Raw genomic sequence first — 57,671 nt, 5'->3', positions numbered from 1 at the left:
CGACTATCGATTATATTCAATCGATTTTTACTGATTTTATCGAATTTCATGGGGATCGCCTCTACGGTGACGACCTAGCTATTGTTGGTGGACTAGCGAAACTGAACGGGGTTGCCGTGACGGTCGTTGGTCATCAAAAAGGGAAAGATACGAAAGACAATATCGCACGTAATTTCGGATGTCCGCATCCGGAAGGGTTTCGTAAAGCACTGCGTTTGATGCGCCAAGCGAACAAATTTAAACGTCCAATCGTGACATTTATCGATACGAAGGGAGCATTCCCTGGGAATGCTGCGGAAGAACGCGGCCAAGGAGAAGCGATTGCCAGAAACTTGCTGGAAATGGCGTCTTTTCGTGTGCCGATTATCTGTATTGTCATTGGCGAAGGCGGCAGTGGTGGTGCCTTAGCGTTAGGTCTAGGTAATAAGGTGTTAATGTTGGAGAATGCGATCTATTCGGTTATTAGTCCTGAAGGCGCAGCTTCGATTCTTTATAAAGATGCTTCCAAAGCATTGCACGCAGCAGAAGCTATGAAAATTACGGCCGATCATATCCTAGAGCTTGGTGTGATCGACGGTATTATACCGGAGCCCAAAGGCGGCGCTCACCGGGATTTAGCAACGCAAGCCGAACATATTAAATCAGCGATCTGGGAACAGCTTCAGCCTCTGATAAATTTGAACGAACAGGAGCTGCTCGATGACCGTTACCGTAAATTTAGAGAGATCGGTCGGTTCACATTCACTCAGGAGGGTAACAGTAACCATGCGTAAAACGAAAATTGTCTGTACCATTGGACCAGCAAGCGAATCACAAGAAAATTTAAAGAAGCTTCTAGAAGCGGGCATGAACGTAGCTCGACTTAATTTCTCCCACGGAGATTTTGAAGAACACGGCGCACGTATCCGCAACCTTCGCGCTGCATCCGCTGAGACAGGCAAAATAGCTGCTATTTTGCTTGATACCAAAGGACCAGAAATCCGTACAGGTAAGCTAAAAGAAGAGCCAATTGAGCTTGTTCAGGACAAGCACATCATTTTGACAACAGAAGAAATTCTTGGGGATACAGACCGTATCTCTGTTACGTATGCAAACCTGCCGCGTGACGTTAAAGTCGGATCGACGATTCTGATCGATGACGGTTTGATTGGTCTTACGGTTGTTGATATTCGTGGAACTGAGATCGAGTGCCGCATTGTCAATGGCGGAACGATCAAAAGCAAAAAAGGCGTTAACGTACCAGGAGTGAAAATCAGTCTTCCAGGTATTACTGAAAAAGATGCGAATGATATCGTGTTCGGTATCGAACAAGGGGTAGATTTCATCGCAGCTTCTTTCGTACGTAAAGCAAGCGACGTTATGGAAATTCGTGAATTGTTGGAGCGTCACAATGCTTCGCATATCCAAATCATTAGTAAAATCGAAAACCAAGAAGGCGTTGATAACCTAGACGAAATTCTTGAAGTTTCCGATGGTCTGATGGTTGCTCGTGGGGATCTTGGTGTTGAGATTCCAGCTGAGGATGTTCCAGTTGTCCAAAAGCAAATGATCAAAAAATGTAACATCGTAGGTAAACCGGTTATTACGGCTACGATGATGCTTGATTCCATGCAACGTAACCCGCGTCCTACACGTGCGGAAGCAAGTGACGTAGCAAATGCGGTATTCGACGGTACGGATGCTGTGATGTTGTCTGGTGAGACAGCGGCTGGGAAATATCCAGTTGAATCCGTTGAAACGATGGCTCGTATTGCTGAGCGTGCAGAAGCGGCATTGGAATATAAAGAAATTTTCCTTCGTCAAGCACAAGCACAACAAGTTACAGTTACAGAAGCGATTTCGCAAGCAGTTGCTAACTCCGCATTGGAGTTAGGTGCTAAAGCAATTTTGACTGCTACAGAAAGTGGCTACACAGCGCGTATGGTATCCAAATACCGTCCGAAATCCCCGATTATTGCTGTTACGCCTAGCGAGCATGTGATTCGCCGTTTATCCCTCGTATGGGGTGTTATTCCGGTGATGGGCGTGCAAGCGAAAACGACAGATGAGCTATTCAACCTAGCGGTGGAAAGCTCCATCAAAACAGGTATCGTTGCCCTCGGTGATATCGTTGTCATCACAGCAGGCGTGCCAGTTGGCCGCTCTGGAACAACGAACTTGATCAAGGTTCATCACGTTGGTGAGATGATCGCCAAAGGCACTGGTATCGGTATGCAAACGGCAACGGGTATTGTTGTAACGGCACGCACACCAGAAGAAGCTAACGCGAAAATGGTAGACGGTGCTGTGCTTGTAACGGTATCAACGGATAAAGAATACATGCCGGCTGTCCAAAGAGCTTCTGCATTGATTACGGAAGTGGGCGGCATCACGTCTCACGCGGCAGTCGTTGCACTTAGCCTTGGTATTCCAGTCATCGTAGGCGTAGAAAACGCTGTTGAAATAATCAAAGATGGTACAGAAGTGTCCATCTACCCAGAAGTAGGCGTCATCTACTCCGGTCAAGCTAGCGTTCTTTAATTGATAATGAAGAGTGAAGTGAGATTTCGATCTTGCTTCACTCTTTTTTGCGTCTACGGCGCCAAATTCTTAGCTCATGCCTCACCTATGATATAATGGAATCACCAAGTATCTCAGGAGGATTTTCACATGAGTCAGGAACGGTGGCATCAACATCAGCTGCGTGTGCGCTATCAGGAGACGGATCAAATGGGGGTCGTGTACCATGCGAATTATTTGACCTGGTTTGAAATAGGACGAACGGAGCTCATTCGATCCTTAGGTTATCCCTATAGCAAAATAGAGGAAAAGGGTCTCCTGCTTCCCGTTACGGAAGCCGATCTCAAATTCAAAAAGCCAGCGCGCTACGATGATTTGGTAGGAATTTATACACGGGTGTCACTCATGAGCAGCGTTCGGCTGCAATTTGCGTATGAAATTCGACGCATGCATGACGATTTTTCTGAAGAATTATTGGTTACAGGAACATCTGGACATGTTTGGGTGAATCCTTCTTGGAGGCCAGTACGTATAGAGAAGGAAGCGCCAGAATTGTGGCAGCTCATTGCGAAGTATTCTGAAGGAGGCTAAACCTATGTTCCGCCTAATTATTGCTATTTTTATTCTCGTGCCTGCGATTGAAATTACACTGTTGATCATGTTAGGACATCTGATTGGGGGTTGGATGACCTTCCTGTTAATCATAGCGAGCGGCTTCTTAGGTGCTTACTTTGCTAAGCGCGAGGGGCGCAAGGTGATGGAATATGCGAAGTTTGAGTGGTCGCAAGGTCAGCTGCCAGCGCAGCAAATACTGGATGGGATCTGTATTTTCCTAGGGGGCATTTTGTTGATTACGCCGGGCTTCATAACGGATATTTTGGGTTTCCTGCTCGTTTTTCCTTACACGAGACCGATATTCAAAGTGCTGCTGCTGGCCATCATTCGCAAACAAATCGGAAAAGGCAATATGCACATTATCCATCGCAGATAAGTGGTCATGTCGGATCGTTCTCTCCTGCGCAACCAAAAGGCTCGGTCATCCTCCTATTCGGAAGGTGCCGAGCCTTTGTGTATGTATGCCGCGATATCATGAAAGATTCTCGCTCGATAGAATGCGGTGATGAGGATAAGTGATACAGGACCAACGATAAGTCCCAACAGCCCGAATAGTTTTAAACCAACGAACATGGCAATGAGTGTAGCTAGTGGGTCTAGCCCGACTGAAGAGGCAAGCACTTTGGGCTCCATAATTTGCCGCGCAATCACAATAACACCATATAAGACACTAAGTCCGATGCCAAGCACAATGTTACCTTGCGCAAAGAAAACATATAGAATCCATGGCACCATGACGGCACCTGTTCCCAGATACGGCATCAGGTCTGCTAAGCCAGTTAACAAGCCTATGGTTATGGCATAATCTACACGGAGAACGAGCAGACCTATGATCACTACTAACGCAGTGAGCGAAACGAGAATTAACTGAGCTTTTATATAACCGAACAAAGCTTTCTGCAAATCTGTTCGGATTAACTTTGTCGTTTTAACAATCATATCAGAGAAAATGCCTTTATATCGTTTGATCAGCCCATACCAATCTTTACTGATGAAGAAGGTTGCCAACATAACGATGATGGTGATTGTTGCGATGTTAGGCAGTGAGGTCAGGAATGCTTTTAGCGCAGCGAATATGTAGGTGATTACCAATTTACTTATGTCGGCAATCGAGCCTGCTGTGGAAGAAAGATTGGTGTTAACCGTTTCCTGATATTTAGGATTATTTTCAAAAAACTCATTGACGCGCTCGATCCATTGTTGGAAGGTGATTGAATTAATGAACACATTAAATTGCTCTACCCAGCGGTTGATTTGAAGCTGAATGTTATCCGCAAGGGAGCCTAGTTCTACAATAATATTGGCAACGAGTAAAGTGATTGCAGTGACCATTGCACCTAGGAATAGGAGCATCGCTAATGTAACAGACAACCATCTAGGTAACTTCAATTTGAATTGAAAAAAATTAACAACCGGATTTAGCATAAGTGCGATGATCCAACCAAAAATAAAGGGGTAAATAAGTGGAATGATATAGTAAAAGACAATTGCCAATAGAACGAGAATTATCGCCACCCAAATGCCCCTAAGAATTTGGTGGACCAAGCGCGGATTTAGGATACCCATGGAAGGAATCACTCCTTGTTTGAAGTCTAATTTATTGTAACATGAACATGGATAAATACGGAAATATCATGATATTTACAAAATCTTAATATATTGAAATACGGGGAATTGGATTGTCGCCCCCTTAGACCCATAGTACAATGAAGATAGAAGATGACTAAAAATGGGGAAATATTGGAGGATTTATGAGTATTGCGCGCGAACCAGAGCTGAAGGAAGTAAAAGAACTCAAAGAAGTCAAAGAGATTTCAACCAAGTACTTAAATCGTGATTTGAGCTGGATCGAGTTCAATTGGCGTGTGCTTGAGGAAGCGCAAGATGCGAGTACACCACTGCTAGAGCGTGTGAAATTTCTGTCGATCGTATCGAGCAACCTCGATGAATTCATGAGTGTTCGTGTCGCAGGACTCAAGGATCAAATTAAAGCGGGCTATACCAAAAAAGATTTTACGGGCTACACGCCTGCAGGACTTATTAAACGTATTATGAAACGTACGGCGAAGATGGTTACCGAGCAGTACAAAACGTATCGTGAAGTAACGCGGCTTTTGACGAAGGAAGGCATCGTATTTACCGAATATGAAGATCTGAATACGTCTCAGAAAAAAGCCATGGATGCCTACTATCATGATATTATTTTTCCCGTGTTAACGCCGATGGCTGTCGATCAAAGTCGCCCGTTTCCGCTTGTACATAATCAATCTTTATATTTGGCGGTATTACTTGTGCGTGAGGGAGAAGATTTGGATGAAGAACCTTTTTTCGCTATCGTCCAAATTCCTAGCAACTTATCTCGCTGCATTCCTGTACCTACTCGTTCGAATAGTAAAAAGACCGAATTCATATTATTGGAAGAGCTGATCGAGCACCACATTCAGTCCCTTTTCAGTGGATACATACCCATTTCCGTGCATGGCTTCCGAGTTACGCGTAATGCGGATTTAACGCTCAATGAAGAAGGAGCAGAGGATTTACTGGAAGAGATCGAAAAGGAGCTTAGGCGCAGGCGCTGGGGCTCTCCAGTGAGGCTGGAGGTGCAAGAAGGGATCCATCCCTATGCTTTGGCGCAATTACAGGATGAGTTTGAGATCGAAGAACAAATCTTCGAGATTGACGGACCCTTGGACATTACTTACTTTATGAAGCTGGCTAACACGTTAAATGGCTTCGATAATCTTCGCTATCCACGAATTGTAGCCAAATATCCAATTGAATTTGAGGATTCAGCGGATTCTGGCGACTTTTTCAGCATTCTTAAGACGAAAGATGTACTTGTGCATCATCCTTATGAGACGTTTGACGCTGTAACGGACTTTATTATTCATGCCGCATACGATCCACACGTCTTGGCGATCAAAATGACACTATATCGAGCGAGCGGTAATTCCCCGATCATTCAAGCGTTAGCCAGAGCCGCGGAGTCTGGTAAGCAGGTGACGGTCGTGGTCGAGCTCAAAGCAAGATTCGATGAAGAACGTAATATTGCCTGGGCCAGAATGCTGGAGAAATCGGGCTGTCATGTGGTATACGGGCTTGTTGGACTCAAAACGCATGCGAAGATCACGTTGGTCGTTCGTCAAGAAGAGAATACGCTTCGTCGTTACGTCCATGTTGGGACTGGTAATTATAATGACAGCACAGCTCGCTTGTATACGGACGTGGGATTGTTCACATCGAATACGGTCATCGGGGAAGATGCTTCTGTGCTTTTCAATGAAATTACGGGCTACTCTGCGCCACATGATTGGCAGTCTTTTGCTGTTGCACCGACGGATTTAAAGGATAAGCTTTTCGAGCTGATTGCTCGTGAATCTGCGCATGCGAGGGCAGGCCGACCCGCTCAGATTATTGCGAAAATGAACTCCTTATCGAATCAGGAAATGGTGGATGCGTTATACGCGGCGTCACAGGCGGGCGTGAAAATTGAACTCATTATCCGGGGCGTATGCTGCTTGCGGCCAGGTGTGCCTGGTCTAAGTGAGAATATTACGGTTCGGAGTATTGTAGACCGATTTCTGGAGCATTCACGGATTTACTATTTCGAAAATGGCGGGCATGTCGATGTCTATCTGTCTTCGGCAGATTGGATGACGCGTAATTTAACTCGGCGAATTGAGCTGATGTGCCCGGTTCTGGACCGTGAAATGAAGAAAATGATGATTCAAATCTTGAACGTGACGCTCCATGATAATGTCAAAGCGAGAGAGCTGATGCCGAACGGCATGTATACGCGCATAAAAAATGAACTGACCCCTTATCGGAGCCAGTTCGAGGCGATGCGTATTACTTCATGGAAAAAAATCCGGCTTGAGTCGTAAGCTTGAGTCCCCAGATTTTATCGAAATCTTTGGTGAATGAGCTAAGCTCCTTAAGTTCCAGTTGCGGGTTGTGCAGACAGAGCAATTTAAGACTCATCGCTGTTTCACTTCGTTGGATCTGCAGCTCTTGGATCGGCTGAGTCTCACTAAAATCCATGGAGATGGCAAGCTTTAGGATAGCACCTAGCTTCATAATTAATGTTGTATCGGATTCCCGTAACAGGTCCTTGTATGCAAGAGCCTGCTGCTGGGTCCGATTTTTTGTTTTGAACGTTGCGATAAGTGAAGCGATGACAATCTCACGATGACTTAGGCCATCGATATGAGCTTCTTGGATCATATATTCGGTGTGCTTGAGATACTGGTAGTAATGAACGCTTACGCCTATGCGGTACAGTAGAGCAGCTGTGTGAAGCAACAGCCTAGCCCGCGCTTCAAAATCTGTGGATGGAGCTAGCGTATCATACATTTGCATGGCCAAGGTATCGACATGACGGACGTGCTTGACAGCCCCATTAGGATGGAGTGTGAGCACGTTTTGGATGCTCGCTTCTAGGACATCGCTTTTAATGGGTTGCTTCGGATTATACGTTTCAAAGAAAAGACCGTCACGCAAGCCAGACCCACTTATGACACAGGCAGACGATTTCGCTGCTTCAAAGATGGTCTCAAGAATGAGTAGACCAGGTACCATAATATCAGCTCGTTCTTTGGCGAGCCCGTCTATTTTCTTTCTTTTATCGATTGGCATGGAGGATAAAAGATTTGAAAATTCCTGAATCTCACCAGGCTTCATGACGTAATTATGGGCAAGCTGGAGCGGATATTTATTGCGCTTACGACTCATTTTACCGAGTGTTCGGATCGTCCCTCCTAATCCAACCATGGTAAGATCTGGGGAAGAAGTAATCCAAGGGTGAGAGGCAATCGCCGCTTGCACCATCTTTCGAATATCAGCGATCTCTTGTTCGGTCAAATTATTACCTTTCATATAGTGGCGAGTGGTATTCACAGCTCCGAAAGGAAAGGAGACACTGTGTACCAATTCCCTATTTTTTAAAAGGGAGACCTCCGTACTGCCTCCCCCGATATCAATGATCATGCCATCACGTATATCCATAGAGTTGATCACGCCAAGATAACCGAAGCGCGCTTCCTCAAACCCGCTCAAAACCTCTATCTGCAAGCCAGTTTGCTCATTAAGGATACGAACGATATCCGCGGTGTTGGCAGCGTTCCGAACGGCTGCTGTTGCAACGGCTCGAACGGTTGTTACAGCTTGGGACTGGCATAATAAGGCATAGTGGGTTAAGATAGGAACGATCGAAATAATATCCTTGCTATGTAAAAGGCCATCAGGCCCCATACGTTCACTCAGTCTTGCGGAATCTTTATGCTCACTCACGACGCGATAAGCGCCCTGGGCATTTATTTCATAAATGACAAGTCGGATGGAGTTGGATCCGATATCAATGATGCCAATCCTAGCTGCATGGTTGCTCATAATGTCGCTCCTTTTCACGAATTCGTTGGTTACATTGTATCAATCTCGATCTATGTCTACAAATTTTTCCTCGCCTACTGAATAATTCAGTGAATTTAACAAAAACTTGTATCGTGTGTTTGGGAGTTAAGGGCGAAAAATGGTGTGAAAATTCCGCCAAAAAGAATTTCTATGGTAGTGATAATGAAGTTTTATGTCCTCTTTTGTTCACTTACCGAGTAAAATACTTTATTATTAAGAGAAGAAAACAGCAATATTATGCTAATAGAGTAGCTAAGGAGAGATTCCCATGTCTGCAACCAAAGGTTTAGAAGGAATTGTAGCCACAACCTCGTCGATCAGCTCCATTGTAGATGGCGTGCTTACGTATCGCGGGATTGATATTGATGACCTCGCAGAAAATGCGACTTTTGAAGAAGTCATTTACTTGCTTTGGTTCGGTAAGCTGCCTACGCAAGCTGAGCTAGAGAAATTGCAAAGCGATCTGAACGCATACAGCAAAGTACCAGATGCGGTAATTGACCTCATTCGTACATTCCCGAAAGATGTTAACTCCATGGCAGCGCTTCGTACAGCGGTTTCTGCACTTGCGCTATATGATGACGAAGCTAATGATTCCAGCACGGAATCCAATGTGCGTAAAGCGATCAAGCTGCAAGCACAAATTCCAGGAATTATCGCAGCTTTCGCACGTATTCGTGAAGGCAAAGAGCCAGTAGCTTCTCCAGGATATTCTTCTGTAGCTGCTAACTTCTTGTTCCAACTAACAGGAAACGAGCCGGATAAAGTTGCGATCGAAGCGTTGGACAAAGCATTAGTCCTTCATGCTGACCACGAGTTGAATGCATCCACATTCGCAGCGCGTGTAACTGTTGCAACACTAACAGATATCTACTCCGGTATTACTTCCGCAATCGGCACACTTAAAGGACCTCTTCACGGTGGTGCGAACGAAGCGGTTATGGTGATGCTTGAAGAGATCGGTACTGTTGAGAACGTTGTTCCTTACATTAACGATAAATTAGAGCGTAAAGACAAAATCATGGGCTTTGGTCACCGCGTATACAAAAACGGCGATCCTCGTGCAAAGCACTTGCAAAAAATGTCTTACGAGCTAGGCAAATTAACGGGCAACTTGAAATGGTACGAAATGTCCATTAAAGCAGACGAGTTGGTAACAGGCCTTAAAGGCTTGAAACCGAACGTAGACTTCTACTCGGCATCCGTATACACAACCTTGGAAATCCCGCGTGACTTGTTCACACCGATCTTCGCGATCTCCCGTACATCCGGTTGGGCTGCTCATATCCTTGAGCAATACGAAAACAACCGTTTGATCCGTCCTCGCGCAGAGTACACAGGTCCGGTTAACCAAAAATATATCCCAATTGGCCAACGCTAATTGATATTGCTTCAAGCTCAAGGTGCGGGCAGTTCGGTACCCAACCTCAGGTAACTGGGGGAGTACCGCAACTCCCGTCACTTTTTGTGTGCCTAGCTATGCACATCGAATAAATAAGAAATGACTTCAACCCACTATTAGGAGGAACTAATCATGCCACAATTCGAAAATTACGAACTACCAACTGAAGGACAAAAAATCACGATCGAGAACGGTGTACTTCAAGTCCCTAACAACCCAATCATTCCTTTCATCGAGGGTGACGGTACAGGTCCTGACATCTGGGCAGCTTCCGTACGTGTGCTAGATGCAGCGGTTGAGAAAGCATACAAAGGCGAGAAAAAAATCGCTTGGTACGAAGTATTTGCTGGTGAGAAAGCATTCAACAAATTCAACAACTGGTTGCCGAACGATACTTTAACAGCTATGCGCGAGTACATCGTGTCCATCAAAGGACCACTTACTACACCAATCGGTGGCGGTATTCGTTCCCTGAACGTAGCACTTCGTCAAGAGCTTGATCTTTACGTATGTTCCCGTCCAGTTCGTTACTTCAATGGCGTTCCATCCCCAGTTAAACGTCCTGAACTAGTTGACATGGTTATTTTCCGTGAAAATACAGAAGATATCTACGCGGGTATCGAGTGGGAAGCTGGTTCCGAAGCCGTTAAAAAAGTAATCTCTTTCTTGCAAAATGAAATGGGCGTTAACAAAATCCGTTTCCCAGAAACGTCAGGTATCGGTGTTAAACCAGTATCCTCCGAAGGTACGGAGCGTTTGGTTCGCGCTGCTATCGAGTACGCGATCAAGCATGGTCGTAAAACGTTGACTTTGGTACACAAAGGTAACATCATGAAGTTCACAGAAGGAGCGTTCAAAAACTGGGGTTACGAGTTGGCTGAGCGTGAATATGCGGACAAAACATTTACATGGGCACAATACGACCGCATCAAAGAAGCAGAAGGCGCAGAAGCAGCGAACAAAGCACAAAAAGATGCTGAAGCAGCTGGCAAAATCATCGTAAAAGATGCGATTGCTGATATCGCTCTTCAACAAGTTTTGACTCGTCCTACTGATTTCGACGTTATCGCTACATTGAACTTGAACGGTGACTACCTGTCTGATGCACTTGCTGCACAAGTTGGCGGTATCGGTATCGCTCCAGGAGCTAACATCAACTACTTGACTGGTCACGCGATCTTCGAAGCAACACATGGTACAGCTCCTAAATACGCTGGTCTTGACGTTGTTAACCCAGGTTCCGTTATCCTTTCCGGCGTTATGTTGCTTGAGCACCTTGGTTGGTTGGAAGCAGCTGAGCTGATCTACAAAGGCTTGGAAACTTCTATTAACAATAAAACAGTTACTTATGACTTCGCACGTTTGATGGAAGGCGCGAAAGAAATTAAGTGCTCCGAGTTCGCGAACGAAATCATCAAAAACATGGCTTAATTTGTACACAAAGTTGAGTTAGACTAAGAAATGAGGAGGTATATTTTAAATGGCAATTCGTCGTAATAAAATTACCGTTGTTGGCGCGGGCTTCACAGGTGCTACTACTGCTCTAATGCTAGCTCAAAAAGAACTTGGTGACGTTGTTCTACTCGACATCCCACAACTTGAGAACCCTACTAAGGGGAAAGCTCTTGACATGCTTGAAGCAGGTCCAGTTCAAGGCTATGATGCTCAAATCACTGGTACATCCAACTATGCGGATGCTGCTGGTTCCGACATCGTGATTATCACAGCAGGTATCGCTCGTAAACCAGGGATGAGCCGCGACGATCTTGTTAATACAAACGCGGGTATCGTGAAATCCGTTTGTGAGAACGTAAAAGAAGTTGCTCCTGATTCCATCGTGATCATCTTGAGTAACCCAGTTGATGCGATGACTTACGTAGCTTACCAAGCGCTTGGTTTCCCTAAGAACCGCGTTATCGGTCAATCCGGTGTTCTTGATACGGCTCGTTACCTGACGTTTATCTCCCAAGAGTTGAACGTATCGGTTGAGGATGTTAAAGGTGTAGTTATCGGCGGACACGGCGATGACATGGTGCCACTTGTACGCTACACATACGCTGGCGGCGTTCCAATCGAGAAGTTGATTCCAGCAGATCGCATTGAAGCTATCGTTCAACGTACACGTACTGGCGGCGGTGAGATCGTTAACCTTCTTGGTAACGGTAGTGCATACTACGCTCCAGCAGCTTCTCTTGTGCAAATGACAGAAGCGATCCTTAAAGATAAAAAACGTATCATTCCTACAATCGCTCTTCTTGAAGGCGAGTATGGCTATGATAACCTGTTCATGGGTGTTCTGACGGTTCTTGGCGCTAACGGCATCGAGAAAATCATGGATATCGAATTGACGGAAGCAGAAAAAACAGCTTTGGACAAAACAGCTGAATCCGTACGCAACGTAATTAAGGTTGTAGCGGGTTAATCCATAGAAATGAAGGACCAACCTCCTAAGTATTAGGAGGTTGGTCTTTTTTTGTGGTGATGCACAAAAAGTTGTTGTTTTTGTAAATTAACTTCCAAAAGCTATCCGATGAGCATGGCCTATGATACGCTATGTATAGCCAAAATTACATTGGTTAATACTTCCATAGGATGGTGGGAATTGATGTTGAGAAGAAGTTGGTTTGGCAAGAAAAGCTGGCGAAGATTCTGTGTTACCGCGGCAATATCTAGTACATTGTTAAGCGTCGTACCGCAAGCATGGGCAGAAGGACCGAATGATCCAGCCCCATCGATTACCCCTGCATCCCCCAATGGAAAAAAGGTATTGTTTGATAATACCCATGGTCAAACGGCAGGAGCTGCCGACTGGGTCATTGATGGCGGCTTTTCTGATTTCGCGAATACGCTAGGGAATGCCGGTTATTATGTCAAGGAATTACGTAAAAGCACGGCGATTACACTCTCGGACTTATCTGCTTATGATGTTTTCGTCATTGGGGAAGCCAATATCCCATATAAAACCACAGAACAGAGCGCTATGCTGCAGTACGTGCAGGCTGGCGGCAGTATTTTCTTCATTGGAGATCATTACAATGCGGATCGGAACAAAAACCGTTGGGATGCATCCGAAGTATTTAATGGTTATCGTCGTGGCGCTTGGACGAATCCAGCATTAGGTATGAGTGCTGAAGAAGCGGCATCTACGGCGATGTCTGGGGTTGCGAGCTCAGATTGGTTATCGACAAACTTTGGCGTCCGTTTCCGTTACAATGCGCTAGGTGATATCACAGCTAACAATATTGTGACAGGTACGCAAGGATTTGGCATTACAAGCGGTGTTTCCACGATGGCGATGCATGCAGGATCCACACTAGCCATTACAAATCCTAACACAGCGAAGGGTATTGTCTATTTGCCGTCTACGACGACGAAATGGGCAAGCGCGGTAGATCAAGGGGTGTACAATGGCGGAGGCGTAGCGGAGGGACCGTATGTTGCGGTATCGAAGGTAAGCGCTGGTAAAGCAGGTTTCATCGGTGACTCTTCACCCGTTGAGGATGCGACACCCAAATATTTGAAGGAAGAGACCGGTGGGGCAAAAACGACGTATGCGGGCTTCCAGGAGCAGAACGATGCGACCTTGCTAGTTAATATGGTCAATTGGTTGGCAACCAAGGAAAGCTATACGAGCTTTACACAGGTAGCTGGATTAACGCTTGATACGGCGACAACGCTCTACTCATGGGAACAGCCAGCGAATACGACAGAGCCGCAGGCAGAACCATGGGCGACACCGGCAACGGGATACAAGTGGTATGATCCGACTACATTTAAAGCAGGATCTTATGGGGTTCCATCGTCCACGAATACAACCGATCCCTTTGCTTTCATTCACCAAACTCAGTTGCCGAATCATTATGTATTCCAAGTGAAGATCATTATGAATGGGCTAGCTGCTAATTCAACGACAACGGGTTATAATCTTGGTATTTATAATGGCTCAGGGACGCAAGTCGCGAAGGTACAGAATAGTGACGGTACATGGCCATCCGCATATGGATACAGTGCTAGTTTCTCCATGACAGCCAATGCAAGCGGCCATGCGGAGAAGATTGTGAATGTCCAAATTAATACGACAGCTTCTGGCGCAGCCAACATGCGGATAAGACAAAATACAACGAATAAATTTACAGAAGCCGTTACGATTGCGGATGTTGCTGCGGAGCCGCTGCCATAGGGTGTTGTTAGAGAGTGAAATGTAGGTAAGTTAAAATGTAAGTATAGTTCTCTAAATAGCTCCGGTTTCCTGTAAAATGAATGTTCTTAGCATGAATTGACATTGGAGGACCGCAAGGTCACTCCAGTGTCAGTGCTCGAGGGCTTTCCATGGGAGAATTGGGGTTGTTTTCTGCGCAATTGGTCACATTTTTATGGAGATATGGTGAATTAGCCGATATATTGACATCGCTTTCTTGTTACACCCAATACGATTCTGTATACTAAAAGAGAACGATTCTAATTAAAATTTGCGGAGGTAGACTCAATGTACCATGTTATGATTTTTTTACATGTAATAAGTGCTCTAATGCTTGGCTCTTATGTTGTTTTCCCTTTCATTGTGGGACGAGCTGGTAGCTTATCTGGTGCAGCACAAGAAGGATTCATGGGATTGTTAGCTACGATGAACCGAGTTGGTCAATTTTCTTTGATCGTTACCTTCCTTTCCGGCGGTGCAATGGTTAGTCAAATCGACCCTATGCCGTCTGCTTTGTGGATGGCGCTGGCTGTGATTTTGTTAGTGATTGTTGGGGCTGTAACTGGCATGATCGGTGGCAGAATCAAAAAGTTAAAAGCCAACAGTGCTGCAGGGAAAAGTACAGCATCTGATGCTGCTAAAATCAAAACCTTCAGCTGGATCGCTTCTGTAGCGGTTATTCTTGCTATTTTAATAATGACAAATCCTCAAATCTTGTCATAGTCTAGAGATGAGAAGAACCTCCTGTTCCATGTTCAGTGGAAGGGAGGTTCTTTGGTGTTTCGTGCAGGACGAGGGATTCTCTGGTTCTCACCGTTATAGCATCCGAACATCCGAAGGTGGTATAACGATGACTTGTCAATACATACTTGGCGGTGAAAAAAAACGAGCCTGTTTCTGTCCGGAAATTGGATGGAATTAGGCTTCTTTGAGTCTGTTTGGGATCTATTAGCTCAGTTTCATAGGCATAAGTGCCTATTTTTAGCAAACTTTAAGGGAAAATTAAGCTGCGGATTATATCTTTTTTTGTCGAATGGTTTATTATGGTATGTAGGGACTGAAGAATATCCAAATAAAGAAAACTCAATAAATATCGCGAGGTGTTAAGAATGAGGTTTACGATTGGAAGGAAGTTGAGATTAGGTTTTTTATCTATTCTTATTCTTATGGGTGTAATCGGCGCGACGTCGACTACGAAGATGATAGGGATGGGGGATAAGGCAGAAGAGATACAAACGATTTATATGCCAAGCATGAAGCTTCTTGGGGATATAAAAGGGGATTTTATCAATATTCAGCGTCTCGCCTTGAGGTTTACCTTGGAAACAGACGCTAGTGAAAAGGATCGGCTCGAACAAAAAATGAATACCACGATAAGCGATATACAAAAGCTACAAAATACATACGAACCTCTTATTGATAATGAGGAAGAACGAAATCTATTCAAGAGTTTCCTTAAAACTGAACAGGAAATAGCAGATGTTTTCCCTTCGCTGATCAATGCCGGAAAGGCCAATGATTTTAAAAGCGCGAATAAAATTGCAGGAGACATGAAAACGCCTTTTAACAATGCGCTCGAAAGTATTGAAAAATTGATTGAAATCAATACAAAAGAAGTCGAGGAAGCTACGAATGATTCCGTACTGCTGGTTAAATCAGGCAGAAGAGTGGTAGATACTCTCAGTATTGCTGCCCTGTTAGCCGGTATAGTCATTTCTTTATTTCTAACAAGGATAATCTCTAGGCCTATGGTCTTAATGTCGAAAGCTGCCAAACGCATTGCCTCGGGGGATTTGACCGGGGATGCGATCAAGGTGAACAACCGGGATGAAATTGGCGACCTGGCCTTATCATTTAATGAAATGGCTGATAATCTCCACACGATCATTCGAAAAGTCGAGATCAGTGCGGAACATGTTGCTGCATCCTCGGAAGAATTAACGGCCAGCTCTGAACAAATCCGAGAAGCGACAGAGCAAATTGCGCTTACGATGGAAAAAGTAGCGGTCGGTTCAGAGAAACAGACGCGAAGTATAGATGAAAGTGCCAGTTCGATGAATGAATTGAACGTAGGTGTTCATCATATTGCGACTAATGCGGAAAGTGTCACACATGCAGCCATTCAAGCATCGGAAATTGCTTTGGAGGGAAATCAAACCATTCAAACGACCGTCAATCAGATGAATGCAATTAACCATACAGTAGACGGTTTGGCTCAAGCAGTAAAGGGCTTGGGGGAACGCTCGCAAGAGATTGGGCACATTGTCGAAGTGATCACGGGCATCGCGACACAGACGAACTTGCTTGCTTTGAATGCAGCGATTGAGGCCGCAAGGGTCGGAGAGCATGGAAGAGGGTTTGCTGTTGTAGCCAATGAGGTACGTAAGCTGGCTGAACAATCGAAACAATCCGCGGAGCAGATTGCGCAGTTGATTGCAGCCATTCAAGACGAGACGACCCAGGCTGTTCATTTAATGGAAGCAGGTACGCAAGAAGTGGCGGAAGGAATCCATGCCGTTCACATAGCTGGCGAATCATTCGAACGGATTCAGCGCTCTGTAAACGACGTAGCTAATCAGATTCAGGAAGTTTCAGCTGCTTCACAGCAAATGTCTGCCAGTACGGAACAGGTTGTTCATTCGATCAACGTTATTTCGGGGATTGCAGAAACGACATCATCCGGATCACAGCATGTATCGGCAGCCGTTGAAGAGCAGCTGGCGTCAATGGAAGAGATTACGGCATCAGCCTCGGCGCTCTCTAAGATGTCGGAAGAATTACAAGTGCTTTTAGGAAAGTTTAAGGTTTAAAAGAAATAGAAAAACAGAACAAAGATTTCAAGCGTAGATTTCCCCAATTGACGGATTGACGTTTCGCTAACTAGAGGTCGGATGATCTTTCATTACAATCGACAGAAAACAAAAATGAGAAGGCAAGGATTACCTTGCCTCCTCATTTTTTTGTTATGGAATAATGCCGTAAAGTCATGTGTGCATGTGGTTGAATTAACTCGGGTCCGCGATATCCAAGGTGATTTCATCTAACGTTTTCTCGAAGGAAGCACTCATGTGCTCAAGGAAATAGTCGACCTCAGGCATGTTCATCTTTTTCAAGCTTTCGAGAACTTGTTGTTTGGCAACGACGAACTCACGGTTGCCTGTGGAGAGCTCGGTTAAGCATTTGATATAGGCTTCAATCAAATCAGCGGCCTTTACCCAGCGGTAAAGCTCAGGGTCAGGATCTTGAATGAGGCCGCGGTAGATGCCGCTTAGTGCAGGTGGGATCGTGCTGATCAGCCGTTCTACGGCAACATCTTCAATTTCGCGGAAATTTCGAAGAATTTGCTCGTTGTTGTGCTTTACAGGCTGAGGGATGTCACCGGTCAGCACTTCGGACGCATCGTGAAACAATGCGATGGAAACGATGCGATCGGTGGGCACATTTCCGCCGTACACTTCGTTCGAAATCGTGCAAAGCATATGAGCAATCGAGGCAACGTAGAAAGAATGCTCGGCTACGTTTTCGCGGCGCGTGTTCCACATGAGGCTCCAGCGATCGATATATTTGAGACGATATAAGTAAGCAAAAAAGTGATGATTCATGGGCCTAAGCTCCTTCATGTTTGATTTGGCGGGCCGAGTAACACGGACCGCTCGCCAAGGGCTACTTCACGCTCGGCGTCACCCGCGCAGCCACCTTGCCGGTGGCCGGGGTGTAGACGAGCGGCTGCCCGATCAGCGCTTGCAGATCGTCAAGCGCGATCGTGACCTGCCCGTGCTCACGCAGCACGGGCTGCCGCAGCTGGACGCGCGCGTCGCCGCGCGTCGCTGTCTTGGCATTCACCTTCAGGGTGAATGCCTCTTGCCCGAGGCGGAGGCGAAGCTCTCCGCCTTCAGCCGTGGCGCTGCCGCCGAGCTGCGCGGCAGCAGCGGTTGCGTCCACGCGCAGCGGCGCGCTGTCCGGCTGCGCCATAACCCGGCGCTGGATTGAACGCAGCAGCAGCTCCGGCGTGATGTTCGGGCTGCCCGCGTTGATCCGCGGGATCAACATGTGATCGGCGCTGCGCGTCGCCATCTCGGGGGAGATCGTGAAGGCGTACCGGATGCCAGCATTCGCCACTAGCTCTGTCGCCGCTGGCGACGTGATGCCATACGGGTACGCCATCGCGTCGAGCGGCGCATCCGTTAGACCTGCAAGCTTGCCCACACAGGCTTGCGTATCCTTGAGCACACGCTGCTGGTAAGCATCCGCGTTCTCGCCGTCGAGTCTGCCGACAAGGGCGGCTTCCCCACTAGGAAGCTTATGGTGAAGATTGTCCGTGTGGCAGCCAATATCGATGAAATTCGTCGCATGCGTCATTTCTCTGAGTTGCTCCTTGGACATCGAAGGAATGTACGAGCCTAATGGGTTAGCCAAGTCCGTCGTGATGACGAAGTTGACAGCGGGAATACGTAAGCTTTTGAGAATCGGATAGGCCGCCGTAAAGAAGCTTTGATACCCATCATCGAAGGTGACTAGAATAGCGTTGGATGGAACCGTTGCGCCTGCCATGTACATTTTAAACTCATTTAAAGAAATAAAATGATAGCCTTTGCTGAGCAGTGACTCTAACTGATTTTGAAACAAGCTACTAGTGATCGTGCTTGAGCTTGTATCTGTGTCGTGGATGTGATGATACATAAGGACTGCTACCTGATCCTGGTAGTAAATGGTTTCGGACCGTTCAGCCTGCAGGGGTGTCAATAAGAGTGTGAGCCCAATCAGACTAACGAGAATCGAAATTGCGATTCTTTTGTACATGTCAGCGAATCTCCTTGTTTTCCTCACAAGAACCGTCGAACTGTTCCTGAGAGGTATGGTATAATAGACAATATTCTTAATGATTATGTGTGTAATGAGAGAGGAGCTAGACAGCGTTATGCAGCATTTTTATCAAAGTGTTTATGATTTGATCGTCGAAACATCCACGAACCTTCCTGGTGATGTTCGTCGTGCGGTACAAGCCGCGCAAATAAAAGAGGATAATGGCACGCGATCAGCATTATCTCTATCCCGTATTGCTGATAACATTCATATGGCGGAAACGAATGTATCCCCGATTTGTCAGGATACAGGCATGCCAACGTTTATTATACACTGTCCGGTTGGGGCAAACCAACTTGTGATGAAGAAACAAATCCTTGAAGCGGTTGCGAATGCAACAAAGGCAAGTAAGCTTCGTACGAATTCCGTTGATTCCCTTACAGGTGCAAATAGCGGGGATAACCTCGGACCAGGAACACCCGTCATCCATTTCGAGCAATGGGAACGTGATGATGTGGAAGTGAAGCTCATTCTCAAAGGCGGCGGCTGCGAGAACAAAAATATTCAATACAGCCTGCCAGCTGATCTTGAAGGCGTAGGTAAAGCAGGTCGTGACCTCGACGGCATTCGCAAATGCGTCATGCATGCGGTGTACCAAGCACAAGGACAAGGCTGCAGCGCAGGCTTTATTGGTGTTGGGATTGGCGGCGACCGGACAAGCGGCTATGAGCTTGCTAAGCATCAATTATTCCGTCATGTAGATGACGTGAACCCGCATCCAGACCTTCGTAAAGTCGAAGAATACGTAATGGAGCACGCGAATACGCTAGGAATCGGTACGATGGGCTTTGGTGGTCAAGTGACCTTGCTTGGTTGTAAAGTTGGTGTCATGAACCGTTTGCCAGCTAGCTTCTTCGTTTCCGTAGCGTATAACTGTTGGGCGTTCCGTCGCCAAGGCGTGATTTTGAATGCCGAAACGGGTGAAATCAATGGCTGGTCCTATCCAAGAGGCGTTGAAGTTTCCTTCCAAGAGGCTTTTGAAGCAAGTGCGGAAGAAGCTAGAAACACACCGCAAGAAGAGCGTCGCGAGATCGTGTTGACGACTCCAATTTCGGAAGAGCAAATTCGCAGTCTGAAAGTCGGTGATGTGGTTGTCATTAATGGGACGATGCACACTGGACGCGATGCGCTTCACAAATATTTGATGGATCATGATGCGCCAATCGATCTGAACGGAGCGGCTATTTATCACTGTGGACCGGTTATGGCCAAGGATGATGCTGGTGAGTGGCACGTGAAGGCGGCAGGACCGACAACGAGTATTCGTGAGGAGCCTTACCAAGGCGATATTATTAAAAAGTTTGGTATTCGCGCGGTGATCGGTAAAGGCGGCATGGGTCCTAAGACGCTAGCAGCGTTGAAAGATCATGGCGGCGTGTACTTGAATGCGATCGGTGGAGCGGCACAATACTATGCACAATGTTTCAAAAAGGTTGAAGGCGTTGATTATTTGGAATTCGGTATTCCAGAAGCCATGTGGCACTTAGAGACAGAAGGCTTTGCTGCGATTGTGACAATGGATTCACACGGCAACAGCCTTCATGCAGATGTAGAGAAGAATTCCTTAGAAAAGCTGGCTGCGCTCAAGGAGCCAGTGTTTAAATAATTTCCTTTTGACCACTTTTACAAAAAAAATACTGGATTAGCTGTAGAAATTAGGGTTACTATTTAGAGTAGCCCTTTTTCTTGTATGATTTTATAAATCGGCACACAACCCTGTTGGAGGTTTACGTATCCATGACCAAATTTCGTGCAAAGCTAACCCTGATTTTAATCTTATTAATTGGATGCTCGATGTTAGTAGCGGGTATTTTCATGGCAAAGGTACTCGAGAGTTCCCACGTCAAGTCTTTACAAGAAAATATGGAACGTGAGCTTCATGTGATTGCTTCAAGCGGCGTATGGGATTATCAAGGAACGGAAGCCGAGTTGTTCAAGTATTATTCTGCGCAAGCCCATCGGCTAAAAGACGCAACAAGTGAACGCATGACGTTTGTACGTGCGGACGGTAAAGTGCTCGGCGATTCGGACCAACTGCCAGAGCAGATGGACAACCATTTAACAAGACCCGAAATTGTAGCAGCAGAGAAAGACGGAGTCGGCTATACGACACGTTACAGTGATACACTGAAAGAGAAAATGCTCTATGCGGCCATTCCCGTTAAAAATGCTGCCAACGTGACAATCGGATTTCTACGAATTTCGATGAGCTTGGAACAGGTAGATAAATCCATTCGAAGTCTTTGGTATTTCCTCATATCAGGGCTGTTGCTCCTATTTGTCATTGCAGGTATTGTCAGTTATCGAATTGCCAAAGGGATTACACGGCCAATCGAGCGGATGACCAAAGTCGCGCAGCAAATCACGAATTTGAACTATGAATCTCGTGTTCCCGCGTATAGCAATGATGAAGTTGGACAGCTCGGGCAGGCGATTAATCGCATGTCGGAGAGCTTGCAGGGGCAAATGGCGCGTATTCAGGAGAACGAACGCAGGCTGCAAGGTGTCATGGAAAATATGATGAGCGGCATCATGATGATTGACCGTGAAGAGCGGATTATGCTGCTTAATCCTTCTGCTGAAGCGATTCTGGGCTTCTCTTCCCAGGAGCTCTTGGGTAAGAAATATAATGAGGCGAAGCAGCAATACGAATTTACAAAATTGATTCAAGAATGCATCGAACTTCAGGAACCGATTTCGGATGAGATGATGTTTTATTATCCAGCTGAACGTATTTTGGATATCCATTTAAGTCCAATCGCTCATGAGGACGAGGAATGGTCAGGTGTGCTCATCGTGCTGCATGATATCACGGCGGTTCGACGCTTAGAACGGATGCGCAGTGAGTTCGTAGCGAATGTCTCGCATGAGCTGAAGACGCCGATCGCTGCAGTCAAGGGCTTTGCTGAGACACTGCTTGCTGGCGCGTTGAATGATAAGGAAACGGCGGTATCGTTTCTGCAAATCATTTTTGATGAGAGTGAGCGATTGAATCGCTTGATTGGTGATATATTGGAGCTTTCGAAGATTGAATCGAAGCGGATTCCGATGAATTTCTCTCCCGTTTATTTACCGGAGTTTCTAGAGCGATCGCTCAGTGTTTTACGGAAAGAAGCGGAGAAGAAGCATATTGAACTGACGATGACAGTCGAAGAGGATATGTATATCGAGGCGGATGAAGATCGATTGCGACAAATCATTATCAATTTGCTGTCCAATGGTATCGCGTATACGCAAGATGGCGGTAAAGTCAGGCTGCGTGTAGAGCCATTGGAGATCAATGCTGACGGCGATTATGAACGACTTCGGATTATTGTTTCGGATACGGGGATGGGTATTCCCAAGAAGGATTTACCGCGTATTTTTGAACGATTTTATCGGGTGGATAAAGCACGATCCCGAAGCTCAGGCGGAACAGGACTCGGGTTATCCATTGTGAAACATCTCGTGGAGATGCATAAAGGAACGATTCGCGTTGAAAGCGAAGTCGGGGTAGGGACGAAGTTTATCATTGAATTGCCCGTTATTCACTAAAATGGGTCGATATTTTTACGTATTTACATCACGATGATGAAGACTTTACAATGTCTTTACATTTGTGTGATACACTCAACTTGTGCAATGTTAATAAACTGTAAATGCGGGGGATCCCATGGCACAGAAGATACTTGTTATTGAAGATGAGCCGACGTTGGCCCGGTTACTATCCTATAATCTCTCTCAAGAAGGCTATGACACGAAGGTGATCGATCATGGTGGAGATGGCCTGCAGGAGGCGCTTCAGCAGTCGTATGATTTACTTATTTTGGATATTATGCTCCCAGGATTGAGCGGGTTTGAGGTATTAGCTAAGCTTAGACAAAAGGGAAATCGTACGCCTGTCATTATTCTAACGGCACGTAATGCCGAGGATGAAGTCGTACAAGGATTAAAGCACGGTGCAGATGATTATATCACGAAGCCATTCGGGGTGGCCGAGCTGCTTGCGCGTGTGGCTGCTGTTTTGCGGCGCACACAATCGGATGAAGCGGCTGCGGATATAGCCAAATCGAATGAGAAAGTCATTCAAGCGGGCGAGCTCCGTATTTATCCAGAAAAGTATGAAGTCGTGTTGAATGGCGAGTCGATTCCGCTACGACCGAAAGAATTTGAAGTCCTGCTATATCTCGTGCAGCGCCCAGGTGTGGTTGTGACCCGAGATGATCTTATGAATATCGTTTGGGGCTTCGATTATATTGGGGGACAGCGTACGGTTGATGTGCATGTGAGCTCCTTACGAAAGAAGCTGGAAATGAATCAGCAATCGGTGCAGATTGATTCGATTCGCGGCGTCGGGTACAAGCTCATTGCGAGTTCGATAAAAAAGTAAGTAGCATGGGAGCTGTTTTTGCAGCGACGATGCTTTTTTCTTTTGTATAGCACAATTGCATACAATCTTCGCTAAATCGGGAATTTTTTTGGCAGCTTTATTGGGTATAATTAAGTATATACATAAGATTACAATAAATTTAAGCATTTACAGGGTAATTATAGAGGAGGAACATCATGTCAACGACGTATCGGATCGCGATTATTGGGTGTGGAGGGATTGCCAATGGCAAACACATGCCTAGCTTAAGCAAATTGGACAATGTAGAAATGGTAGCGTTTTGTGATATCGTTTCCGAGAAGGCACAGGAAGCTGCTGCAAAATTCGGTAAGGGAGAAGCACGTGTCTATGAAGATTATCGCGAGGTATTGAGAGATAGCTCCATTGATATCGTTCATGTGTGTACGCCAAATGACTCCCATGCGGAAATTACGATTGCTGCTTTAGAAGCTGGCAAGCATGTTATGTCTGAAAAGCCTATGGCAAAGACAGCAGCAGACGCTAGACGTATGGTTGAAGCTGCTAAACGTACCGGTAAAAAGCTAACGGTCGGTTATAACAATCGTTTCCGCGGCGATAGCCAACATTTACATAAGCTTTGCTCAGAAGGTGAGCTTGGCGAAATTTATTTCGCGAAGGCACATGCGATTCGTCGCCGCGCTGTACCGACATGGGGTGTATTCCTCGATGAAGAAAAACAAGGCGGAGGCCCGTTGATCGATATCGGTACGCATGCATTGGATTTGACGATGTGGATGATGAACAACTATGAGCCAGCGGTTGTTTTGGGTACATCGTATCACAAGCTATCCCAACGCGAGAACGCGGCGAATGCTTGGGGTCCTTGGGATCCAGCCAAGTTCACCGTGGAAGATTCAGCATTTGGTATGATTACGATGAAAAATGGCGCTACGATTATTCTAGAATCCAGTTGGGCGTTAAATACGCTTGAAGTAGACGAAGCGAAATGTACGCTCTCCGGTACGGAAGGCGGCGCTGATATGAAAGGCGGCCTTCGTATTAACGGCGAGAAGCACAGTCGCTTGTTCACGACAGAAGTGGAACTGAACGCAGGCGGGGTTGCTTTCTATGATGGTAAAGCAGAGGTTGCGTCGGATTTAGAAATGAAATTATGGATTCAAGCGATAGAAAACGACACAGATCCAGTGGTTACTCCTGAGCAAGCGTGTGTCGTATCTGAGATTTTAGAAGCCATTTACGAGTCAGCGAGATCAGGTAAGGCTGTTTATTTCGACTAGACTGTAGTCCTATTTCCTGGGAAATGGTTAATGATGTGAAAAATCCCTTCTTCCGATGCACGTCATCGGTTGGAGGGATTTTTTGTTGTTTTTCGATGCTCGCCGGGCGTCGTGCCAGTGCGTTGTTTGAATATTTTAGAAAAATGATGTAAATCCGCAAACCCGCAATAGTCAGAAATGGATTCATGACTGAGCTCAGTATTCGCAAGTAATTCTTTCGCATGATGGATGCGCATTTGTAATAAATATTGGTGCGGAGAAGTCCCGTAGCGTTTCTTGAAGAGGAAGCTGAACCTAGAAACGGACAGATTGGCGCGGTCCGCCAAGTCCTGGGCTGAAATGGGATCACTTAAATGATTGGAGAAGTAGGAGGTGATCCAGTTTAAGGTCGGTGCTGGCGAGGGGACATCACGCTGATAGGCTTCTAGAATCGAAAGGATGATTTCAAGCATAAGATGCTGTGTTCTTAGCTGAGTAAGCGGATTGTGCACTTTGGCAAGCTCAATGCATTGTAGAAGTTTTTCTTTGATGAGAGAAGAGTTATGCGGTTGGATGTGTACGGGAACTCGGATACCGTATAGTTCATGAATCGTAGACTGCATAAGATGGCTATATGCGGTTAGATCAATTTGACCTGGTCGCGTGGGGAAGCTGTTTTCTCGTTCGGTATTGTAGGCGATATCAAAATGGAGATATGGTGTGACGGTGTTGGTTAGTCCTTCTAACGAAAGTAGACTCCCTGGCTGGACGAGGCAGAATTGACCAGGGTAGAACATATATTTCTGATTGTCGACCCAGAAACAGCAGGTACCTTCTTGGATGTATACCAATAAATAGTCCAAGAGTCTGCGCTCGGGATAGTTCCAAGGCTTGCGAACTGCAAAGTCACATTCCCTGATATAGGGGACGATAGGTGGAGAATTTAATAATTCTTGCAGCATGGGAGAGCCTCTCTTTATTTAATTTGAAAAGCATTCTTGTTGACATTAGATGTTCGTACTCACCTCTTATTGTAGTGCAGGATGACATGTGGAATCCAGTTGTTTTTGACAAACTAATAGCCTTGTTTGACAAAGATTGTTGGCTAAATGGGTCGTATACTAAAGCTATAAATAGACAAGTTGAGGTGCATAGCGAATGAGTAATCTAGAAGATAACCAAGTGAATGAACTGCCTTTGTTGGAAGACAGTTATACGTTGTCACAAGAGGAGCGGGAAAGATATCAACGAGATGGCCATATCGTTCTTCGCGGGGTAGCAAGCGAGGCTGAGATCAATGTGTATGAGCCGATCATTTCAAATTTGGTGAAGACTTTGAACAACCAAGATAAACCGCTTGATCAACGTGATACGTATGGGAAGGCGTTTATCCAGATTTCGAATTTATGGGAACAAAGTGAAGAGATCCGCCGCTTTGTGTTTGCGAAGCGTTTTGCCAAGATTGCTGCAGATTTAATGGGTGTTGATGGCGTACGTATGTATCATGATCAGGCCTTGTTTAAGGAGCCTCATGGCGGTCATACCCCTTGGCATCAAGATCAAATTTATTGGCCGCTGGATACAGATAGTACGATAACGATGTGGATGCCGCTTGTACCGATTTCTGAAGCGGTGGGATCCATGACCTTTGCTTCGCAATCCCACCTTATAGGATACATGAATAAGATGGTTATTTCGGATGAATCGCATCGAACTCTTGCGGGTTATATCGAGAGTAAGGGCTTTGAGACCAAGTCACACGGTGCGATGGAAGCGGGGGATGCCACGTTCCATGCGGGATGGACGCTGCACAGCGCCCCTGGCAATTCGACGGATTCCATGCGTAAGGTCATGACGGTCATTTATTATGCGGATGGGTTGCGGATTGCTGAGCCAGATAGCAAGGCGCGCGAGAGTGATTTGAAACGGTGGTTCCCTGGCCAGCAGCCGGGGGAGTTAGCTGCTTCAGAGCTGAATCCGTTATTGTATAGCCGCAAATAAAAGTAAAAAGATCGCCTTCCCACTGTACGAAGTGAGGAGGGCGATCTTTTTTGTTATAGAGTAAATATAGGTGATCTACCATTTACCCCCATGTGGAGAAGGGCAGCGAGCATTGCTAAGCTTTGCCTTCACTCCCATCAAACAGCCGCAGTACCGGCATGTGGTGCCCCATTGATAGTCGCTGCAGCTTGCGCAGACTGCGATGCGACGGTCATATTCGGCTTCTGTTGTCAGCTTCAGGTTACGGACGCGGAGCGTTTCACCGAAAAGCTTTGCTATTTCTTCTGGTGTCACATGCACGGTGGCTGAACAGCCTTTGCAGTCAGATCCGATATCAGCTCTAGTTCCACCTGAGTTATCCATATCTTTATGCTCCTATGTAAGACAAAGTGTGACCACGGAGCGGGCAGGAAGGGTAACGAGCAGCACTTCATTTTCGACCCGATAATCCGTAAAAGGTTGTGACTTCACGCTATCTGGTTCCTCGAAGGTATTATGCGCTTGCAACGTATCGGATGTGATTACCAAACCTGAGATTGTTCCAGTGAGAGAACCCTTAATATCGCATTGGACCTCAAGCGGTTCTGCATGGTGCAAATTACAGAGGGAAATATGCAATTGGTTTTCTTCATTTAATGAAGCGGATGCGCTTAGTTGGTTGATTTGCTTGCCATCCATCGCATATGACGGGCTATCTGCTTCTACCGCAATGTGACGAGCATCTTGATGCACCTTGTACATGTCGAAAACATGATAAGTAGGTGTAAGCAGCATGTCAGCGCCTTCCGTAAGGATAACCGATTGCAAGACATTAACGACCTGAGCAATATTGGCCATGCGAACACGATCACTATGCTGATGGAAAAGATTTAAATTAATGCCTGTGACAAGGGCGTCGCGAATGGTATTTTGCTGATAGAGAAAGCCAGGGTTCGTGCCAGGCTCTACATTGAACCAAGTGCCCCATTCGTCAACGATTAAGGCGACTCTTTTGTCAGGATCATACGTGTTCATAATGGCAGAATGACGCGTAATAAGTTCATCCATGAATAAGGTTTTTTCTAAGGTTGTAAACCATTCCTGTTCCGTAAAATCTGTTGCTGAGCCTTTATCCTTCCATTCACCTGTAGGTATTGTGTAGTAATGAAGGCTGATGCCATCCATGTATTTGGTCGCTTCGCGCATCAAGACTTCGGTCCAGTTATAATCGGCGCTATTGGCTCCACAGGCGATTTTGAAAATCTTATTATCCCCGTAGTTCCTTACGTAGCAAGCATATCTGCGATACAAATCAGCATAGTATTCCGGACGCATATCTCCGCCGCAGCCCCAATTCTCGTTACCCACGCCAAAATAAGTGAGCTTCCACGGCTTTTCACGGCCATTCTCTTGACGCCAGTTCGCCATCGGAGATTCGCCGTCAAAGGTCATGTATTCCACCCATTCCGACATTTCCGCCACGGTACCGCTTCCAACATTGCCGCTAATATAGGGCTCTGCGCCGATCAATTCACATAAACGAAGAAACTCATGCGTGCCGAAATGGTTATTCTCGACAACACCGCCCCAATGCGTATTGATCATTCGTTTGCGATTTTCCGCTGGACCAACACCATCTTTCCAATGATATTCATCGGCGAAGCAGCCGCCCGGCCAGCGAAGAACTGGAATTTGCAGCTTTTTCAGCGCTTCAAGTACATCGTTACGCATACCTTCTGTGTTAGGAATCGGGGAGTCGAGTCCAACCCAGATGCCCTCATAAATACAGCGGCCCAAATGCTCAGAGAAATGACCATAAATATTTCGGTTAATCGTGTGTAGCGGTGAATCCGCATGAATATTCAGCTTAGCCATGAAAGGTATCTACTCCTTATTGATTCATATTGGAAACCGACTCCCGACTGATCAGAGCAGCCGAAAGTATGATTTGTTCCTTTGCGATAGACGCCTGCGCGTGGTGGCGATGAATAGCGGAAAGCAGTTCCTCGACGAGATGCTTGGCGTCTAAACTGAAAGTCGTTAGTCGAGGCGATATTTGTGCCGCCAGTGGGATATCATCACAGCCGATGATAGAAACATCCCCTGGAATGGAGCGGCCATTCTCGCGAAGGCCTTGTATGCAACCAGCAGCCATCCAATCATTCACAGCGAAAATGGCATTCGGAAGTTCGGTTGTTAGCAGGAGATCTGCCGTACGGCGGCCGCCTTCCCAGTTCATTTTCTCCGTGATGACATGGACTTTCGCATCTTGCTGCTGGCAAAAAGCGAGAAAGCCTTGCTTACGTAAGCGAGAGGAATCGTATTTATCAGGCCCAGCAAGCAGAGTGAAAGTCCGATGTCCTGCGTCGTAAAGCGTTTTGGCTGCTTTGCTGCCGATGCGATAATCATCGAAATAAATTTGGATGATGTCCTCACGGTGCGCATAACGTTGTATGGAGAAAAGCTGACCAGACGTCATGCTGAGTCGATCGAGTTGCTCATCATCCATCTGTCCGATTAGGATGAGTGGACTAGGTAGGGAAGCTGCACTTGGCTGATCCGGATGCACCATAGAGATCTTAATGGCTTGCTTCGCAGCTAAATTCGTGATTTCAACAAGGAAATTGGTGTAGTAAGGGTCATTCCCTTTAATATCAGGTGAACACATGACGTATAGCGTGTCTAAAAGCACAGCCGGGACGATGTATGTACCTTTTCCTTGTAATTGGACGAGTAAGCCCTCTTGGACCAAAGTCTTTATCGCTGCCCGTACACTTACTCGGCTAGCTTCGAAGTTCGCAGCCAAATCTCGCTCAGATGGAATCTTGACGAGCTGATCCTTTTGCAAGGATTGAATTTGCACACGCAATTGTTCGATAAGTCTTTCTTTAATAAGTGGAGATTTCTCCATGTGACCAAACCACCATTCTGGGTGATACCATTTCAAAACTATATAATACCAATAAGATACCACGCGTGATGTGGGAGAGTCTACTTTTATTTTTTTTGTTAACTGTAATTAATTTTGTCGGTAGTTAGAAGATCATATGTCGTATGCTTGTAACAAAAAATGTCGCGCTCGAAAAAAGCTTGAACCTATATAGTTCAAGCTTTTTCAATTTGAGTTATCGAATTTGCTCTAGGTTTAAACCTATTCAATAGATGGAATAATGTGGATATGAAGGTGTTTCAAAACTTGATAATGAAATGACGCTTTTTTAAGGAGGAAGATATTTGGATTGGAAAAGTAAGAAGTCGTGGGCTCAAGAAGATGCAATATATGCACCTAAACGAAAAGTAAACAACAAAGGAAGTAGGGAGCATGAGCACGTTATTGGCTCAATTCCTAGTCTAAAAATGAATCGAAGTATTAAATATGAATCGTTCTGGGGAGAATGTTTGTTTTATTACTTTCTTGAAATTGAACCACTTACAGTTAGATACTATGAGCAGCCAGTTGAAGTTACTTATTCGGAATTGAATGCTCAGTTTGAGCTTATTAAAAAAAAACATGTCCCAGATACTCTCGCATTCCGTCAGTACAATCGTCCTCATTTATTCCAAGTAAAAGGGGGGAATAAAATTATTGAACAAAAACCACATTTGTACAAAGCTTCGTCCAAATACGCACAAGAGCAGGGGTGGAATTATTCAGTTGTCCATCCTAAACTCATTCCTCTAAAAGTTAAATCTAATCTTATTTTCTTAATGAACTATATGAGGCCGCGTGACTATTACGATGCTTGGATTCCTGAAATATTGAACAAAGTAATGTATTTTAAAAATCCCACAGTTGAGCACCTTGCTAAAAGTTTTAGTGCAAAAATTGATCATAGAGAAATCTTACCAATAATTTATCATCTCATTTTTAGAGGGGAATTGCGGACAAATATATTTGTACCGGTAAATAATTTTAGTGTTTTGGAACTAGGAGATCTATCTAAAGATCTACTTAATTATTTTAGTCTGGAGGGAGATCCAATTGTTACGTCTTTGTAGTCTTAGAATCGATGATTCCTTTATGTGGTGTGGCACTAAATTTATTGTCCACAGTATCGAACCTCCTAATATTCTCATTTTCAAAGAAGATGGCGAAAGAAAAATTAGTAAAGTAAATTATTATTCCATAATTAATGATGACAGCTTTGAACTTATTTCCGATAAACATATAAGAGTCGAGAATCAGATATCAAAATCGGAATCAAATCAAAGGTCTCTCTTAGATGCATTACCAAAAAAGAGAAGGGATTTAGCATTGAAAAAGTTAAGCTGGATAAAACCAATTTTAACTTTTGAAAGTGCTAAGAGCGGTGATATGTATGCTGCAATTGCATTCAGTGAGAATTATAGAAAGTATCTTGAGGAAGGAGAGACTGTGCAATCCATTAGTAAAAAAACGTTGCTTGAACGGATTGCAAAAAATAAGGATTGTGGAAAATCTACCCGACAACTTGAACGATATTTAGCTGATTATTTGCACAGTGAAAATCAGAGGGAAAATCATGGGGTGGAAGGATTAGTATCTAAAGCTCATTTGAACACTCATGTAAGAATAGATGATTTGCCACTTGAACTCTGTCACCCCAAGAAAAAAGAATTAGTACTTGATACCATTTTTGTTCGTCTAGATGGAAAGTACGTTCCAATTCTTAAGGCAGCCATTGAAAATTACTATTTAGGTAAAAGAAGAAAAAATGTAGCAAAACTTCATGTGAATATCGAGATAATGTGCATTAATGCAAAGTTAGAGTCTTTAGATTATGATACAGTTTACAAAATTGTTAATCGCATCAATCCATATGTTCTAGAGAAATTAGCATATGGAGATGGGATTACAAATCCGAATATTGTGAACACAAATGCAAATCAAAGCTTTGCTAAAGTACCTCTTCAAGTAATAGAGATGGACCATGTACGATTGCCAATTACGGTTATTGATGAAAATACAGGTTACTCAGTAGGGGAGCCATGGTTAACTTTAGCAATTGATGTGTATACCAGAAAAATATGGGGAATGGATTTATCTCTTCACGAACCATCAGGATTTAAAGTGATGAATTGTATTTTTCATGGAATATGTATGAAAAGAACAAAACAGAATTACGGTACTTTAAATGATTGGGATTTTCATGGAATACCCACGGTTTTTCACATGGATAATGGTTCGGATTTTACTAGCATATACGTTAAAAGCATGATTGAAGATGTTCTGCATTCTGAAGTTCGTTATAGACCGATTGCTACACCGCGATATGGCGGAATTATTGAAAGACACTTTAGAACAATAAATCAAGAGTTTTTGGAAGATCTACTCGGTTTTCGTTACAAAACAAATCAAGACAAAAACGATCGTAAAGAATCTGCCGAAAATGCCATATTGACCTTAAACAATCTTCGAGAACTACTGATACACTACATAACAGATATCTACCACCATGATGTTCACCAAGGGCTTCCCTTGGAATGTAATACTCCAAGTGCAAGATACTATCAGGCTCTAGAAATAATGGGTAATCCTGCATTTATTAAAGAAGAAGATGAGCCCTACTATAAGATTCAATTATTGCCTTCGACAATGAAGTCTTATAAAAACGATGGTATAAGAGAAGAGAATGTTAAATATGCTTCACCTGAAACAACTAGATTTATTAGTAAAAAAAGGAAAAATAATTGTAAGATCAAGTTCGATATTGAGGATATTTCTAGGATTTATTTGTTTGATCCAGAGTCAAAGTCGTACATTGAAGTACCCTCAATATATCCTCCAGCAGATGAAGTTACCGGGATGAGTAGAAAATTATATCAAACAATAAGGAAAATTCTTATTGAAAAAGGTGAAATAACCAAACAACAAATCCCAGGATCGAACAATATTGTTAAGGGTAGAGAATTATTGGCAGCAAAGTATGACGCGATGATTAAGACTAATATGCCAATGAGAAGACTGGCATTAAAGTCTGGGTTTGATCTCAGTGTAAATTTACCTAATTCAAATAGTACTGCTTCAACTTCTCCCTTAAGTAAAAGGGAACAACTTATTGCAAAACTCAATATTGAAGTAGCAAAGCTAAATTAACATAGTTTTATGAAAAATTAATTTCATTTTTTTATTAATACCAATTAGTGATAAAGATCAAAAGTTACCTAGAAAATTGAATATGGTTTGAAATTAAGTGAAAAGCCTGAAATAGCTAAGTCCTTGCTATAGCAGGCTCTTTTCTGTGAATTAATTGGTGTTTACTTCCTGAAAATTACGGCAATAACGAGTAATGAAAAGCGAATTATGGCAACTTTGCTGCTACTGGAGTGGGTATTATGGAAGTTAAAGAATTGCCGCGTAGGCCAAAACCAAAAGTAGGGGAATCCTTGACGAGCTTTATTTTTAGGTTATGTAATTCAAATAGGATGGATATAGTTTCTTTTTTGAAATTAATATCAAACTCCAGAATTTACCTTACTGATTTATTTAAAGTGGATATATTTCCAAAACGCTTTATTAATTTGCACATTTTATCAAAACTTTCCAAAGTATCAATTGGAGAATTAGAAGCACTGACAATATCATCTTTACGTATAAACTACTATGATCATTCTCATGATGAAGAAGCATATATTCGCATTTCAAGAGTTTTTAAAAAGGAAGTGAGAATGTTTTGTAGAATGTGTCTTGAAGAAAATAGAACGTATGATCTTTTATGGCAAGTAAATGGTATTCATACATGTAGGACCCACCGTACGAAACTTACCAGTAGATGTGGTTCATGTGGTGAAAACCAAAAGTATGGAAATAAACTAGCACCATTTTTAAAATGTTCATCATGTGAGTGCGAATTGTTTAAAGGTGAAATAGAACATGAATCTTATGACGATGTTATTAGACAACTTGATATATATAAAGACTGGGATTGCATACTAGACACCGATAAACCATTTGTAAAGAAACAACAAGAATACTCAATGGAGCATTCATGCCTATTAGTTTTACTTTATTTTAAGGATAAATTAAAAGTTTCATTGCCTCGTCTAGAAATAAGCAGAATTAGAGAAAGTATAAACAGTGGAGAGAGTTTAGGGAATTTCTCATTGTTATCTTATCTAGGATTTGTAAGAGAAATGAGGCTAAGTGTATTTGAATTAAGTGAAGTTAAACTATCTAATGAATTAATTGAATCTATACTTTCCCCTAAACCAACAAAAAATGAACCAGGCTCATGTTTGTCTCCATGGTGTAAATTCCATAAAAGTACAAAAGCAATGAGAAAAATACCCTCAAAGAGTGCAAATAACTACTTTGCATGTGAGGGTTGTTTTATGAAATATAAAATTCATTATATGGATCGGAGTTGGATATATGAAGGTGAAGGAGAACCGTTTAAGTTGTATTGGGAAGAAATATATCCGCTGCTTACAAAAGAAATTTCTAATGTAAAAATTAGAGAATTAATAAAATTAAGCGATGCAACTCTTATAAAAGCAGAGGCATACTTCTCGCACTTTTATCCAGAATTAGCTAAAATAAGAGGTTTTTCCGATTTCAAAAATGCAAGTCTGTATTCAAAAGAATTTACCTTACTAATTGAGAGTGATCTTAATGAAAGAGGAATGAGGAAGTTTGCAAAAGACAAATTGGGATGGGGACAAAAGAAATTTTATTATTATTTGATGTCACCAGAGATGTTGAAAGAAACAACATATAAAGAAATCACTAAAAATATGCCTAAACGTGGTGCGGCCAACGAGTGGGGGATCATGGTTCAAGAGGAGATAGACAAGATGATTTCGGATAATAAGTCTATTTCTGTATCAGAAATCGCTGAGCGCTTGAACTGCAAGCGAAATACATTGCTTGTGAATGGTCTGTGCGAAGTTATTCACGAAGCTAAGAAAAGACAATTGAATCAAAATGAAAATTCTAAAATAGAAGATATTAAAAATAAAGTTTCAATGTTTTTAACAGAATTATTAAGTGATAATAAAAACGTTAAATCAGGTGAGATATTCAATTTCATTAAATTTGATAAATCTACTCGTGATCCGAATTTGAAAAAATGGATTATGGAGCAGATATGTAAACATAATGAATTAATTAATGACGAATCTGATTTAAGACTGCTTAATAAAGCTAAAATCGTTGCGAATCAATTACATCAAGAGATGAAGGGGGTAACAAGAACTCAAATATTAAAGATTCTTGGTATAGAATGGAAGACTGTATGTAAGAAGTATAAGAGGCTTCAAGTATTTTTAAATAACCTTGTACTTGAAATATCAAGAATTGTGAGTGATAAGTAGATGAAATCTGCTGTATACAAAATATCCATTTTCAAAGTTTATAACAATTAGATTTTCATCCATAAAATACATTGAAACTAAACCGCGGTAGTATGAATTTAATACCCATTAACATTAAGTAAGTAAGAATACATAAAAAACATTGTGGCTGCTGCAGTCTTCTATATAATATTATGCCCCTTATGTATAAATTCTTGAATACAGGTTAATAGTTTCAAATAAACGGTTTTTTAATTGAAGAATAAGTCGTCATTGAAAGTATTAAAAAGGGGGGCATAGATAGTCCATGCAAGAAAGTATATACATAGAATTTCAGAAAAGGGTACTTAATTTGTACGTTGAGCATCCGGAAGTAAAAAGAATATGGAAGAGACTTGATAAAAACCGATGGATATTACGCAATGGAATGGAAAGTGATGATTCTCCAATTCACATATTTATTGAAGGGAAATCAGGAGCAGGAAAGTCACAAGCAGTAAAAAAATATTTGAAACAAAATAAAGGTTATACTCATGTGGATGAGAACGGCGATGAAACAGATATAAAGCCGGTTCTCTATATGAATATGCCAGTTCCATTCACCTATAAGGGTTTTTATAATAATATACTAAAAAGTATGGGGATTCCACCAAGCTTGACACAAATAGATGTCGATAAAATCAAAAATCAAGTGTTTCGGTTATTAAAGGATCTGAAAGTCGAGATGTTAATAATAGATGAATTAGATTACTTACTAGTTAGAACATACGTACAAAAACGAGATGCTATGGAGACCATCAAAGATATTGCAAATTCTACGGATGTATGTCTAGTTTGTGTAGGTACGAACGAAATTGAAACTCTCCGTACTTTGAATACTCAACATATTCGTAGATATCCTAGAACCGTTTTTAATCACTTTCAGTCATGTGATGAGAAGTTTCTCGATTTTCTTAATGAAGTTGAAAAGCAACTTGATATTGAGCCAGGTATAGAGCTTGGTTGGGGAAAACCAAACTGTACATTTTCAGAGTTATTATTTGAACTCACGGGAGGGCTCGTTGGATTTATTAAACCAATAATTCATGAGGCTATGGATCTTATTGGAGTTTTTGAAGAAGATTTCTGTGATATTGCTAAACTAAAAAAAATAGATGGAGAAATTCTGGGTCAGGCTCAAAAAAATATTATTGGTGATTTGGCTGAAAAAGATTTGGCGAAAATCTTAGAAAATAAAGAGCCTACTAAAAATAGTGATGATCAAAGTGCTTAAAACATTAACATGAAAAGGCGACCAATTTGCTGGTCGCCTTTTCATGTTAATCAAACATTTCATTCAAAATATTTTTTACCTTTTTAACATCACTTGATTTCAATGAAAGAAGAAGGTTTACTATTTGTTCCAAATCGTCGGATTTACTTTTAGTACGGCCTTTTAGTTTTGTATATTCAAACAAATCATAGAGTCCGACATTCAATGCATTCGCTAATTTGATTAGATTAAGAATAGTTATGTTTTTTCAGCACGTTCTACTCCACCAATATATGTATAGTGAAAATTAGCTAATTCAGCCAATTGCTCTTGTGATAGACCTTTTTGCTTCCTTAAATCACGAATTCGATCACCAATTAATTTTAAGTTTATTTCAGACATTAGCTACACCTCTATCTGAAGTGTAGACAACTGAATTGGAGTCAAACATGTGCGCGAAAGTAGTGAATGTGAAAATATAATATATATACGTATTATAAAACTAGTATCTGTCCATAATAATATTAATAGATTACTAGGAGGTGCTTAATTGTGGAAGAATTATTTGATTTATTTCCACTTGAACAAGCAGAACTAACAGAAAAAGGACTATTGTTTAATGGTTTTTTTTATTCTTGCAGTGTAGCAATTAGGGAGCAATGGTTTCTACAAACTGATGGATCATCAAGGAAGATTGGGGTATTTGTAGACCTATATGATTCTGACTACATTTTAATTTTATTGAAAAATGGCAGTCTAACTATTGCTTACAGAATTATTGAAAATGCAACGATGGATGTGCAAAGCATAGAAAGTTATCAAGAAATTATTAGGTCACTCAAACAACAAATGAAAACGAGAAAAAAGAGGGGGAAATGAAAGATAATAATTTCCCGAAATTTAAGTTACCTATTCGGCCAGCAATTTTAGAAAATGAAAGCATTTCAGGTTTTCTTTATCGATTGTCGAAAAGTAATTATTTTGCAACAATCGCTTGTTTTGAGAAGTTGCTTAATTTAACAACTTATCAAGCTCAAAATAATGAGCTTAGGGATGAGAGTATAAGAAGACTTGGAAACTTGATAAACAAAGATGTAGAGTACTTCAGTTTACATAACGGAAGTAATTTACAAACTTACTTAGGCTCAGAACTTTATCTAAAGATTATTATGAAAAATAAAGTGAAATTTTGCCCAGTTTGTATTGCTGAAAACTACTACCATCGAGTTGTATGGACTATTACACCATTTCATTATTGTACTCAACATCATGTTTTGCTGGTAGATCAATGTCCTCATTGTTACAACGTAATAAATATGACTGATTTTATGAATCGATCATGTCAATCATGCTCATTTAAATATGTGAAATCGCAATCTGAAGTAAATAAGAATCATATATTTGTTGAATCTCAGATTCAAATAGTAAAAGGCTTTTGGGATATGGAATACTGTGTTATTGGAAATTGTAGTTTTAATCATTTTTTCCAACTAGCTTATCATAGCTTCTATTTGCTGGGAGGGGCATCCGATTATACAGGTATGTTAGAACACAAGTTAAAGTTGTTCTACTATCGTTCTGATGGTGAAAAGAGTGGACTTGTATTTGCTAATGCAATTGCAAACGTTTATTGGATGTATTCAAATTTCCCAGATAATTTTTATACTGTTCTAAATGATTTCCTGCTTCGTCAAAGAGGGCAACTTAGATGTGATAGAATGAATAGTTTTGAGAAGATTTTTGATATGCAGGCTTTCAAATGGATTCAAGAAGCATATAGCTCATTTTTTATTGATCTAATAAATAGCGGTAGCGGCAGAATGAAATTAGATAAGTATGTGAGTCTAAAATATAACTTAGTTTCAAAAAAGGAGACTGGCTTTATTTTAGGTATCAAATCCGCTGATGTCATGAGATTAGTTGAGGAAGGATATTTGACACCAGTTAAAGTAGCTAATTTTTCAAACCATTTATTTACTATTAAAGAAGTTAATGCGTTACTTGAGAGATGTATTGGGAAAATAGTTCTTGATAAACATCACTCATTAATTAGTTTTCAAGATGCACTCAGTAAGTACTCTGTGAACTCTTTAACTATCCTAGATATTATTAAATACACGTTATCAGGACAGCTTACTCCTGTTTGTATAGGTGAAAACAAAAAGCTGGTTAATAATTACTATGAGGAAAAGGAAATAGAACGCTGCTTAGAATTGATTAAATTGAATCAGCAAAATGAATACAGGTATGTGTTTAGCGATGTAATGAAGTTACTGAAGATTGGTGAAAAAAAGCTTTGGAGAACTCTTGAAGATAATAACATTAAGGCTGATTTTACTTTAATTATGAAAGACGGCTGGAGACGCTTTTACTTTAAAGAAGATACGATTCAGAGGATTAGGGGATGTATAAACAAGTCAACTGAGAATCTAGCTCCAAATGCTATAGAAAGGATATGAGAAACTTGAGTATAGAAGAGGTGAAAAAGTTCATTGTTGATGGTTCATATTCGAAACTTAAGATTGAAGAAGAGAAGCTCAAGTTCTTAAAAAGTCTTATACGTGATGAGCAAGATAGTTTAAATAATAAGCGAATGATGTGGAGAGAACATGGGGTTATTGGAGAATTTGTAACGAACAACCTCTATGACTACAATCACTTCGAGTTAAAAGTAATTCTTTATGACTTAGGGATACTACCCGTTATTTCTTATTTAAATAGCAAATTATTGTCAACCGAGGAACTTCAAATACTTAAACCATTTCAAATTTTAGGAGAGAAGTATATACGATACTCTCCTAATAAATACGGTAAGATGAATGGATTAAATCAGAGTACTTTTTTCGAAAATATCTTCGAAATTAGCTTATCTGATAAAGTCGCGCTATGGAAGAAAACTTTTCAGGAGGTGGAATCGCTTAGGACGGCTTGGGAAAGAAGAAGAAAGTTGGCAGCTGTAGCTCCGTTTACTTCGGTCTCGTTTGAGCTGGGAACTATTTCAATGTTAGAGTCACCTGTACGTTTCAAATCAGATAAAGTATTTGAACTACTAAATAAAGAGGCACTCCTAAAGTGCTCAGTGGTGGATATCCAGAGAATAATTGAATACACAGCAAGAGGTTTTTTGAAGAAATCTGAGTTGAATAAACTCAGGAAAATTAATGATATTCAGAGGAAATACATATTAATTACCTTGCAAAAGGAACAAAACAAGCGAATGTACTGGCAATCAAAGTTAGAAAAGTTATCTAAATTAAGTTATTAAGTTATCTTGCTCAGGCAACTTTATAGTAGTAACCAAGTAAATAACAATCGCGGATGGGTGAAAGTTAGGGTGACTCCTGTTGGCGTTATACTCGTTGAAATCCACTTATAATGAACGGATTGATTTCCGAGAGGATGATGCGTTTGGTTATGATATAGGTCGTGATGTTCATGCCGATCAACTGTTTAAATACCCTGCTGAAATGGGCAGGCGTGACGGAAGCTAGTTTGGATAGCGTATTGAGTCCGATATCTTCACAAAAATGCTGATCAATATAGATTAGAATCTCTCTCATCCATAAAGGACCAGTAAGTGAATCTATCGTCGGAGATTTTGCATCAATCCCAACATCACGTTGGATATACAGCAGCAACTTAAGCAACTGCAGGAAGATAGCTTGGCGGTAGCCTAAGCTCTGATGCATAAGCTCGAAGTGCATGGACTCAAAGGACAGATCCAGTTGATGACTCTGTGATATCCTAGTCTCCAGCTTATAACTTCGGAGTGTTACGGCTTGTTCGAAGATATGCAAATACGAGAAGTCAGCGCCTATTGCTGGCGTCTGCACTATACTAGGAGAAAAGTATAGTGCAGTGGACGTCACAGGTTGTTCTTTATCAGGGGTTGCCCGATGTATGATGTTGCCAGGGCTAAGAAACAAATCCCCTTGGTTCATGTCATAAAAGGTGTGATCGATAAAGGATGTGCCACTCCCGCGATACACATACACAATTTCATACCACTCGTGTAAATGGTCAGGAAGCTCGCTTTGCGAGCTTTTTGTATTTTTATAAGCTAAAGAAAAAGTGAAGGCGTCATTATTATCAAAAATTTTAAGTATAGGAGCCACAAGTGCCACTCCTTTAGCCTCGTTAATTCAATAATATCAAAAAACCGTATAGTTATGCTAGATATCGATATTTTATATCTAAAAAATGATGATAAAATCAAAGAAAGCGATATCTTCTTAGGTGAAGGAAAGAAGGAACACAATGCGTATGGATGCTCATCAGCATTATTGGAAGATCGACTGGGGGGACTATGGATGGATTACACCCGAGGTGCCCGTGTTATTTCGTGATTATTTACCAAGTGATTTGGTACCGTATCACTAGAAGTTCAACGTGGATAAGACCATTGTTGTTCAAGCTGCGCCGACTCTAGAAGATACGGATTATTTACTTTCGTTAAGTGAGACCACAGATACCATTGCCGGTGTTGTGGCCTGGCTTGATTTAGACGATCCTGATTATCTTGTTCAATATAAAAAGCACAGTCAGCATCCTAAATATGTAGGCTTCAGGATTATGATTCAAGAGCTTTCAGATGCACGGTCTATCCTTCAGCCTCATTTTGTAGAGGCCTTGCACTATTTCGCAAAGGAAGATGTGCCAATTGATCTACTTGTTCTTTCTCATCAATTGGATAGTGTCATCGAGTTATTGGAGCTCGTAACAGGTTTATGTGCTTGATTGATCATATTACGAAACCGTCGATAGCTAAAGAAAGGTATAATCGAACCTTGGAAAAGCCAAATGTCGGCGATTGCGAAGCATCCTAATATTTATTGTAAAGTTTCAGGCGTGGTGACCAAAGCTAATCATTTGGATTGGAGAACAGAAGGTTTTACTGACTATGCTCAACATATTTTGGAAGTTTTCGGGACTGATCGTGTAATGTTTGGAAGCGATTGGCCAGTTTGTTTGCTCGCGGCTGGGTACGAAGATGTAGTAAGTGTCTTGATGCAATCCTTACCAGAAAGTTGGTCGGAAGAAAATAAGTCTAAATTATTCGGTCTGAATGCAAAGGAGTTCTATAAATTATGAAATATCGTAAATTAGGCAAAACGGGACTGGATGTTTCCGTCCTAAGCTATGGAGCATCCTCACTAGGGTCTGTTTTTCGTGAGACAGATGAGGGAGAAAGCATACGAACAGTTCATATGGCTATCGATTTGGGTATTAATTTAATCGATGTATCCCCGTATTATGGGTTAACGAAGGCGGAAACAGTTTTGGGTAAAGCAATTGGGCAAATCGACCGAGATCGCTTTATTCTAACAACGAAGGCAGGAAGATATGGAGCAGACGAATTCGATTTCTCAAAAGCCAGAATCCTTCGAAGTGTTGAGGAAAGTTTGAAGCGGCTCCAAACGGACTATATTGATATTTTATACCTACATGATATAGAGTTTGCGCCATTCCGTGATGTTCTCGAAGGGGCATTCCCAGCGTTAGATAAATTGAAACAATCTGGTAAAATCCGATATTTTGGGGTTTCAGGGTTACCGATGTCCGTCTTTGAGAAGGCACTGGCTCACAAGGAAATGGATTCCGTTTTGTCATACTGCCATTATGCGCTGAATGATACATCCTTGTTGGAAGTGGTACCACTGCTTGAGCAAAACGGTGTGGGTTTAGTGAATGCTTCACCGTTAGCTATGGGTCTCCTGAGCACGAGATCGGCAGCGGGCTGGCATCCGGCTTCTATAGAGATTCAGCGATTATGCAAGCAAGCTGCTGAGCATTGCGCGAAGAAAGGGACTGACATCGCGAAGCTTGCAATACAGTTTGCGACGGCAAATGAGCGTATTCCTACAACGTTGGTCAGCACTGCGAATCCGGATAACATTCGCAAAAACATTCAATGGACCGATGAGCCAATGGATACTGAACTCCTGCATGAGGTAATGGCGATTTTAGAGCCCATTCATAACCGTTCATGGATTAGCGGGAGAGCAGAATATAACGAAAAGACATATATTTAAGAGTGCTTTAGTTACTGGAGGGAGGCAAACATGAAAGCGATCGTTTGTGAACAAATTGAGCAATTCAAGTATGTTGATGTAGAGGAACCAACCGTAGGTGTGGGTGAAGCACTGGTTCGCATCCAGCGAATTGGCATATGCGGGACAGATTTACATGCTTTTAAAGGGAATCAACCTTTTTTCAGCTATCCGCGTATTCTGGGGCATGAGTTGGCAGGATATATAGAGAAACTGGGAGCGGAAGCCACGGGATTCGCAATAGGTGATCTCGTTAGTGTTGTTCCTTATATACACTGCGGTGATTGTATTGCATGTCGTAATGGCAAAACAAATTGCTGCACAGACATGAAGGTATTAGGCGTACATATCGATGGGGGGATGAGAGAGCGCATTTCTCTCCCTGTAAGTCATTTGATTAAAGTTGAGGGACTAACTCTTGATCAAGCTGCTATGATGGAGCCGCTTAGCATCGGTGCTCATGCGGTGAGAAGATCAGAGCTGCGTGCAGGGGAAAACACGTTAGTGATCGGAGCGGGGCCGATCGGTCTTGGGGTTATGATTTTAGCGAAGCAACTTGGCGCTAACGTGATAGCAATGGATATTAACGAGGAGCGATTAGCATTTTGCCGGGATTGGGCAGTTGTTGATCATACTGTAAATGCGCTCCAGCTTCCGAAAGAAAAGCTAGCAGAGCTAACGAACGGCGATTTCCCGACTATCGTCTTTGACGCAACTGGGAATGCTAGATCGATGACTGACTCCTTTGGTTTAGTCGCCCATGGCGGAAAGCTCGTTTACGTAGGGCTTGTGAAGGCCGATATTGCTTTTCATGATCCCGATTTCCATAAGAGGGAGCTAACATTAATGGGCAGCCGTAATGCTACCATGGAGGACTTTGATAATGTAAAGATCGCATTAATGTCAGGGAGTATCGACATTGACCGTTATGTCACGCACCGTTGCTCTTTTGAGGAAATGGTGGATCAGTTTGAAACATGGCTGAAACCGGATTCTAAAGTTATTAAAGCAATGGTTTGCTTATAATAAGGAAAAAGAACTTGTAAACAATAGTGTAATTCAATAATATGCCTAACAGGGAATGTTTACTTATGTAAACATTCCCTGTTTATTTCTAGAGGGTTCGTTAATTCGTAGAATGAGAGCTGTCTGGTTATTTTTTATGTATGTATTTACATATCTTTATTGAACTAAGCGGTGTTAGTGGGGTGTATTCTTATTATGTGACAGACTCCGTTGGAACAGTTGCAGAGCTAAGGACCGTCTATCGGGTGGATGGTCAAATTTTTCGAAACGCTTATATTGGTGAAAGAAGTGGTCCGTTTGCCGACACTAGCGCAAATTCAAGGCGCCACGGAAATACAAGACAGCACCTACCAGTTTACCGATGGCACTATCTACACGAAGTATGATTGGGCAGGATATTATAAAAACGATTTCGTACATGGCGTCAATGGCAATGGCTATGGCGTTTGGGTTATTCCTGCAGCAGTGGTATTAAATATGAATAAAATTGAAAAACATTTTTAACCTCATTCATACAAGCGTATAGGTGAGGTTTTTCTAATTTCAGACATACAATGTTTTATCTCGAAGTTTTTTAAGGCAAGAGGAGGAACTAAAGTGAGGTTTGAGAGATGAGGTAGAAATGAAGAAAGCATTGGACGATCTTGGGCTAAAGGCGTTATCTACGTTTGGCAGCTATTATTATGATTTCAACGAACAAATCAAATATGCAAAACCATCGGAGCAAAGTATATTGTGGTCCCTTCTCCCAGAGAGACCTTCACAGATGACTCGAAGATTCAGGAGCTTATCAACTCTCTAAATAAATTTGGAATAGAGCTGAAGCGTCACGGTCTTCATCTCCTTTATCATCCTCATGCTCACGAGTTTGAGATAAAAATGGACAGTATTTTATTGATCGATTGTTAGACGGTATAAGCAGTGATCTCATGCAGTTGGAATTCGACCTCTATTGGGTGAAGAAAGCGTGGTTGGACCCGAAGACGACTCTCCTTAAATATAAAAGCCGTGTTCCGCTCATTCACATCAAAGATATGGATCAAAGTGGAGACTTTGCTGAGGTCGGCCACTGCACGATTGACTGGTCCCCAATTTTTCGTATTTTGAAGGACGTTGGCGTCAAATATTACTTCATTGAGCAGGATCAAAGTTTACATCCATTGGAAAGTGTACGAATGAGTATCGATTATCTTCGATCTATTGGTGTGGTACTTTCAAGAACCTAAGCTGCTTTCCATTCAACGATCGAATATTGCAAAGGAATGCATATTCTTCCAATACTAAAGCCATACTGAGTATGGTAGTTAAGATACCAAATTTAAAAGGGGAGATTTGATGAAATGGAATCAATTATTAAAGTCTAATAGTAAATCAATTGAACATAACCGAGATACACTTGAAGAGCAACGTATATCTGGTAATATCCCTATTTCAGAGATAATGGAGGGTAACCTTAGACGGGTAAAAGACATATTTATAAATTGCCAAGATATTCAAATTCTTCCATGGAGATATGGACCTGAACTAAAGTACGAAGCGTTTTCTGTGTATTTTGACACGCTTATCCAAAACAAAGAGAAAAATTACATGAAAGAATCTCTTCAGGATCTTGTGACTCAAGAAGTAGGACCAGCATCGACGATCAGTCCTGAAGATGTGAAGTCTCATTTCAATCGACATGTTGTATCTGCTCAATCTGCCGTTCTTGTTGAAGACTTTGATCAAGTCGTTTTAAATATCTTAAACGGTTATATCGTTATCTTTTTCGATACTTGGAACAAAGCGCTTAGTTATAAAGCTTCTGGTCTTCAATCGAGGCAAGTCACTGAACCAATCAATGAGTCAGTGGTTCAAGGACCTCATATGTGTATGATCGAGGGTCTTACCCAAAATGTCGGCTTAATGCGAAGTCTATTGAAAACACCTAGTTTTAAAATAGAGAAATTCACAGCGGGACTTAATGTCAGAAGGACAGTAGCATTTGGTTATCTAGAAGGAGCCGTCAATCCCGAAACATTGGCTGAATTTAGAAGGAAAATTGCTGGCACAGAGAAAGAAGAAATACTGGAAACATCCTATATAGAGGAATGGATTGAAGACGCTATTTTTTCCCCATTTCCGCAGTTTCGTTATACGGAACGTCCGGATACAGCCGTCGCTGCACTATTAGATGGAAAAATCGTGGTTATGGTTGACGGTACGCCAACGACAATGATTTGCCCAGGCTTGTTTATCGAGTTTTTTCAATCGAGTGAAGACTATTACACGAGGACGGTTTTTGCGTCCTTAATCCGGTTATTGAGAGTAGGCGCGTTTGTGATATCTCTTTCGTTGCCGAGCGCATATATTGCCTTAACAACGTTTCATCCTGAACTGATCCCTACTGTACTCTTATTAGCTATTCTTGATTCACGTGAAGGGATCCCTTTTCCTGCCTTTGCTGAAGCGTTAATCATGGAATTTTTCTTTGAATTGCTGCGTGAGGCTGGTATTCGGTTGCCACGGCCTGTTGGTTCAGCGGTTAGTATCGTTGGAGCCCTTGTCATTGGTCAGGCTGCCATTCAAGCAAAAATAGCTTCTCCCATCATGGTCATCGTGGTCTCTCTCACCGGAATAGCTTCTTTTGCTTTGCCACAGTATAATATGTCGATCGCTCTTAGAATTTTGCGGTTTCCTCTGATGATCTTCGCTGCTTCTATGGGGGGCTTAGGGATTATGATCGCTTTTTTGCTGATTTTACTGCATTTAATTTGTTTACGATCATTAGGCCAACCCTATCTTTCAACACTGGCCCCCTTTCAACCGGAACAACTTCGGGATATTATCATTCGCGCTCCACTGCAATTGCTATCCCAGACCCCAAGAAATAAGCATTTACATAAAAAACCCAAAAGACTTTAAAATCTAATTTGTTTCAACAAAAGGGAAGGATAAAAGATGAGAATATTCATTTCTATCCCCTTATGTATCTTAGCTTTTCTGCTATTATCGGGTTGCTGGGGGAAATACGAGCTGACTCAGTGGGGATTTGTACAAGCAGTAGCCATTGATCAAATGAAAGATCAACAAATTCAATTAACCACGCTATTTTACAAGCCAAGTGGGGGCGGAGACGGAGGGAAAGAAAAAGCCCCATCTACGGTAGTCATTAAGACGGAAGGGGAAACCATATTCGACGCTGTTCGCGATATTTCCCTCCATTTAGGACGGAAAGCACATTGGGGGCATATGAGAATTATTATAATCGGTGAAGAGGTGGCAAAAACAAAAAACTTGGGCAAAATATTGGATTTTTTCGTAAGGGATTATGAGCCTTGGGGAAACGCTACAGTCTCGGTAGCCGAAGGTAAAGCAACCGATTATTTAAATGTTAAACCTTTAATTGAAGGAACCATAAGTCAGCAAATAAGACAGTCTGACAAGGCTGCGACGCGGTATTCATCTAAAACAACTGAGATTAATCTGCTGGAACTGATGGTCCAAATGAAAAGCGCTGTCGGCGTAGCCACGGTTCCTTATATTCATACAAATAATGCTGAGCCAAAAACAATCCCAGTTGCCGGAGATATTTTTTTAAAAGATGCCCGAATGGTCGATGGTGTAATTGAACCCCAAAAAATCCAAAGCTTACTTATGCTAGAAGACAACTATCACGGAGGGATTATTAAATTTGCTTGTAACGCTAAATCCACTGAGAACAAAACGGAATCCTTTGAGGTTTCAGGGGTTAAGACGAAACTATCTCTTAAGATTGACGGTAATACGATTTCTGTTTATGTCCTAACCAAGATCGAAGGAAGTGTTGGTGAGCTCAGTTGTTTTTCAACAGAAACGAAGGGAAAAGAAAAAGCTGTTGAGAAAAAGATTGAAAGAACCGTAGAGCAAAATTTACGAACAACAGTTCAATATCTGCAAAAACAAAAAGTGGATGCCATCGGTATTGGAAATCGGATTTACAGGAAAAATCCTGCATTGTGGGATGTATGGAAGGAAGATTGGGATGATCGTTTTGCAGAAGTTTCCTTTGAATTCGAAACTAAAGTAGCCATTCGAAATACGGGGATGAAAATAGGTAAGCCGTTTTCTAAAGAATAGGGGACTGAGACCATGCTAATGAGATGCATCCTTCCTGTCGTTTTATTTACCGTCTTATTCCTCTACGAAGGTAGGAAATGGAGACAAAAGTGTAAAAGAGAGCTCATCGTATACGGAGTTATGCTATTGGGTGCTATGTATTTAAGTCTTAGCTATGTGTTAGAAAAAAAGTGGCCGAACCTTAATGATTTGTTCGGCTTCTTTTTCGCCGGACCGGCTAAACGTATCGTGGAATTTATGAGTCCCCCTGCCTAGATATCATCTAAAGTATAACGAAGGAGGATTACGATGAGGAGTCAAGAAACCATTAGTTCCTGGCAGCTATCTATCCTCCTCCTTGCTTTTCTAACAGGTTCATCTATTGTTCACATTCCCTCCCCATTGGTGAATGTTGCCAATAATGGTGCTTGGATTTCTATATTATTCGCAAACGTACTCACGATGCCCATTTTAGCTTGCATTCTTTATTTATACCGGAAATACCCTGGAATGAATTTTATTGACTACAGCCGAAAAACACTTGGTAAATGGCTGACCATTCTTATATCAATCCCTTTCCTCCTGCTTGTATTGTTTGATCTTTCCCTAATCATTATTGACTTAGGCGGCTTTCTCACAGGCTCGATGTTTACTGAAATGCCTACCTCCGTGATTCACTTTGTGATTCTTCTGACCGCCGCTCTAACTGCACGTGCAGGTATTGAAGCCATGGCAAGAATGTTTACCCTACTTATTTTAATGATGTTCGGCTTTATCACTATCGTGTTATTATTCGCTATCCCCGATTATCATTTGGAATACCTTTTTCCTATACTCCCTAAGGGAATCAAGCCGGTTTTTCACGGGACTTATATTTCATTCGGATTCCCAAATGCGGAAATCGTCTATTTTGCACTGCTATTTCCATTTGTTCGGAGAGAGCAACAAAAAACATTGAGTAAATTTATGTTCGTTGCCCTTATTGCAGGCAGCTTCGCCTTAATTCTCACAACAGTAAGCACATTAATGGTTTTTGGACCAATCGCTGGTGAATTGAAGTTTTCCTTGTTTCAACTTGCCAGTATCATATCTATTCAGGATATCATTGAAAGGATAGAGACCATAATCGGTATGACTGTCATCGTTGGCCATTATATGAAAGCAACCACTACAATTTTTATTCTAATGGTCACTTTATCAAATGTATTGAAATTATCCAACGTACGTAGCTTTACTTTTCCAATTACGCTACTGGCTTTACTCTTGACACTCACTATGTTTAACGATGAAATGGAATTTGTCGAAACTGTTATGGTCATGTGGCCATTATTAATTACTACATTTGGGGTTCTACCGATTCTTATCATCACTTTGATAACGTTTTTGAAAGGGAGGAAATCCAAAGAAAAAGATATTCCTTCGTCGGATTGAAGAGAAGGTTAAGTAAGCATGACCTTAAACCAACTCGAGTGGACCGATATCTGCCCGCTTCCTTAGTGTTTAGAATAGCTAATAAGGAAGCGGGTCTTTTTTAATTTTCCTCATTTGAAGCCCTTGGTGTGAGTCTCTTGCATTCGGAACGATGTCACTGACATTGGGAACGACTCCGCCAAAGGGTACCCCATTCCTGGTAATTCTTTCGAAGTAGACTCTTCTTTTCCGGGAGTTGTTTTACAAAAACTACACTGTCGATTTAAGTGAAGTAAATTTATTAGAACATTCGTCGATCGTCTGGTTATACAAAGGACATCGTCCCTTTGTGGAGAAATTGTGGTTACCGCACCAAACAATTTCCATATAAAGGAGATGTCCATCTCATATGGTATCGCTTACATGTCCATCGTCAAGTTCGGTCATCCCAGAAAACGGATATACACTCTGTTACCGTGGCAGGTTTCGTCTGTCCTCTCTGCAGTAGAATTAATTAATAAAGTGTTTGGTTTGACAGCATAATCAACAACATTATGGAGGCTATCTTTGATCTGTTTTTATAGTTGCACCAAAACTCCTTTTTATATTTGACAAAGTTGTTTTGGGCTGAACTCCCCATAACCTTCCGCTTGAACTGACGGGCAAAGCATTCTCGGATTGCCGTACGAGGCGAAAAAGGAAATTGCTTATTGCCATGGGAGATATTAGACTTGGTTGCTTCCCTCGGGAATGATCGATAATCTATCAGCAAATTAAATGTAAAAAAATATATTTGGTCCCCTCCGTTCTCGAGTCCCATTGTAGTCATAGTTGAATGCAAATACAATAATAGATTCATGTTATTTCTTCGAAGTTAAGATAGAACTACTCTATGTTTGTTTTGAGATATTTCGAATCAATTCGAACGGCTTTATAATGAGGTTGCAAAGCTGAGTTTGCTGGAATATTGAGCTCTGGAACCGAACCTGTCTTCGTTTTTTTTAATGTATCTTAGTGCAATCAACTTCACGAGAGATGAAAGAGGGAGGAAATATGTTCAAAATATTGAATTTGCGTACTGAATATTTGATTAACCCAATGGGTATTGATGCTGTTCAACCGAAATTAAGTTGGAATATAGATTCTGATATGAATGACTCCATGCAGGAAGCCTATCAAATTACAGTCAAAGAGGATGACCAAAATCGAATAGTTTGGGATAGTGGAAAGGTCTACACCGGGGAAAGTATTGGCATTGTCTACAGAGGAGAGCAACTGAAGGCTAAAACTCGATATGTTTGGCAAGTGCGGGTTTGGGAAAATCATAATCGAAATTCCATAAGTGAGCATGCAGTTTTTGAAACAGCGATGTTAACCAAGGATGATTGGGCAGCTCAATGGATTGAGCCACAACCACTGGGAAAGCTTGAACATAATCCCTATGATGAAATGGAATCATTCTGGAACGCCATGATTGCCTCTTATACAGATAGCGGCGTATCAACTGATATTGATATTAGCAATATGGATATGAACAGTGTAAAAGATAGGATCAATTTAGATCCGGTGGTTAAGCCAGAACAATCGCAACAAGCCGCAGCCAGTAAGGATGAACAAAATGGTGGTGAAACACCATTCTCATTTGACGACTTTATGTCTAGCCTTCCCTTCCAACCCTATCATCCGGTTGTCATGTTGCGAAAAGAATTTTGTTTACAAGGCATGATTCGTAAAGCGAGATTATACATGACCGCTCATGGTATTTATGATGTAAGGATTAATGGTTCGATGGTTAGCGACATGGAGTTTGCACCGGAGTTTCAGTCCTACCATGAGATGCTGCAGTATCAAACATTTGATGTAACCAATTTATTGAATGAGAATCAGAATGCCATTGGGGTGTTGATTGCCGATGGTTGGTACAAGGGAAAGATCGGATTAGGTAAAGGTAATGATTACGGCGACAATCCAGGCTTGCTTATGCAACTAGAGGTTCAATATGAGAACGGTGTAGTAAATGTCATTAAATCGGATGAAGATTTCCGATTCAGTTATGACTCACCCTATGTGTATTCGGATATTTTTAGAGGAGAAAAATACGATGCCAATCTCGAAAAGGATGGTTGGGACAAAATTGGCTATGATGATTCTTCTTGGGGACGTGTTGAGAAAAAGGATTATTCATTGGACAATTTGTTCGCCCAGAATGCCGAGCCCGTTAGACGAGTTGAATGTATTGATCCAATTGCCATTATCACTACCCCTGAAGGCGATTCTGTTATTGATCTAGGACAAAATATAGCCGGTAGAATAAAGATGAAGGTGACAGGAGAAAGAGGACTAGAAATTAAGTTGGAGCACGCCGAAGTTTTGGACAAGGAAGGGAACTTCAGGAATTTGGTTCCAAATGCCAATAAAGATCAAACTGACTATTATATTCTGAAGGGCATTGGGGAAGAAGTCTACGAGCCCAAATTTACATTCCACGGCTTCCGATATGTGAAAGTCACGAATTACCCAGATGAACTTCAATTAGGAAACTTCCAGGGAGTTGTCATTTCTTCAGATGTTGAGAAGACAGGAGCATTCAAGTGCTCAGATGAAAAAATTACGAAACTTCAGAATAATATCTATTGGAGTCAGAGAGCAAATATTTTATCTATTCCTACGGATTGCCCTCAAAGAGAAAGAGCTGGCTGGACTGGGGATATACAGATATATGGTGAAACGGCGTGCTATAACCAAGGACTTGAGCCATTCCTAAGACGTTGGCTAAAAAATGTAAGGATCGACCAGCTGGGAGATGGCCAAATCTTGTCTGTTGTTCCCAAGTTCAGGAGTTACATTCATGTTAACAGTTCATCCTCCGCGGGTTGGGGCGATGTTATCGTTTTATTGCCATGGACCATCTACAACATCTACAATGACACAACCATTCTGGAAGAAAACTTTGATGCAATGATCAAATGGATGAAATATGTCGAAAAAACAGCCTCCAGCTCTATGCCAAAAGGATTGGGTGAAATCAGCAAAGAACGGCTTGCAAGACAAAAATATTTATGGAATACGGGGTTTCACTTTGGTGACTGGCTCATTCCAAGCGTGAAGAATGATAAAGGCTTCGTGGATGGGACAATGTCCGCTTTTATGACGAAGGATTTAGTAGCCACAACGATGTATGCCTTCTCTACTGAAACAATGGCTAAGATTTGCCGCGTATTAGGAAAAAGCGAGCTTGAAGATCACTACTTGGCATTAAACCAAGATATTAGAAAAGCCTTTGCTGATGAGTATATCCAAGAGGATGGCAGCTTGACTAATCAGCTACAGGGATTGTACGTATTGGCATTACAGATGAATATGGTGCCAAAAGATAAGGAAACGTTAGTTGTAAATAAACTTGTTGAGTTAATTGAATCCAATGATTGGCGATTAGACACCGGCTTTCTATCTGTACCGTTTATATTAGAAGTATTAACAAAGTATGGACATAAGGATATTGCTTATACATTGTTATACCAAACAAAGAGTCCTTCATGGTTATATGAGGTTGATAAGGGTGCAACGACCATATGGGAGTCATGGGATGCCATTCTTTCTGATGGAACGGTAAATAACTGCTCTTTTAATCATTATGCCTTCGGTTGTGTCGGAGATTGGATTTATGAGAACATCGCGGGCATCCGAAGAGAGTCGGCGGGGTACAAAACCTTTACTATTTCTCCCGATTTTCAATCCGGGATGGCGTATGCTGAAGGAGAATTCAACTCCGTTTATGGAAGAATTAGCACTTCATGGCAAGTCAAGGATAACGTCAAGCGGTTGAAAGTCAAAGTCCCTTCAAATACAAGAGCAAAAGTTATAGTCGGGGATTTCGTAAAGGAAATTGGAAGCGGAGAATATTCGTTTTCATTTGATTCTTGATAGATCAACTGGTGATCAGCAAATATCCCGTACCCATGCATTCGTCTGGGTACGGGATATTTTTATAGTGGTTTTAGTATTACGCTCTGTTTCTATACTCTTGAGGTGTATACCCGTAATGTTTCTTGAAAATCTTGATAAAATAGTGGGGAGCTAGAAAACCTAGTTTGCTACTGATATCAGCAATTTTAAGGTCAGTATGCTCTAAGAAATAGGCAGCCCTTTCCATACGAACCGAAAATAAATAATCTCCAATCGTTTCACCCGTTACGGTTTTATATACCTTTGATAAATAACTAGGGTGGAGATTTACATGCTCTGCAATCATTTGTAAGGATATTCCTTCTGCCAGATGCTCGTGTATATAGGCTTTTATTTTTGCTGTGATTTGTTGATGAGAATCCTCTATAATCTTCGATGAGTTTTCTTTCATTAATCCGATAACATTCTCTGCCCACATGTACAATCGTTGACTAGTTAAAAATCCTGCTTTGCGTAGAAACAAATCGAAGTCTTCTCCCAACTGCTCTTGCAGGTTGCCTTTCTCCTTCTGAAGCACCAATGAAAATGCGGAAGAAAGATAAAGGAAAATAGAGAAAAGCTGGTCATAGCTTAATTCTTTTTCTGTTTCAGCGATATGAAGGATGCGCGCAATTTTCACCAAGGCTTCATCCCAACTGCTTGAATTCAATAAATGATTGAGATGAGGGGGCTCATCAACATTCATGAGGATAAAATCTTTATCGTTATGGATTTCATCATGAGACGTCAGGAAATAGCTTTTATGTTTGCCGACATTACGGTTTATGGAAAGGACAGCCCTCTGATAAGAAGCAGTTATATCCTGAGGAAATAGGCTTGGACTGCCAACGAATACGGATATACTCCCCTTCAAGAACGTTTCCACATGATTTTGTACTTTTAACGCCAAGGAATGAATTAGCTTTTCGGAATCAGGCTTGGAACTCTTAATCAGAAAAATGAGATATCCTTGGTCGCATGTAGCGTGCCACAGCTCGAAGATGTCGCTGAATACTTCCTCAGCAATGTTGGTGACTGCATACTCCAGCAAGGAGAGGGACTGTAGGTCGTAGCCGGAGAAGTCTTCCTCCAACCGTACTAGCATCATGATGAAGAAGTCACCAGCCTGGAAAGATAGACCAAGCATCTGAAGTCTTTCCTTAAGGATGTGCGGAAACATAGGTTTATTATTCATTATGTCATTAAGCAGTTGGTCCCGCAGCAAGGGGAAATTAGACTTTAAGGTATATTGGATGCGCTGATAAGAGCTGATTTCCTCCCATTCTGCTTTAATAACATCCATTGCTTTCTGAACGGTTTCAATTAGTTCTTCAATAATGACAGGCTTTAGTAAATAATTAAATGTATTCGATTGGAGTGCTTTTTGCGCATATTGAAAATCATCGTGACCAGAAAGAATGATGCACTTCATTTTCTTAGATAATAGATTGATGTGCTCGATGAGTTCTAGCCCGTCCATTTCAGGCATTCTGATATCCGTTATCATAATATCAATCGCTTGGTGTCCGGCGATTTCAAGGGCTTCCGCGGCGGAATAAGCCCGGTGAACTTCCTCTATGCCATAGTCGGACCAAGGAATCGTTAGTGCCAGACTATCCACCACTGATTTCTCATCATCAACGATTAATAATTGGTACATTAGGCTCACTCCCATTTACAGTAGTCTTATTCCAAAATAAGGTGACACATAAGCCGCCTAAAGGGCTTTTTGAAATCTCAATCCCGGATGGGCTGGTAAAATAAATTTGTAAGCGTTGCTGTATGTTCCATAATGCGCACCCCATGGATTCATCCAAGGGTAGTTTGATTTTCTGCAGCAAACCTTTTATTTGATCCTCTGTCAAACCTTTCCCATCATCCTCAACCGTTATTCGATAGGTGCCCTCATCTTCGCAGCCAACAATTCTAACCATGCTTGCCGCTTGTTTTTTCTCAATCCCATGTATAATGCTGTTTTCAACCAGAGGTTGAAGGAGTAATTTAGGTATGAGTATACCATTCATCTCAGCCGGAATTTGGATGTCGTAATTCAAACGATCCATCCTCAAGCTTTGAATGGCCAAGTATTTTTCAATAACAGCCATTTCTTTCTGTAGTGTGGTCATGGTTTCATCCATACGAGTCGTATACCGAAAATACTCTGCCAGATTTTGCGTCATAGCGGTAATCGCATCCGTATTTCCCAATCGAACCATATTATTGATGAAAAAGAGACAATTGTAGAGAAAATGAGGATTGATCTGGGCTTGAAGCTGCTTTAACAAAGCTTCCCTGGATATGATTTTTTCTTTATATACTTTTTCGATCAATTCTTCGATTTGTTCAGCCATTTCGTTAAAGTTATCATACAGGTAACTGAACTCATTACCAACGTTTCGATTGATCCGGAAAGAAAAGTTTCCCTGCTTCAGGAACCGCACACCTTTCATTAGATCGGTTAATGGAATTTGTACTTTGCGGTAAAGAAAGAGTGAGATGACAATGACGGAAATCAAAAGTACAAAGCATGCCAAATAAAATAAGTTTTTTGATTTAACAATAGGGCTTAGCGCTTCATCTAATAGCGTATAATCGACCATGTACCATTTCATGGTTTGTGATTGTACATAATGTACAAAATAGTTTTGATGATTGATGGTGAAAATCTCGCTGCCCTGTGCACCTAATTCCTGTTTGCCAATTAGTTCGATAATCTGGTTAGCAATCGTTAGATCCGAGCTTGAATTAAAAATTGTTTTTTTTTCTGCGGTATAAAAAAATGGATCACTATGACGTTCAACTTTCGTACTGTCGAGCAGAGATGACATGTTTCTCTTAGGAAAGGAAACTTGGATCCAAAAATCCGGTTCTTTTATATATTTAATAAAATTGGTTTGGGCGGAATCCATGTTCCAATCCAGTGCTGCAGATGCTAAAGGTGGATCTTTCGTTATAGGTGATCCGATCCATTTTTGAAGGATAGGGGAATAAATAGCGAGTTGGTTATTCCAACCCTCCGAAAAGCTCTGTAGGTTCATTTTCTCAGAAAGGTCCTGCTGCAGCTTAATTTGATCATAGGAATCCATGGCGTCTATAGATGGCAGCAGAGAAACGGTTCGATCCTTATCAAGTGCATTAATTAGCATGTTTAATTGTTCGATATTATGGTCCATGGTATTCATGACGAATTTTAGTTGGTTCTGACTGTTATTTTGGATGTCCTTCCGAACAATATCCAAACTGGAATTAATGGAATAGGAGTAAATGGATAAGATACAAGCAAATAGAAACAGTGTAAGAAAGATCATATTATAGAAGGTGCTGCTTCTTTTTCTCATATGGACATTCCTTTCAACAATGGAATAACTTCATTGTAGTTAGGATGTAAGAATAAAACAACTGAAGTTAATAATGAGCTATGTGATGTTTGTTTTGCGTTATATCGAGGTAGTTGGTTCCGTCTTATAATGAGGAAGCAAGGCACACAGAAAATGAGAGGGGTTACATGAATGGCTAAGAAATTAAAATTTGCAGCATCGTCCCTTGTTGTTGTCATGAGTTTGGGATCCATTGTTGCCTGTAGTTCCAATACTTCGGAGACAACGCCTTCTGCTTCAGCATCGGCAAATCCGTCTGGTTCCAAACTCCATATTGTGAATGGAAAGATTGATCCGCCGGTCACGCTTACTACGGTGAGAGGAATTGACAGCACAGCAAAGTTCAAAAATGGAGAGACTTTTGAAAATAACACTCATACCAAATGGGCGAAAGATACACTCGGGGTTGATATCAAAACGCTCTGGTCGTCTCAAATGTCTGATGCTTCCTACGACACGAAGCTGAAATTGATGCTTTCGTCTGGAGACAAGCTCCCGGATGTCATTTTTACCACAAGTAAAGATACACTGAATATGTTCATTGAATCCGGAAAAGTGATGTCAGTAGACAGTGCATTTGATAAATATGCAGGGAAAGTTTGGAAGGATGCTGTGGCCGAACAGCCTGATGCATGGTTGCCTTTCCAACGGGGTAAACAAAAAATGGCGATCCCGCGGCTTCAAGCAACCACTACTTCCGAATCGGTTCTTTGGATCCGCAAGGATTGGATGGACAAGCTGGGACTTCAGGCTCCGAAATCTTTATCTGACCTAGAGACGATTATGGACGCTTTTACGAATAAAGATCCAGACGGTAATGGAAAAAAGGATACAATGGCGCTTGATTTTGCAATAAAAGATCAAATCGTCGGATATCCTGTTGGCGACATCTCTTGGCTGTTCGGCGCTTTCGGTAGTATACCTGATCAATGGACCAAAGATACGAATGGAAAGCTTGCATTTGGCTCCACGCAACCTAGTGTCAAGTCTGCTCTTGCAAAGATAAAGGATTGGAAGGACAAGGGATATATTGCTGATGATATTGCACTTCACGATTGGAATAAAATCGTTGAGAACGTAGCTTCAGCCAAGGTAGGCATTGTAGCCGGGGCAAACTGGTTCCCAGCGTATCCAGGTTCCATGGTGTATGCGAAAGACCCGAAGGCCGATTATGAACCGTATGCATTTCCGGTGGGACCTGATGGTAAAAAGGGTCAAACCGTATCCGATCCATTCAATGGCGGTTTTGTCATCAGCAAAGATATCTCGCAAGAGGCGCTTGAAGCATTCTTTTATTATATGAATACATTGTGGGATGCTAGCAGCTCAAATGATCCGTTTGTGCTGAAAGGCTTCCAAGAGAACTATGATTATGTTATCCAAGATGGTAAAGCGGTATTTGACAACGATAAAATTCCTGGCGGGCAAGTACAAACGATGAAATATACGCTTCAAGGTAGTATGCCGCAACCCATGTCCAAATTTGTTGAAGTGTCGAAGAAGATCGCCAAAGGGGAGACTTTAACCCCCAATGACATCGCATTCACCAATGCGAATGGTGTTAACCCTAAAGACCCGTTGCAAGGCATACAAGGAAAAGCAACTTTAATTACGATTGATCAAAAAGGTTCAGACTTACCTAATCTATTTACGGGACCAACAACATCCACTCAAAGTTCCCGTGGGGAATTTT

47 protein-coding genes (2 of these 47 cut by a window edge) are annotated in these 57,671 nt (G+C 42.0%); 35 read left to right on the top strand and 12 right to left on the bottom strand.

Annotated features, from left to right (window positions below):
- The 4 genes from AC58P7_RS11135 to AC58P7_RS11120 form a co-directional block, all read left to right on the top strand.
- Positions 1–773, top strand: the 3' portion of a protein-coding gene (locus AC58P7_RS11135) for an acetyl-CoA carboxylase carboxyltransferase subunit alpha (protein WP_497342726.1). 208 nt of this gene lie to the left of the window's left edge; only the last 773 of its 981 coding nucleotides appear in the window; its start codon lies beyond the left edge, outside the window; its stop codon occupies positions 771–773.
- Positions 766–2,520, top strand: coding sequence for a pyruvate kinase (pyk, locus tag AC58P7_RS11130; protein WP_497342724.1), 1,755 nt, complete (start codon positions 766–768; stop codon positions 2,518–2,520). The genes AC58P7_RS11135 and pyk overlap by 8 nt, the downstream gene beginning before the upstream one ends.
- A 129-nt stretch (positions 2,521–2,649) precedes the next feature.
- Entirely contained in the window at positions 2,650–3,090 is a 441-nt protein-coding gene (locus AC58P7_RS11125; RefSeq protein WP_497342722.1) for an acyl-CoA thioesterase, read from the top strand.
- A gap of 4 nt (positions 3,091–3,094) precedes the next feature.
- Positions 3,095–3,490, top strand: coding sequence for an FxsA family protein (locus tag AC58P7_RS11120; protein ID WP_497342720.1), 396 nt, complete (start codon positions 3,095–3,097; stop codon positions 3,488–3,490).
- 53 nt (positions 3,491–3,543) lie between these two features.
- Here the strand turns inward: AC58P7_RS11120 and ytvI are convergent, their stop codons facing one another.
- Complete coding sequence (gene ytvI / locus AC58P7_RS11115; RefSeq protein WP_497342719.1) at positions 3,544–4,680, bottom strand: sporulation integral membrane protein YtvI; 1,137 nt, start codon at positions 4,678–4,680, stop codon at positions 3,544–3,546.
- A 185-nt stretch (positions 4,681–4,865) separates the two neighbouring features.
- Between ytvI and ppk1 the strand changes: the two genes are divergently transcribed.
- Positions 4,866–6,998: a polyphosphate kinase 1 gene (ppk1, locus tag AC58P7_RS11110; RefSeq protein ID WP_497342717.1), complete on the top strand. Its 2,133-nt coding sequence runs from the start codon at positions 4,866–4,868 to the stop codon at positions 6,996–6,998.
- On the opposite strand, the gene AC58P7_RS11105 is transcribed toward ppk1, so the two are convergent.
- Positions 6,964–8,502, bottom strand: coding sequence for a Ppx/GppA phosphatase family protein (locus tag AC58P7_RS11105; protein WP_497342715.1), 1,539 nt, complete (start codon positions 8,500–8,502; stop codon positions 6,964–6,966). The two genes, ppk1 and AC58P7_RS11105, sit on opposite strands and share 35 nt — an antisense overlap.
- Positions 8,503–8,791: 289 nt before the next feature.
- On the opposite strand from AC58P7_RS11105, the gene citZ reads away from it, so the two are divergent.
- The 6 genes from citZ to AC58P7_RS11075 all read left to right on the top strand — a co-directional run bounded on the left by citZ (position 8,792) and on the right by AC58P7_RS11075 (position 16,933).
- Positions 8,792–9,904 (top strand): citrate synthase, encoded by a 1,113-nt coding sequence (citZ, locus tag AC58P7_RS11100; RefSeq protein WP_497342713.1) that lies wholly within the window; start codon positions 8,792–8,794, stop codon positions 9,902–9,904.
- 153 nt (positions 9,905–10,057) lie between these two features.
- Positions 10,058–11,356, top strand: a complete 1,299-nt coding sequence (icd, locus tag AC58P7_RS11095; RefSeq protein WP_497342711.1) for an NADP-dependent isocitrate dehydrogenase — start codon at positions 10,058–10,060, stop codon at positions 11,354–11,356.
- A 49-nt stretch (positions 11,357–11,405) separates the two neighbouring features.
- On the top strand, positions 11,406–12,347 hold the full coding sequence (gene mdh / locus AC58P7_RS11090; protein ID WP_497342709.1) for a malate dehydrogenase: 942 nt from the start codon (positions 11,406–11,408) through the stop codon (positions 12,345–12,347).
- Positions 12,348–12,530: 183 nt separating this feature from the next.
- A complete protein-coding gene (locus tag AC58P7_RS11085; RefSeq protein WP_497342707.1) occupies positions 12,531–14,105 on the top strand; it encodes a DNA-binding protein in 1,575 nt (524 codons plus the stop codon).
- Positions 14,106–14,411: 306 nt separating this feature from the next.
- Positions 14,412–14,846 carry a hypothetical protein gene (locus tag AC58P7_RS11080; protein ID WP_497342705.1) on the top strand — a complete coding sequence of 145 codons (435 nt, stop codon included), beginning with the start codon at positions 14,412–14,414 and terminating at the stop codon, positions 14,844–14,846.
- Between the two features lie 386 nt (positions 14,847–15,232).
- Positions 15,233–16,933 (top strand): methyl-accepting chemotaxis protein, encoded by a 1,701-nt coding sequence (locus AC58P7_RS11075; RefSeq protein ID WP_497342703.1) that lies wholly within the window; start codon positions 15,233–15,235, stop codon positions 16,931–16,933.
- A gap of 195 nt (positions 16,934–17,128) precedes the next feature.
- Here the strand turns inward: AC58P7_RS11075 and yfbR are convergent, their stop codons facing one another.
- The gene (yfbR, locus tag AC58P7_RS11070; protein ID WP_497342701.1) at positions 17,129–17,725 is read right to left on the bottom strand and encodes a 5'-deoxynucleotidase; all 597 of its coding nucleotides are present in this window, start codon (positions 17,723–17,725) and stop codon (positions 17,129–17,131) included.
- Between the two features lie 61 nt (positions 17,726–17,786).
- A complete protein-coding gene (locus tag AC58P7_RS11065) occupies positions 17,787–18,923 on the bottom strand; it encodes a polysaccharide deacetylase family protein (protein ID WP_497342699.1) in 1,137 nt (378 codons plus the stop codon).
- Positions 18,924–19,041: 118 nt separating this feature from the next.
- Between AC58P7_RS11065 and AC58P7_RS11060 the strand changes: the two genes are divergently transcribed.
- The 4 genes from AC58P7_RS11060 (at position 19,042) to AC58P7_RS11045 (ending at position 24,614) form a co-directional block, all read left to right on the top strand.
- Positions 19,042–20,592, top strand: coding sequence for a fumarate hydratase (locus AC58P7_RS11060; protein WP_497342697.1), 1,551 nt, complete (start codon positions 19,042–19,044; stop codon positions 20,590–20,592).
- 131 nt (positions 20,593–20,723) lie between these two features.
- The gene (gene pnpS, locus AC58P7_RS11055; RefSeq protein WP_497342695.1) at positions 20,724–22,520 is read left to right on the top strand and encodes a two-component system histidine kinase PnpS; all 1,797 of its coding nucleotides are present in this window, start codon (positions 20,724–20,726) and stop codon (positions 22,518–22,520) included.
- A gap of 118 nt (positions 22,521–22,638) precedes the next feature.
- A complete protein-coding gene (locus tag AC58P7_RS11050) occupies positions 22,639–23,355 on the top strand; it encodes a response regulator transcription factor (protein WP_497342693.1) in 717 nt (238 codons plus the stop codon).
- A gap of 176 nt (positions 23,356–23,531) precedes the next feature.
- Complete coding sequence (locus AC58P7_RS11045) at positions 23,532–24,614, top strand: Gfo/Idh/MocA family protein (protein ID WP_497342691.1); 1,083 nt, start codon at positions 23,532–23,534, stop codon at positions 24,612–24,614.
- A gap of 62 nt (positions 24,615–24,676) precedes the next feature.
- Here the strand turns inward: AC58P7_RS11045 and AC58P7_RS11040 are convergent, their stop codons facing one another.
- A complete protein-coding gene (locus AC58P7_RS11040) occupies positions 24,677–25,555 on the bottom strand; it encodes a helix-turn-helix domain-containing protein (protein WP_497342689.1) in 879 nt (292 codons plus the stop codon).
- Positions 25,556–25,751: 196 nt separating this feature from the next.
- On the opposite strand from AC58P7_RS11040, the gene AC58P7_RS11035 reads away from it, so the two are divergent.
- Positions 25,752–26,594, top strand: coding sequence for a phytanoyl-CoA dioxygenase family protein (locus AC58P7_RS11035; protein ID WP_497342687.1), 843 nt, complete (start codon positions 25,752–25,754; stop codon positions 26,592–26,594).
- Between the two features lie 75 nt (positions 26,595–26,669).
- Here the strand turns inward: AC58P7_RS11035 and AC58P7_RS11030 are convergent, their stop codons facing one another.
- The 3 genes from AC58P7_RS11030 to AC58P7_RS11020 are packed head-to-tail and all read right to left on the bottom strand — an operon-like array spanning position 26,670 to position 29,484.
- Positions 26,670–26,957 (bottom strand): DUF6171 family protein, encoded by a 288-nt coding sequence (locus AC58P7_RS11030; protein ID WP_497342685.1) that lies wholly within the window; start codon positions 26,955–26,957, stop codon positions 26,670–26,672.
- A 12-nt stretch (positions 26,958–26,969) separates the two neighbouring features.
- Positions 26,970–28,448, bottom strand: coding sequence for an alpha-N-arabinofuranosidase (locus tag AC58P7_RS11025; RefSeq protein ID WP_497342683.1), 1,479 nt, complete (start codon positions 28,446–28,448; stop codon positions 26,970–26,972).
- A gap of 16 nt (positions 28,449–28,464) precedes the next feature.
- Positions 28,465–29,484, bottom strand: coding sequence for a GntR family transcriptional regulator (locus tag AC58P7_RS11020; protein WP_497342681.1), 1,020 nt, complete (start codon positions 29,482–29,484; stop codon positions 28,465–28,467).
- A gap of 323 nt (positions 29,485–29,807) precedes the next feature.
- Here AC58P7_RS11020 and AC58P7_RS11015 point away from each other — a divergent pair, with 323 nt between their 5' ends.
- The 4 genes from AC58P7_RS11015 (at position 29,808) to AC58P7_RS11000 (ending at position 36,117) form a co-directional block, all read left to right on the top strand.
- The gene (locus AC58P7_RS11015) at positions 29,808–30,572 is read left to right on the top strand and encodes a PDDEXK family nuclease (RefSeq protein WP_497342679.1); all 765 of its coding nucleotides are present in this window, start codon (positions 29,808–29,810) and stop codon (positions 30,570–30,572) included.
- Positions 30,556–32,649 (top strand): TnsB C-terminal domain-containing protein, encoded by a 2,094-nt coding sequence (locus tag AC58P7_RS11010; RefSeq protein ID WP_497342677.1) that lies wholly within the window; start codon positions 30,556–30,558, stop codon positions 32,647–32,649. The genes AC58P7_RS11015 and AC58P7_RS11010 overlap by 17 nt, the downstream gene beginning before the upstream one ends.
- Before the next feature lie 239 nt (positions 32,650–32,888).
- On the top strand, positions 32,889–34,865 hold the full coding sequence (locus tag AC58P7_RS11005) for a TniQ family protein (protein WP_497342675.1): 1,977 nt from the start codon (positions 32,889–32,891) through the stop codon (positions 34,863–34,865).
- 286 nt (positions 34,866–35,151) lie between these two features.
- Positions 35,152–36,117 carry a TniB family NTP-binding protein gene (locus AC58P7_RS11000; RefSeq protein WP_497342673.1) on the top strand — a complete coding sequence of 322 codons (966 nt, stop codon included), beginning with the start codon at positions 35,152–35,154 and terminating at the stop codon, positions 36,115–36,117.
- Between the two features lie 237 nt (positions 36,118–36,354).
- Here AC58P7_RS11000 and AC58P7_RS10995 read toward each other — a convergent pair whose 3' ends face one another.
- Positions 36,355–36,498, bottom strand: coding sequence for a helix-turn-helix domain-containing protein (locus tag AC58P7_RS10995; protein ID WP_497342672.1), 144 nt, complete (start codon positions 36,496–36,498; stop codon positions 36,355–36,357).
- Between the two features lie 150 nt (positions 36,499–36,648).
- Between AC58P7_RS10995 and AC58P7_RS10990 the strand changes: the two genes are divergently transcribed.
- From AC58P7_RS10990 to AC58P7_RS10980, 3 genes are read left to right on the top strand one after another with little or no spacing between them, the layout of a single operon-like run.
- On the top strand, positions 36,649–36,975 hold the full coding sequence (locus tag AC58P7_RS10990) for a hypothetical protein (RefSeq protein WP_497342670.1): 327 nt from the start codon (positions 36,649–36,651) through the stop codon (positions 36,973–36,975).
- A complete protein-coding gene (locus AC58P7_RS10985; RefSeq protein ID WP_497342668.1) occupies positions 36,972–38,555 on the top strand; it encodes a TniQ family protein in 1,584 nt (527 codons plus the stop codon). The genes AC58P7_RS10990 and AC58P7_RS10985 overlap by 4 nt, the downstream gene beginning before the upstream one ends.
- A 5-nt stretch (positions 38,556–38,560) precedes the next feature.
- Positions 38,561–39,361 carry a hypothetical protein gene (locus tag AC58P7_RS10980; protein ID WP_497342666.1) on the top strand — a complete coding sequence of 267 codons (801 nt, stop codon included), beginning with the start codon at positions 38,561–38,563 and terminating at the stop codon, positions 39,359–39,361.
- 85 nt (positions 39,362–39,446) lie between these two features.
- Here the strand turns inward: AC58P7_RS10980 and AC58P7_RS10975 are convergent, their stop codons facing one another.
- Positions 39,447–40,211, bottom strand: a complete 765-nt coding sequence (locus tag AC58P7_RS10975; RefSeq protein ID WP_497342664.1) for an AraC family ligand binding domain-containing protein — start codon at positions 40,209–40,211, stop codon at positions 39,447–39,449.
- A 142-nt stretch (positions 40,212–40,353) separates the two neighbouring features.
- Between AC58P7_RS10975 and AC58P7_RS10970 the strand changes: the two genes are divergently transcribed.
- The 11 genes from AC58P7_RS10970 to AC58P7_RS10920 all read left to right on the top strand — a co-directional run bounded on the left by AC58P7_RS10970 (position 40,354) and on the right by AC58P7_RS10920 (position 52,580).
- Complete coding sequence (locus tag AC58P7_RS10970) at positions 40,354–40,476, top strand: hypothetical protein (RefSeq protein WP_497342662.1); 123 nt, start codon at positions 40,354–40,356, stop codon at positions 40,474–40,476.
- A gap of 9 nt (positions 40,477–40,485) precedes the next feature.
- Positions 40,486–40,833, top strand: coding sequence for an amidohydrolase family protein (locus tag AC58P7_RS10965; protein ID WP_497342660.1), 348 nt, complete (start codon positions 40,486–40,488; stop codon positions 40,831–40,833).
- A 63-nt stretch (positions 40,834–40,896) separates the two neighbouring features.
- Positions 40,897–41,187 (top strand): amidohydrolase family protein, encoded by a 291-nt coding sequence (locus AC58P7_RS10960; protein WP_497342658.1) that lies wholly within the window; start codon positions 40,897–40,899, stop codon positions 41,185–41,187.
- A complete protein-coding gene (locus AC58P7_RS10955) occupies positions 41,184–42,128 on the top strand; it encodes an aldo/keto reductase (protein WP_497342657.1) in 945 nt (314 codons plus the stop codon). The genes AC58P7_RS10960 and AC58P7_RS10955 overlap by 4 nt, the downstream gene beginning before the upstream one ends.
- Positions 42,129–42,158: 30 nt before the next feature.
- Positions 42,159–43,172 (top strand): zinc-binding alcohol dehydrogenase family protein, encoded by a 1,014-nt coding sequence (locus tag AC58P7_RS10950; protein WP_497342655.1) that lies wholly within the window; start codon positions 42,159–42,161, stop codon positions 43,170–43,172.
- Positions 43,173–43,451: 279 nt separating this feature from the next.
- A complete protein-coding gene (locus tag AC58P7_RS10945) occupies positions 43,452–43,676 on the top strand; it encodes a hypothetical protein (RefSeq protein ID WP_497342653.1) in 225 nt (74 codons plus the stop codon).
- Between the two features lie 398 nt (positions 43,677–44,074).
- Positions 44,075–44,398: a sugar phosphate isomerase/epimerase family protein gene (locus AC58P7_RS10940; protein ID WP_497342651.1), complete on the top strand. Its 324-nt coding sequence runs from the start codon at positions 44,075–44,077 to the stop codon at positions 44,396–44,398.
- A 214-nt stretch (positions 44,399–44,612) separates the two neighbouring features.
- Complete coding sequence (locus tag AC58P7_RS10935; protein ID WP_497343010.1) at positions 44,613–46,073, top strand: spore germination protein; 1,461 nt, start codon at positions 44,613–44,615, stop codon at positions 46,071–46,073.
- Positions 46,074–46,109: 36 nt separating this feature from the next.
- On the top strand, positions 46,110–47,267 hold the full coding sequence (locus tag AC58P7_RS10930) for a Ger(x)C family spore germination protein (RefSeq protein WP_497342649.1): 1,158 nt from the start codon (positions 46,110–46,112) through the stop codon (positions 47,265–47,267).
- 288 nt (positions 47,268–47,555) lie between these two features.
- On the top strand, positions 47,556–48,677 hold the full coding sequence (locus tag AC58P7_RS10925) for a GerAB/ArcD/ProY family transporter (RefSeq protein ID WP_497342647.1): 1,122 nt from the start codon (positions 47,556–47,558) through the stop codon (positions 48,675–48,677).
- Positions 48,678–49,709: 1,032 nt separating this feature from the next.
- Positions 49,710–52,580 (top strand): alpha-L-rhamnosidase, encoded by a 2,871-nt coding sequence (locus tag AC58P7_RS10920; protein WP_497342645.1) that lies wholly within the window; start codon positions 49,710–49,712, stop codon positions 52,578–52,580.
- A 79-nt stretch (positions 52,581–52,659) separates the two neighbouring features.
- Here the strand turns inward: AC58P7_RS10920 and AC58P7_RS10915 are convergent, their stop codons facing one another.
- Together AC58P7_RS10915 and AC58P7_RS10910 are read right to left on the bottom strand one after the other, a co-directional pair.
- Complete coding sequence (locus AC58P7_RS10915) at positions 52,660–54,261, bottom strand: response regulator transcription factor (RefSeq protein WP_497342644.1); 1,602 nt, start codon at positions 54,259–54,261, stop codon at positions 52,660–52,662.
- On the bottom strand, positions 54,239–55,939 hold the full coding sequence (locus tag AC58P7_RS10910) for a sensor histidine kinase (protein WP_497342642.1): 1,701 nt from the start codon (positions 55,937–55,939) through the stop codon (positions 54,239–54,241). The genes AC58P7_RS10915 and AC58P7_RS10910 overlap by 23 nt, the downstream gene beginning before the upstream one ends.
- 171 nt (positions 55,940–56,110) lie before the next feature.
- On the opposite strand from AC58P7_RS10910, the gene AC58P7_RS10905 reads away from it, so the two are divergent.
- A protein-coding gene (locus tag AC58P7_RS10905) for a type 2 periplasmic-binding domain-containing protein (protein WP_497342641.1) crosses the window boundary here: on the top strand, positions 56,111–57,671 show its 5' portion. 149 nt of this gene lie beyond the right edge of the window; 1,561 of the gene's 1,710 nt are visible here — the first part of the coding sequence; it begins with the start codon at positions 56,111–56,113; its stop codon lies beyond the right edge, outside the window.

This window comes from Paenibacillus sp. J22FR5 (assembly GCF_059691975.1).
This window is presented reverse-complemented; position numbering and strand designations above follow the sequence as displayed.

Coding starts and splice junctions, on each gene's coding strand:
- pyk (WP_497342724.1), top strand. CDS start 766: ATGCGTAAAACGAAAATTGTCTGTACCATTGGACCAGCAAGCGAATCA.
- AC58P7_RS11125 (WP_497342722.1), top strand. CDS start 2,650: ATGAGTCAGGAACGGTGGCATCAACATCAGCTGCGTGTGCGCTATCAG.
- AC58P7_RS11120 (WP_497342720.1), top strand. CDS start 3,095: ATGTTCCGCCTAATTATTGCTATTTTTATTCTCGTGCCTGCGATTGAA.
- ytvI (WP_497342719.1), bottom strand. CDS start 4,680: ATGGGTATCCTAAATCCGCGCTTGGTCCACCAAATTCTTAGGGGCATT.
- ppk1 (WP_497342717.1), top strand. CDS start 4,866: ATGAGTATTGCGCGCGAACCAGAGCTGAAGGAAGTAAAAGAACTCAAA.
- AC58P7_RS11105 (WP_497342715.1), bottom strand. CDS start 8,502: ATGAGCAACCATGCAGCTAGGATTGGCATCATTGATATCGGATCCAAC.
- citZ (WP_497342713.1), top strand. CDS start 8,792: ATGTCTGCAACCAAAGGTTTAGAAGGAATTGTAGCCACAACCTCGTCG.
- icd (WP_497342711.1), top strand. CDS start 10,058: ATGCCACAATTCGAAAATTACGAACTACCAACTGAAGGACAAAAAATC.
- mdh (WP_497342709.1), top strand. CDS start 11,406: ATGGCAATTCGTCGTAATAAAATTACCGTTGTTGGCGCGGGCTTCACA.
- AC58P7_RS11085 (WP_497342707.1), top strand. CDS start 12,531: ATGTTGAGAAGAAGTTGGTTTGGCAAGAAAAGCTGGCGAAGATTCTGT.
- AC58P7_RS11080 (WP_497342705.1), top strand. CDS start 14,412: ATGTACCATGTTATGATTTTTTTACATGTAATAAGTGCTCTAATGCTT.
- AC58P7_RS11075 (WP_497342703.1), top strand. CDS start 15,233: ATGAGGTTTACGATTGGAAGGAAGTTGAGATTAGGTTTTTTATCTATT.
- yfbR (WP_497342701.1), bottom strand. CDS start 17,725: ATGAATCATCACTTTTTTGCTTACTTATATCGTCTCAAATATATCGAT.
- AC58P7_RS11065 (WP_497342699.1), bottom strand. CDS start 18,923: ATGTACAAAAGAATCGCAATTTCGATTCTCGTTAGTCTGATTGGGCTC.
- AC58P7_RS11060 (WP_497342697.1), top strand. CDS start 19,042: ATGCAGCATTTTTATCAAAGTGTTTATGATTTGATCGTCGAAACATCC.
- pnpS (WP_497342695.1), top strand. CDS start 20,724: ATGACCAAATTTCGTGCAAAGCTAACCCTGATTTTAATCTTATTAATT.
- AC58P7_RS11050 (WP_497342693.1), top strand. CDS start 22,639: ATGGCACAGAAGATACTTGTTATTGAAGATGAGCCGACGTTGGCCCGG.
- AC58P7_RS11045 (WP_497342691.1), top strand. CDS start 23,532: ATGTCAACGACGTATCGGATCGCGATTATTGGGTGTGGAGGGATTGCC.
- AC58P7_RS11040 (WP_497342689.1), bottom strand. CDS start 25,555: ATGCTGCAAGAATTATTAAATTCTCCACCTATCGTCCCCTATATCAGG.
- AC58P7_RS11035 (WP_497342687.1), top strand. CDS start 25,752: ATGAGTAATCTAGAAGATAACCAAGTGAATGAACTGCCTTTGTTGGAA.
- AC58P7_RS11030 (WP_497342685.1), bottom strand. CDS start 26,957: ATGGATAACTCAGGTGGAACTAGAGCTGATATCGGATCTGACTGCAAA.
- AC58P7_RS11025 (WP_497342683.1), bottom strand. CDS start 28,448: ATGGCTAAGCTGAATATTCATGCGGATTCACCGCTACACACGATTAAC.
- AC58P7_RS11020 (WP_497342681.1), bottom strand. CDS start 29,484: ATGGAGAAATCTCCACTTATTAAAGAAAGACTTATCGAACAATTGCGT.
- AC58P7_RS11005 (WP_497342675.1), top strand. CDS start 32,889: ATGGAAGTTAAAGAATTGCCGCGTAGGCCAAAACCAAAAGTAGGGGAA.
- AC58P7_RS11000 (WP_497342673.1), top strand. CDS start 35,152: ATGCAAGAAAGTATATACATAGAATTTCAGAAAAGGGTACTTAATTTG.
- AC58P7_RS10995 (WP_497342672.1), bottom strand. CDS start 36,498: ATGTCTGAAATAAACTTAAAATTAATTGGTGATCGAATTCGTGATTTA.
- AC58P7_RS10985 (WP_497342668.1), top strand. CDS start 36,972: ATGAAAGATAATAATTTCCCGAAATTTAAGTTACCTATTCGGCCAGCA.
- AC58P7_RS10970 (WP_497342662.1), top strand. CDS start 40,354: ATGCGTATGGATGCTCATCAGCATTATTGGAAGATCGACTGGGGGGAC.
- AC58P7_RS10960 (WP_497342658.1), top strand. CDS start 40,897: ATGTCGGCGATTGCGAAGCATCCTAATATTTATTGTAAAGTTTCAGGC.
- AC58P7_RS10955 (WP_497342657.1), top strand. CDS start 41,184: ATGAAATATCGTAAATTAGGCAAAACGGGACTGGATGTTTCCGTCCTA.
- AC58P7_RS10950 (WP_497342655.1), top strand. CDS start 42,159: ATGAAAGCGATCGTTTGTGAACAAATTGAGCAATTCAAGTATGTTGAT.
- AC58P7_RS10935 (WP_497343010.1), top strand. CDS start 44,613: ATGGAGGGTAACCTTAGACGGGTAAAAGACATATTTATAAATTGCCAA.
- AC58P7_RS10930 (WP_497342649.1), top strand. CDS start 46,110: ATGAGAATATTCATTTCTATCCCCTTATGTATCTTAGCTTTTCTGCTA.
- AC58P7_RS10925 (WP_497342647.1), top strand. CDS start 47,556: ATGAGGAGTCAAGAAACCATTAGTTCCTGGCAGCTATCTATCCTCCTC.
- AC58P7_RS10920 (WP_497342645.1), top strand. CDS start 49,710: ATGTTCAAAATATTGAATTTGCGTACTGAATATTTGATTAACCCAATG.
- AC58P7_RS10915 (WP_497342644.1), bottom strand. CDS start 54,261: ATGTACCAATTATTAATCGTTGATGATGAGAAATCAGTGGTGGATAGT.
- AC58P7_RS10910 (WP_497342642.1), bottom strand. CDS start 55,939: ATGAGAAAAAGAAGCAGCACCTTCTATAATATGATCTTTCTTACACTG.